We start from the raw sequence: 57,671 nt of genomic DNA, 5'->3' as shown, positions 1-57,671 counted from the left end.
GTACGCTGGGTGAGTGTAAAAAACACTGAGGGGAAAAACTGGGGCTTTATTTTAGCCAATAAAGATATTACTGAGGCAAAGAATGCCACTCTTGAACGCGAAAGAATAATTGCAGACCTTATACAGCATAATAATGACCTTAAACAATTTACCTATATAGTATCGCATAACTTGCGTGCACCGGTTGCCAATATTATTGGTCTTACGGATATATTGGTAGAGGATGACCTTGAAGCTGATGTAAGACAGGAAATCACAAACAGGGTTTCTATATCCGTAAAAAATATCGATGTTGTGATAAAGGACCTGAATCATATTTTACAGGCCAGGGCAATTAACGAGAAAAAAGAAACCGTGTATTTTGCAAAGCTTGTAAAAAGCATTAAAACAAGCATTTATACGGCTGATCAGAACGAAGAAATACAGTTTAATTGTGCATTTAATGAGGTTGAATCGATCTTTACCATCCGCAGTTATGCTTATAGCATTTTTTATAACCTTGTATCAAACAGCATAAAATATTGCCGTCAGGGAGTGCCGCCGCTTATCAATATCAGCAGCCATAAATTAGCTAATAAGATTGAGTTGCGTTTTAAAGATAATGGCAAAGGTATTGATCTTAAAAAGAACGGCAACCAGGTATTTGGTTTGTATAAACGCTTTGATACCTCTACCGAAGGCAAGGGCATGGGGCTGTTTATGGTAAAAACTCAGGTTGAAGCACTCGGCGGCACCATTGAAATAAAAAGTAAAGTAGGCGAAGGCACTGAATTTATCATACAATTCAGCTTGTAATCGATATGGCTACTGCATAATCAATCGTTTTTTATTTGTGCTGTGTATTATTTTTTGGTTTTTGTACTAAAAACAAACCAGTGTGTTTTTTTGTGTTTTTTAATAGCTGCAATATCTCCGGGCCTATTTTCCCAGATATTAAAAAAATGTTTTTAAAGTAATAAATATTATATAATAAGGCTTAATAATATCAGTAATATTTGAATAAGTTTGTTTGGCATTTGCTTTGTAAAATATTTGTAACAAATAAAATCCATATTTAATAAGATGAAAGTATTAAGAAACAGGATAGCTGTATTAAGCATAGCTATTGCGATGCTCGGTATTTTAGGTACAGGCTGCGACTCATTCACCAAAACACAAAAAGGCGCAGCCATAGGCGTAGGTGCCGGTGGCACTGTAGGCGCTTTAATTGGTCACGCTGCGGGTAATACTGCACTAGGCGCTATTATAGGCGGCGCGGTAGGTGGCACTGCTGGTGCATTCATCGGTAAAAAAATGGATAAACAGGCTGCCGAGATCAAGCAAACAGTACCAGGCGCTACCGTAACACGCCAGGGCGAAGGCATATTGGTAAAATTTGATTCAGGTATATTGTTTGATATTGACAAGGCCGATGTAAAACCTAGTGCATTAACCAACCTGCAAAACCTGGCCACATCAATGCAGCATAACCCCGAAACAAACATTTCAGTTATAGGTCATACCGACAGCACCGGTACCGCCGAACATAATATGGATCTTTCCATCCGCAGGGCCCAGTCAGTAAAAGCAATTATTGTTGCCGATGGCGTAAACGGATCACGCTTAACAACTGTAGGCAAAGGTGAAACTGAACCTATAGCAAGCAACAGCACAGCTGATGGCCGCGCGCAAAACCGCCGTGTTGAAATAGTTATTGTAGCCAATGACCAAATGAAGAACCAGGCTCAAAGCGGTCAATAAAAAATAAAGACAAGAGATAAGGAAGCCCTTGCTATTTGATAGCAAGGGCTTTGTTTTTTGAATATAGCTCTTTCCAAAAGCGTCATTGCGAGGTACGAAGCAATGACACGTTGATATTAAAGGTCAAATTTCTTAACCGTTTCAGTTATATGTGCCAAATGGTGCTTACCATGCCATGAGTAGGTTCCCAAAAATTTCTTAAGCGGAATGGTTTCACCTGATTCCGGGTGAATAAAACTACGGTTCCATTCATCCTCGGTAAAACTCTCCAATATGGCAGCCCAGTGGCTATGAATACCCTCCAGTAGCCGTAATGATGATTCAACAGGCAGGCGATAATCCGGCAATAATGCCCAATGCGCTTCTTCATAGGGCTTTATTGTTGGTTTATCTTCTGTTAGCGCAAGCTTAAGGCGCATAAGCGCGTTCATATGGCTATCGGCAACATGGTGCACAACCTGGCGCAGTGTCCAGCCGCCGGTACGGTATGGCGTATCCAGTTGTTTTTCATTTAAGCTGATAACAGCCTGGCGCAGCAGGCCGGGCAGCACCTTAATATCGTTTATCCAACGCCTGAAGTCATCGGTAGTATAAGATGCCGGCGGACTGAATTTCCCCACAGGGTATTTCATTTGTTCATCTGTCATATGATCATAAAAAAAATTAAATTAGGGATTATTTTAATGTTCAGCAAGCATTAAAGTATTTTAGCGTTTGTATCCCTACATAAATGATAAAAAAAATAGCCGTTTTATTACTCGTTTTTAATTGCAGCATCAGCTACGCGCAAAGCATTAAAACCGATGTACTGGTAATAGGCGGCGGCCTAAGCGGCGTTGCAGCGGCTATACAAAGTGCCAGGAGCAAGGTGAAAACGGTACTGATTGAACGTGATTCAATATTATGTAATAATCTATCAGGAAAAGCGATGGAGTATGTGTTAGCCGATCGTAACTCACCATCGGGTATATGGGATGAATTCCGCAAACATGTTGTTGATCGTTACCACAAAACACCGGGATATGATACTATTTATAATGACCCCTTAAAGCTGGAGCCCAGTATAGGTGCAGCAATATTAGCCAACATTGCTGATACTGTTAAGAATCTCAGCATCGAATTAAATACATCCTTCACAAATATTGTAAAAGACGGCGACCGTTGGCAAGTGACTGTCACTCAAAATGGTAAAATCAAGACCATAAAAGCAAGGATTTTAATTGATGCCACTGAAAAGGGCAGTGTAATAGCAAAAGCCGGAGCTACTTATGTTAGTAATGATGAATGGAAAATTAATGATGGTACAAATGCATACCGTACCTCAATAGCTATGGGAAGCTTTAGACCTTACCGACCTTTAGATACCTCACAATATAAATTCACTTATATACCATCACCCGAATACTGTATACCTATCAGGGATTTTTTAGCGAAGGGTGTAGATAATTTATTGGTAGCAGGCAAACAATGGCGCCAACCAACCAATCCCTTTACCTATTTACGTGCTAATTTAAACCTTGGGCAGGCTGCGGGAGTTATAGCTGCTTATTGCGCTTTTTACAAAACCACAACTGCAAACTTAAATGTAAGGTTAATTCAGGGCGAACTGCTCGACTTTAAAAGTTGTCTGCTCCCTTTTGATGATATAGGTGTGGATCCTTATTGGCGGGCTATACAACAGATATGCGCTACGGGTATGCTCAAAGGTGTAACAGAGGAACGGGAGCATCATTATGTATATACGGTGTTATTTATGCCGGATTCCATTGTTACCACAGCCGAGATAAAACCAGTTCTGCTGGAAACCTATACCCGGGCATTCCTTTGGTTTAATGCCAACAAGCTTGACAAGCAATTCACCGTTGGCAACCTGCTGTCATTCATCAGCGAGTTAACATTAACCGAACCTGATAACGTAAGGAAAAGCATGAGCCGCGACTGGAACTCGCTATATCACTTCACCTCCAAATTTGATATGAACCGCCCCATAACCCGCCGTGAGTTTGCAATTTTAGCCAACAAGTTTTTGAACCCTTTTGCGAGGACGGTTGATTTGAATGGGCGGTTGGTAAATTAGGAACATATTTGTAACAATCCAATTCCTGAAATACTAATATAACCAAAACTACTATATTTGGATGGCTTGATCTTCTTGATTAGGAAAACCAATCACCTTATCAACCCAATCAACTACTTAACTGACCACCATCAATGAAAAAAACCTTTACGCTCCTTTTACTGGCTGCTTGCACAAATTCCTTCGCGCAAAAGCTGGATACCCTTACCATTGAAAAAATAATGCGCGACCCAAAATGGATCGGCACGGCACCATCCGGTATCCATTGGGATGATGACAGCAAAAAGATCTATTTTAACTGGAACCCGCAAAATGAGGATAGGGACGCGCTTTACTATATCACCACCAACAACACCGACCCCGAAAAAGTAACGCTCGATGAAAAGCGCGCCATTGTGCCCCAATACGGTAAATGGAATAAAAGTCACACCAAAAAAGTATACGTTAAAAACGGCGATATCTTTATTGAAGATATAAAAGCCAGTAAAATAACCCAGCTAACCAGTACTGGCGACAGAGAAAATAACCCAACCTTCAGCGGTGATGAAAGTAAAGTTTTATTTACGCGTGGCAACAACGTGTTTGCCCTTAAACTGAATGGCAGCGAATTAATACAGCTCACCAATTTTGTAAAAACACCTGCCAAAAAAGATGATGACGGCAGTGATGATACCGAACAGGCCAAATGGCTTAAACAGCAGCAACTGGAACTGTTCGACATCATCAAAGTAAAAGACAAGGACGATAAGGCAGCAGCAGCCGACCGTAAGGCTTTGCAAACAAAAAAAATGAAGGAGCTGGTTACCGGCGACAAGGATGTGGACAATGTAGAGGTTAGTCCGGATGGGCGATATGTTACTTACCGCCTCATTAAATCTGCTGATGAAAAAAATGGTATAGTGCCTGATTATGTTACGGCAAGCGGGTATACGGAAGATATTCCTAACCGTACCAAAGTTGGTGGTCCGCAGGCTACGGCTGAGTCGTTTGTTTATGATACGCAGCGCGATTCTGTTTATAAGATCAGCACCAAAAATATTCCTGGCATAAAAGACCTGCCCGATTATGTAAAAGATTACCCTGCTGAACTGGCAGAACGCACTAAATTAAATAAGGACAGGGACGTAATAGTTAACGGCCCGGTCTGGAGCCAGGATGGCAAATACGCGCTGGCAGTAGTTACCGCAATTGATAATAAGGACCGCTGGATAATGCAGCTCGACCCGCATAGCGGTGCTTTAACGTTGCTGGATCGCCAGCACAACGACGCCTGGGTAGGCGGCGGCGCGCCGGGTATTGAAGATGAATGGTATTCAACCGGCGCTATCGACTGGATCGATAATACCCATTATTATTACCAGAGCGAAGCCAGCGGCTACTCGCATATTTATGTGGCTGATATCACCAGTGGTGATAAAAAACAACTCACCAGCGGTAAATGGGAAGTGCAAAACCTGCAGCTATCAAACGATAATAAAACATTCTATTTTAACGCCAACATTAATCATCCCGGCGATCTGCAATTTTATAAACTCTTGGTAAGCGGTGGTAAACCAATAAGGTTAACCTCTATGAAAGGCTATAATAATGTTGATCTTTCTCCTGATGAAAAATGGCTGGCTATACGTTATTCCTATACCAACAAGCCATGGGAATTATACCTGCAAGCCAATAAGCCGAGAGCAAAGCCGGTACAGATCACCAATTCAACCAGTAAGGAGTTTAATTCCTATGCCTGGCGGGATGCACCTATCGTAACCTTTAAAAACCGTTATGGCAGCGATGTTTACGCCCGTTTATACGTGCCTAAAAATCCGGACCCGGCTAAACCGGCGGTAATATTTGTGCATGGCGCAGGCTACCTGCAAAATGTCACCTACTCCTGGAGCTATTATTTCCGCGAGTTTATGTTCAACAACATGCTTACCGATAATGGCTATACCGTACTCGATATCGACTACACTGGCAGCGCAGGCTACGGCCGCGATTGGCGTACAGGCATCTACCGCCATATGGGGGGCAAGGACCTAAGCGATCAGGTTGATGGCGCTAAGTTTTTGGTTGATAATTATGGCGTTAACCCCAAACACATAGGTATTTACGGCGGCTCATACGGTGGCTTCATGACTTTGATGGCCGTGTTCACCGCACCGGATGTATTTACCTCGGGTGCAGCTATCCGTTCGGTAACCGATTGGGCACATTATAACCACGAATACACTGCCAATATCTTAAATGAGCCTTATAATGATGAAAAGGCCTATCGTTTAAGCTCACCTATCTATTTTGCAAACGGCCTAAAAGGCAACCTGCTGATGCTGCATGGCATGGTTGATCAGAATGTTAACTTCCAGGATATTGTACGCCTAACCCAAAAACTCATCGAACTGCATAAAGACAATTGGTGGCTCGCCCCATACCCGGTTGAGGACCACGCCTTTGAACAACCGAGCAGCTGGGCCGATGAGTATAAGCGGATCTATAAGTTATTTAATGAAACGTTAAAAAAGTAGTTTATAGCCCATATATCACCGCCCGTCATCCCGAACTTGTTTCGGGATCTCACAGGATGAGCAAGTTGCTTGGTTTAAACCTGCTTGGCGTAAACTTAGCATGTGGGATGCTGAAACAAGTTCAGCATGACTTGACTTTTTCAAACCGTCATCCCGAACTTGTTTCGGGATCCCACAGGATGAGCGGATTGCTTGGTTTACACCTGAAAGATGTACACCAAGCATGTGGGATGCTGAAACAAGTTCAGCATGACGGAAGATTTTAACTATTAGAAAAAAGTATGCTATTAAAACAAGGCCACATATACATTATGTCGAACCAATATCGAACAACATTTTATATCGGTGTAACCAGCGACCTTGAATCAAGAGTATGGCAACATGTTAATGGCGAAGGGTCAGCGTTTGTAAAAAAGTATAAGCTTTATGATTTGGTATTTTATGAATACTTCGAAAGAATTACTGATGCTATTGACCGGGAAAAGCAATTGAAAAATTGGCATAAGGATTGGAAAATCAAGTTAATTCAATCAATGAATCCTGAAATGAAAGATTTAAAAGATCAATTAAAAACATAAAATCTCACTAACTGCCCGTCATCCCGAACTTGTTTCGGGATCTCATAGGACGAGCAACTTGCTTGGCTTATACTTGAAAGATGTACACTAAGCATGTGGGATGCTGAAACAAGTTCAGCATGACTTAATTTTATTTCCCTATCCAATCAACAGTTTTCAGCAACGACCTATAGCTATGTCTCATTAAATCATTCATCCAAAGCAATTTAACCTTAAAACAGCCTATTACAAGTTTTAATTTTTTATTATCACAAATCATAGCAACTTTGTTATAGTATCCTGTCCCAAAAAAATGAAAAAAGCCGCGCTGTTATTATTGCTCATCTGTTTGGGTTGTACCTCAAAACCTAAACTGCCCGTTGTACGCATCGGTCTTATTAATAATAACCGCTCGCTCAAATTCACCGGGCTGGATTACAACACCGTACAGGAAATAAATCAGGATACCTCAACTGCCAACTGGCAAAGTTTAATCCCCGTTTACCGCATGCCCGCTGATACCGATATGATAGATTTTCAGAAGCCGCAGCCCGGCAAATACCTGGTTACTGATAGCACAGTTGTATTTACGCCTGATACGCCATTCCTGAATCACCAAACCTATTTTGCACGCTATTATCACTATGCACAAGGCAGCAGCATATGGGAGGATATTAAGCAGCACAAAAAATTAGGTAAACCCACATATACAGATTTGATTTTTAAGCAATAACCGCTTTGCAACTCTAATAAAATTTAGTATATTTGCATCCAAATTAAAATCGAGGGGGCGCTTAGCCCCCTCTTTTAGTTTATCAATCAAATTATCAAACACAGGTAATGAATATTGAAAAAAGAGTAAAAGAACTGGTTGAAGAAAAGATTGCCGACAGGCCCGATCTGTTTTTAGTGGATGTAAAAATGCACTCCAACGGAAAACTGATCATTTTGGTTGATGGCGATAAAGGTATTGGGATTAGCGATTGTGTGGCCATAAGCAGGCATGTAGGCTTTCATCTGGAAGAAGAAAGTGTTATTGAAACCGCTTATAATTTAGAGGTTTCATCACCCGGGATTGATACGCCGCTCACATTATTACGCCAATACGCAAAAAATATAAACCGCGATCTGGCTATTAAAATGGCCGATGGCACCAAAAGAGAAGGTAAGCTAAGCTCCATAACAGAGGACGCGATACTGATTGAAGAAAAAATAAAGGAAAAGGGAAAAAAGGCTGAAGTAATTGAAAGCGTTATCCCTATTAATCAAATAACAGAAACAAAAGTTTTAATATCATTCAAGTAGGAACCATCATGAGCTGCCACATAAAACAACAAGCTCATGATAGCTTCATTACCTTGTAAGAACAAACAATTTAATGAAAAATGAGCAATATTAATTTAATTGATTCTTTTCAGGAATTTAAAGATTTCAAAAACATCGACAGGCCAACCATGATGAGCGTTCTTGAGGACGTTTTCAGGAGCATGATCCGTAAAAAATACGGTAACGATGAGAATTGCGATGTGATTGTAAACACAGATAACGGTGACCTTGAAATTTGGCGCACACGTGTGGTTATGGAAGATGGCTTCTCTGAAGATGATGACCTGGAAATTGAATTGGCTGAGGCAAAGAAACTGGATGCAGACCTGGAAGTAGGTGACGAGTACATTGAGCAGATAACGCTTGAGAGTTTCGGTCGCCGCGCTATACTTGCTGCACGCCAAACACTTGTTTCTAAGATTTTAGAACTTGAAAAGGACGAAATTTTCAAAAAATATAAAGACCGTGTTGGTGAGATCGTAACCGGCGAAGTTTACCAGGTTTGGAAAAAGGAAACTTTGGTATTGGATGATGAAGGCAATGAGCTTTTATTACCAAAATCAGAGCAGATACCTGCCGATTACTTTAAAAAAGGCGATAGCGTAAAAGCTGTTGTAAGTAAGGTAGATATGCTGAACAGCAATCCAAAGATCATCATTTCACGTACAGCGCCTGAGTTTTTACAGCGCTTATTTGAATTGGAAGTTCCCGAAATTTTTGACGGTTTAATCACTATCAAGAAAATTGTTCGTGAACCAGGAGAGCGCGCTAAGGTAGCGGTTGAATCATATGACGATCGTATTGACCCGGTTGGTGCCTGCGTAGGTATGAAGGGATCACGCATACACGGTATAGTACGTGAGTTGAAAAACGAAAATATCGACGTTATCAACTACACCAATAACTTACAGTTGTATATTCAGCGTGCTTTATCGCCTGCTAAAATCACTTCTATTAAGTTAGATGATGAGAAAAAAACAGCGGCGGTTTACTTAAAACCTGATCAGGTTTCATTAGCAATCGGCCGTGGCGGTCATAACATTAAACTGGCAGGTAAACTTACAGGTTATGAAATAGATGTTTACCGCGAGGCTGATGAGCAGGATGAAGATGTGGATATCGAAGAATTCTCAGACGAAATTGATAGCTGGATCCTTGATGAATTTAAACGCATTGGTTTGGATACAGCAAAATCAGTACTGGCATTAACTGTTGGCGAATTGGTTAAACGTACCGATTTAGAAGAAGAAACAGTTAAAGAAGTGTTATCAATACTGCAAGCTGAGTTTGAATAAAGATAAAAGCAAAATTAAAATCGTATTTTTGCACAAATAAAGAAGAGAAAAATTAATAAATGTCAGAAGACAAATCTATAAAGTTATTTAAAGCAGTAAAAGAGCTGAACATTGGTATGGGTACCATTGTCGATTTTTTAGCTACCAAAGGCTATAAGGTAGAGAAACAGCCGATGGCCAAGCTGGATAACGACATGTACAATGCTTTGTTAAAGGAGTTTGCTTTTGACAAAAGTATTAAAGAAGAAGCCAAACAGATCAGTATCGGCAAAATCAGGAAGGACGAACCCGGACAGGCTGAAAAACCTGCTGAGTTCCGTAGGTCAAGGGATTTTGAGAACGAGGAAATACTGATCAAAAATGCAGGCAATTACGCGCCGCACCCTACTGAAAAGCCAAAAGCACCGGAACCTGAGCCTAAAAAGGTGGAGGAAACCAATGCCGAAACTTTACCGGGTGTGAAAATAGTTGGCAAGATTGACCTTGGCAATCCTTTCGCAAAACCACAGTTTGGTGATAAGAAAGAACCCGTTGAGGTTAAAAAGGAAGTTGTTGCCCCCGTGCCAACTCCTGCTCCTGCACCAACCCCGGCACCGGATCCTGAGCCAAAACAAGAAGTAAAACAGCCAGAGCCTGTAGTTGAAGTGAAGAAGGAAGTAGTTCCGGAAACGCCAAAAGTTGAAATACCGGCACCAGAACCTGCTCCTGCACCTGTTGTAGTACAGGCCTCTGCCGCACCGGCAACTCCAGTTGTTGAAATACCGCAAGCTGCTGCTGAAGCACCTGCGCCTGTAGTTGAAGAACCACAGGACGATGAAGTAATACGCGCAAAAGCCGAGCGTTTAACAGGCCCGAATGTTATTGGTAAGATACAATTACCGGTAACACCGCCAAAACGTAACCCGGTAGCATCATCATCAAACAGCCAGGCAGATCATAAACGCAAAAGAAAACGTAAAGACAACCAGGGCGGTGGTAACAATAACCAGCAAGGTCAGGGTGGTGGAAACCACCAGGGCCAGGGTCAAGGCCAGAATCCGCCAGCCGGCCAGGCACCTGCACATCCTATAAACCCTAACCGTCCTGATTTCAGGAACAGGGGTAATAGCCCGCAAGCTGGCGGTGGCCAGGGACATGGCGGTGGTAATCGCCCTGATTTCAGGAATAACAGAAACAATCCTCCGCATAGTTCAACTCCTAAGGAAGAACCATCGGAAAAAGATATACAAGACCAGATCAAGGCAACTTTAGCACGTTTAAGCGGTGCTGGTAAGTCGGGTAAATTTGCACAACGTGCAAAATTCCGCCGCCAAAAACGCGATGATGTAGCTGCAACTGCCGAAGAACTGGCATTAGAACAAGAATCACAATCGAAAGTATTAAAGGCTACCGAATTTGTTACAGCTAATGAGCTGGCAGCGATGATGGATGTGCCGGTAACGCAGATCATCTCAACTTGTATGAGCTTGGGTATGTTCGTTTCCATTAACCAAAGGCTTGATGCGGAAACGCTGGCTATTGTGGCTGATGAATTTGGTTACCAGATAGAGTTTGTGAAACCACAGGATGAAGAAGGCAGTCTTGACACGCCTGATAATCCTGCCGATCTTGTTCCGCGTGCGCCAATCGTAACCATAATGGGCCACGTTGACCACGGTAAAACATCATTGCTTGATTTTATACGTAAAACAAACGTAATAGGTGGCGAAGCGGGTGGTATAACCCAGCACATTGGTGCCTATGAAGTTACTTTACCAGGCGATAAAGGAAAGATCACATTCCTGGATACACCGGGCCACGAGGCGTTTACCGCCATGCGTGCAAGGGGTGCACAGGTAACAGATATTGTTATTATAGTAATTGCCGCTGACGATAGCGTGATGCCGCAAACCCGCGAGGCCATAAACCACGCACAGGCTGCAGGCGCACCAATCATCTTCGCATTCAATAAAATTGACAGGCCGGGCGCTAACGCGGATAAAATACGCGAGCAACTATCAGCCATGAATATTTTGGTTGAAGAGTGGGGCGGTAAATACCAGTCGCAGGAAATATCAGCCAAAACAGGCTTGAATGTTGAACTGTTATTGGAAAAAGTATTGCTTGAGGCTGAGCTGTTAGAACTTAAGGCTAACCCTAATAAACGTGCCGTTGGTACTGTTATTGAAGCTGCGCTTGATAAAGGCCGTGGTATTGTTACCACCATATTGGTACAGGCAGGCCGCTTAAAAGTGGGCGACCCGATATTAGCAGGCTGTTACAGCGGACGTGTTAAGGCGTTAACTAATGAACGCGGACAAAGAGTTGAATCTGCAGGACCATCAACACCGGTACAGGTGCTGGGTATGCAGGGTGCGCCTACCGCGGGTGATAAGTTCAACGTGTTGGAAAGTGAAGTTGAAGCGCGTGAAATTGCAAACAAACGTTTACAATTACAACGCGAACAAGGCTTACGTACACAAAAACACATTACACTTGATGAGATCGGCCGCCGTTTGGCAGTTGGTAACTTTAAGGAACTTAATATTATTGTTAAGGGTGACGTGGATGGATCAATCGAAGCATTGTCTGATTCATTACTGAAACTTTCAACCGAACAGATACAGGTTAACATCATATCAAAAGCAGTTGGTCAGATCTCAGAATCTGACGTATTGCTGGCTTCCGCATCTGATGCGATCATCATCGGTTTCCAGGTTCGTCCATCAGGAAGTGCCCGTAAATTAGCCGAGGCTGAGCAGATCGACATCAGGCTTTACTCTATCATTTATGACGCCATAAATGAAATTAAGGCAGCGATGGAAGGTATGCTTGCGCCAACATTTGAAGAGAAGATCGTAGCGAACGTTGAGATACGTGAAACATTCAAGATCAGCAAGGTTGGTACAATTGCAGGTTGTATGGTACTTGATGGTAAGATCACACGTAACAGTAAAATACGTATCATCCGCGAGGGTGTGGTAATTTACACCGGCGAACTGGCTTCATTAAAACGCTTTAAAGACGATGTTAAGGAAGTTAGCGCTAACTACGAGTGCGGTTTAAATATCCAGAACTTTAATAACATTGAAGTTGGCGACATTGTTGAAGCTTACGAAAATGTTGAAGTAAAAAGGAAGTTATAATAGTCAGTTACAAACTGACTTTATCCAGGGTTTCAGTTATAAACTGAAACCAGTACAGAAAAGGGCTGATCCATTGGATCAGCCCTTTCTCTTTTTATACTGGCTTAAGTCTATGACTTAAGCTCACGGATGCAACTTTCTTTACTTAAACAACTCATTTATCTCCGCATAAGGCTTAGCATCATTTGCAAAAGTAAACGTGCCTTTTTGCATGATCTCTTCCGCACCACGGAAAAAAGCGCCATAGGCAGCCCGCAGTAATGCTGAGCCTACACTAACTCTTTTAACGCCAATATCAGCAAGCATGTCAAGCGTGATGGTACTGCCAGGGAATCCCATTATTACATTAACAGGTCGCGGGGCCACTGCCTTTACCACGGTTTCCATATCTTCAAGTGTTTTTAAACCGGGAGCAAACAGTACGTCTGCGCCAGCATCGGCAAATGCCTCTAAACGGCGTATAGTGTCCTTTAAATCCATCTTTCCATGGAGCAGGTTCTCAGCCCTGGCTGTTAACGTAAACGGATAAGGGAGGCTATGCGCAGCCTTTACCGCGGCCTTTACACGTTCAACAGCATGCTCAAATGGATATATCGGATCAAGCGAATTACCGGTAGCATCTTCAATAGAGCCACCGGCAAGGCCAGCTTTTGCTGCTAATAAAATAGTTTCGGCACAAGCTTCAGGACTATCGCCATAGCCATTCTCCAGATCGGCCGATACCGGTAAATTAGTTGCATTTATAATATCTTTTGCATTTTGTAGGGCTTCATCACGGCTTACACCGCTTATCCCATCGGCCCTGCCAAACGAAAATGCGACGCCCGCGCTGGTAGTTGCCAGTGCTTTAAAACCCAGGATTTCAAATACTTTAGCTGAACCTGCATCCCAGGGGTTAGGTATAACAAATATGCCTGTACGCTGGTGAAGCTCCCTGAAGGTTTCGGCTCTGGCCTGTAAAGAATTATTGATTGATGCACTCATATCTTAGGAATTAGATGTTGGAGTATCAAAAGTAAAAATAAAGACCTTAATACTATACTTTAACAATTGCCTTATTAACAATCCGCATAAAACAAAAAAGACCGGTAAACTAAATTCACCGGTCTTTTTTGCATTATCTACTTGGCTGTTTTCTGTGCCAGTGATGTTTGCTGTGGCGTTTGTGACGATGATGGGTTTGCGCGCTTACCGCTGTATAGCTAAATATCGCTAGCATCATAATCGCTAATACTTTTATAGCTTTCATATTATTATTTTGTTGTTTGAACAATTAACGACAATTATTGCCAAATGTTTTATAATAACTTATTTGTTACAAAATCTAAATGATCAATTGCCATCAAGCAATCCAGGTGTTAATTTCCCCCGTTATGAGCTTAGTGAATTAGCCGGAGCAATTAAGCGTCAAATAAACTGCGTTTAATGCCCATTTCAAGCCCCCTGAGCTCTGCAAGTCCTTTTAATCTCCCGATAGCTGAGTAACCATGATAAGTGTTGTACCTGAAGTCATCAAGCAATTTATGCCCATGATCCGGCCGCATAGGTATGGCAATATCTTCCCGGCCGCTTTCAGCGCGTTTTTTTTGTTCGAGGATAATATTTTTCATCACCGCGTACATATCTGTACTGCCATTTAAGTGTTCGTCCTCATAAAAGCTTCCGTCAGCCTCGCGCCTTACATTGCGTAAATGCAAAAAGTGAAAATTTGCACCCAGGCGCTCAACTATCCCCGGCAAATCATTATCAGGCCTTGCACCCAATGAGCCTGTACAAAAAGTTAAGCCATTGCTTGGAGAAGGACAAGAATTAACCACATCCAGCAGATCAGCCTCTGTAGAAACAACCCTCGGTAAACCCAATATAGGAAATGGCGGATCATCAGGATGGATGCACATCTTTACGCCCGCTTCCTCAGCTGCAGGTATAATACCCTGCAGAAAATAAGCCAGGTTATTTTTTAAGGCCTTAGCATCTGTTTTATCATAGCGTTGCAGATACTCATTAAATTCGGGAATGGTTAGTGTTTTATTAGTTCCAGGCAAACCGGCTAATAGGTTATTAATAAGCTGTTGTTTCTCATCGGCGCTCAAAGCATCCAAAAATGCCTTTGCCTTTTGTTGCTGATCAGGCGTATAAGTTGCAGATGCACTTGCACGTTCTAAAATATACAGATCGAAAGCAGCTAATGCACGTGCATCATATCGTAAGGCGGAGGCATTATTTGGCAGGCGATAATCCAGGTCGGTACGTGTCCAGTCAAGCACGGGCATAAAATTGTAGCATACCGTCTTTATATCAGCCTTAGCCAGGTTTTTCAGGCTCTTAATATACAGCTCGATATATTTATCACGCTCACTGCCGGCGGTTTTAATACTTTCATGAATATTTACGCTTTCTACCACGTCCCAATCCAGTCCGGCGGCATTAATAATGGCTTTACGTGTGTTAATTTCGTCCAAAGTCCACTCCTCGCCAACAGGTATATGATGTAATGCAGTTACAATGCCTGTGGCACCGGTTTGTCGTACAGATTGTAAAGTAACAGGGTCCTGAGGCCCAAACCAGCGGAAAGTTTGTGTTAAGTTGCTAAGCATATGATGTTTAAATGGTGGCGCTAAAATAAAGTCTATTTGTATAAAAAACACAGTTTAACAGCAATAAAATGGCATTTTTATTTTTTTTCAATTAGTCCTTGCGTAAATACAAAATCTGCTTATATTTGCAAACCCAAAACGGAGTGGTAGTTCAGCTGGTTAGAATACATGCCTGTCACGCATGGGGTCGCGGGTTCGAGTCCCGTCCATTCCGCCAAAAGCATTTTAAAAATGTTCAAAAGCCTTTAAATCATATGATTTAGAGGCTTTTTTGGTTTTAAGCCCCTCCAAAGCAACCCGTATTATTCAATATTTAAGCGCGTCATTCATGACGTCTTTGAAATTGAAAAAAAAGACGCGCTGGTATCAGTATAAAAAACTGATTATCAACCTGTTCAAAGATTAAACATCTTGATTTAAAGACGCCGCATTTCGACATTTGTTTAACCCATTAATGTTCGTTATGTTAGAAAAAAGCTTCGGGCTGTTCTTCTTTTTGAAGAAGCCTAAAAATGAAAAAGGAAATGCCAGGTACATTTATCTGCGTTTAACAATTGATGGCATATCAAAAGATCTAGCCACTAAAAGGCAATGGGATAATTTGCGCTGGAATGCTTCGGCTGGCCGGGCGACCGGCTTAAAAGAGGACGCAAAAGCGCTCAACAGTTATCTGGATGTAATGTGTAGCAAGGTTTATCAGGCAAAGAAAATGCTAATGGATGCAGATAGGCTTTTGACTGCGGAAAACCTCAAAAATGTCTTAACGGGTCAAGGCGAAGAAAAGCGAATGATCCTTGCAGCGTTCAAGCATCACAATGAACAAATGAAAGCGTTGGTTGGCCAGGAGTTTGCACCTTCTACATTAATGCGTTACAAGACTGCACACGACCACACAGCAGCCTTTATAAAGTGGAAATATCAAGTTGATGACGTTGATGTCAAAGATCTGGACTATGAATTTGTCTCTCAGTTTGCATTTTGGTTAAAAAGTGTTAGAAAGTGCGGGCACAATGCGACTATGAAGTACTTGGGAAACTTTAAAAAGATAGTATTGGAGTGCATTAAAAAAGGCTGGTTACTTAAAGATCCTTTCGCGGGATTTAAAACCAACAGGAAAGAGGTGATCCGTACTGCACTTACTAAAGACGAACTAAGCGATATTGCTTGCAAAGAATTTGGAACCGACAGGCTGAACCATGTACGTGATATTTTTCTTTTCAGCTGTTATACTGGTTTAGCCTACGTAGATGTTTACAAACTGAGGCGGTCAGATATCGTCACAGGTGTAGATGGAGGCAAATGGATTGTTACCACCCGTCAGAAAACAGAGTCTGCTACACGCCTGCCTTTGCTGCCTGTCGCATTGGATATAATGGCTAGATATGAGAATGACCCTAAATGCGTCAATAAGGGTTTGGTATTACCAGTGCTTACTAATCAAAAAATGAATTCTTATCTTAAAGAAATCGCTGATGGATGCACAATCAATAAAAATCTCACCTTTCATATCGCTCGCCATACTTTTGCAACAACAGTAACGCTAAATAATGGTGTGCCGATTGAAACCGTGTCAAAAATGCTTGGTCATAAGAGTTTAAAGCAAACTCAACACTATGCCAAAATTGTTGATTTAAAGATAAGCGAGGATATGGAAATGCTAAAGAGCAGGCTTCAGCAAATCGGGGCAACTCAAACTTTGACTGTTAGTTAAAAAGCCTGGTGTATTCCCTTATGAATAAATAGCAAGTAAAACATTACATTTAAAAATCATGACTGACGATAAAATAATAATATATAAAACAGAAGACGGTCAAACATCAGTTGATGTAAAAATCGAAAACGATAATGTCTGGCTTACTCAGAGTCAGTTACAGGAACTTTTCAATCAGACCAAGCAGAATATAAGCCTTCACATCAATAATATATTTAAGGAAGAAGAACTTTCAAAGGCATCAGTTGTCAAGGAATCCTTGACAACTGCTGCGGACGGAAAAAACTACAAAACTAAATACTATTCACTTGACGTGATTATTTCAGTTGGCTATAGGATTAAATCGAAAAGAGGCACACAATTTAGAATCTGGGCCAATACTGTTTTAAAGGATTATTTAATAAGGGGGTATGTAATAAATGAGAGAAAACTTAAGGAGCAGGCAGAGCAGTTTAACTCATTAAAGCAAACGGTACAGCTATTAGGAAATGTATTAAAAAACAAAGAACTAAACACAGATGAAGCAACTGGTTTATTAAAAGTTGTTACAGATTATAGCTATGCGCTAGATATTCTCGATAAATACGATCATCAACAACTAATAATTGAAGGCACTACGGATCAGCAATTGTTTATTGCAACATATGAAAACGCTGTGAGTGCAATCAAGGATCTAAAAGATAAATTTGGTGGTAGTTCGTTATTTGGAAATGAAAAAGATGATTCTTTCAAAGGTTCTATTGGCGTGATATATCAATCATTTGGGGGCATTAATTTCTATCCTACTATAGAGGAAAAAGCGGCCAATCTATTGTATTTTGTCGTTAAAAACCACTCTTTTTCCGATGGAAATAAACGTATTGCAGCCTATCTTTTCGTGTGGTTTTTAGAAAAAAATAGGGTACTCTATCGTGGAGACGGCTCTAAGCGGTTAGCGGATAATGCACTTGTGGCCTTAACGCTAATGATTGCCGAAAGCAAACCTGAAGAGAAAGATATGATGGTAAAAGTTGTTGTAAATCTGATTAATTCGAAAAATTAGTGGATTAATATATAAATAACCGGATATCCAATTCAAAGTCCGGTTATTTATATATTAAATCGAAACTGTTTAATCCTAATTGAGGCTAATATAATCATCACTCCATATTGTTTTGCAAATGTTATAAATAAGCGCATGCCTGGAATCCAAAGCTTTTTCATCAAAGTTATCAATAGCAGAAAGTAAAATTGAAGGGTATTTATCTTTCAAAAGTTTAAGGCCGCTGTTATTGTGATAAAAGTATTGGGTCAACGTCCTTGCGAAATTGGTATCATTTGTATATGTTTTCAATTTATCTGCATAAACTTCTGCTAAAGACATTCCATTATCGCCCTTTTTTAATAATAAAAGTCCCCCTAAACGATCCCTTTGTTCATTAAAGAAATCTTCGTTTCCAAAAATGGTTTTATTCTCATCATTGTACGCTAAAATATGTTCAATATGATATTTCTTACCAACACATAAGTTGTTGTATCCTGCAAAGTTTGCGTAATTCATTTCCAAACACAAAAATTCCTCAATCCGTGCCAATAAATATCTGATGAATGTTTTATTACTTGAATTAACTTTTGTGTCTTTAAAAAAACCATAATTAAACAGTTCCGTTACATTTGCTGAACGCGTTTTATTAATGTCGCTGATTAAGCCATCATCAAAATCTTGCTTTATTTCTACCAGGTCATCTTTTTCCCGTAAATTAATAACAAGTGATGTAATCTGCCTGGTAAAACTATTGCTGTCATAGCAGCCCTGTAAACGGAGTACCATATAATGCCGGTCAACCAATTGAGCTAATAGTTTGACTTTTTCGTAGTAGGCTGCATCATTGGGCTTGATCGCCGAAAGTATAACCAAATATAAATTAGTAATTTCATTAAGCTTGATGTTGTAATAAACATACTTGTTACTTTCGAGTGTGCTACTAACCAATTCAGCCATTTTTGTAGCATAGTATATAAAATCCGTTTTTATAAAATTTTTGACAAATTTTGCATCCTTTTTAAAAGGCAATCGTTCCTGCCAGTCCCTAGAAAAGATGGTTTTATGATAATCTTTAAATACTTGGATTTCAGTCGTTGTTTTGGAATATCTTGCCCGGAAATAATAGGTAAAAAAGGCATCTACGGGATCATCAATATTGGGAAATTTCAAGCCTGAATTTTGCAATACCGTGCAAGCTGTATTCCAATATCTTAAATATTCGTCAATTTCGTCTTTTGGTATCTGACTAAGTAATTGAGCCTTTAAAATTTCATGTGATTTTAGTTTTTGTCCTTTCGCATTAATTACTTCAAAAACCATAGCAACATCATCAGATTCCTTAATTTCAATTTCAACCAGTTTTACATTGGTAAGAAAGAAAATAATGAAGCATTCCAAATAATGTGAGGGTGCATCCTTGAATTTTTCATTGAAAAATTTATTAACCGTGTCATAGTTCAAATAAAGAAATATGTCACTTTGTTTTAAAGGACGTTCAGGTTTGGTATTCTTTTGATTTTTAAACAGGTCGGCTAATGTATCAATACGATCATCACCCCCCATCCAAAACTGCAAGCCCGAGGAAGTCGCCTTACAAATAAGATTTTTCACGCTGTCAATCCTTGCATCACTAAGCTCCTTTTCTTTAGCTAAATGAAACAACTTGATAAGCATTAGTGTAAGGGTTGAGAATCTTTGTTGTCCATCTACAATGCACGTACGATCACCTTGTTTATTAATTATGTAGGTGTTAAGGTAATACCATTTATAGTGTTTTCTAATGTAATCCGGAACTGTTTCTGAACTTTCGGTATATTTTAAGTCAAACCTATGATAAGAATCCTCAAGTAAAGCAAAAACGTTATCAGAACTCCAGGTATAATCTCGCTGATAAAAATCAATGAAATATTTTACCTGAAAAACATCTTCGATGGCTTTATACTGTAAATTACTATTATCTGCTTCGTTGTTCATTTTGAAATTCTGATAAGATCGGGTGGTTAATAAGGTTGATTTAAAACACCAAATGGGCGGCAACAAATATACTGTGAAGAAAAACTATATTCCCTTACACTTACCAAGTTTTTATCAGCTCATTTTTAAGAGGTTATTTTTCATGTTTAGGTAGGGTAAAGCAATATGCATTAATCATACTATATTAGCGCATTGTTCAGTATGGAAAATGGATTTAGTAAATAAGCTTTGGGGATTCTGTAATAAATTACGCCACGATGGGGTGGACCCATCCGACTATATTGAGCAATTAACATATCTTTTGTTCATTAAAATGGCAGAAGAACGGGGAATTTATGTTCCTAAAGGGTTTGATTGGAATTCTCTCATTACAAAAGATGATGATGCATTATTGCTCTCTCACTTAGAATCAGTATTACAAAAGCTGAAAACCGAGGGGGGTATTTTAGGGGAAATTTTCTCTGACCCAGTTTCGAGGGTTAAGAATTCCAAAATATTGAAAGCATTAATACAAGAAATCAACTCAATTCACTGGACGAGTATTGATGCTGACGTTGTGGGATTAGCTTTTGAGGAATTAATAGGAAGGGTTGCAAATGAAGGCAAAAAGGGGGCCGGACAATATTTTACCCCAAGACCATTAATTCAAACAATTGTCAATGTAATAAAGCCTAATCCTCTCGAAAGTAAAAATTTCAACATCGGAGATGTTGCTGTTGGAACTGCCGGGTTTTTAGTTGTTTCCTATGAGTGGTTTAAATCTAAATACGGAAACCACAAACTAAGCAAAACAGAGCAAAATAGGATAGTTGAAAAAACATATTTTGGTCAGGAATTAGTGCAACGTCCCCGCCGTCTTGCATTAATGAATATGTTTTTACACGGAGTTAATGCTGAAATAAAGTTAGGAGACACAATTTACGGTGTTACCGATGAGCGATATTTTTCTTGCATATTATCTAACCCGCCTTTTGGAAATAAAGGTTCAAAACAGGTGCCTGACAGAAGCTTTCCTGTAAAGACAAGTGATAAACAGTTGAATTTCATTCAGCATATTATAGAAAAGCTTAAACCCGGTGGACGAGCGGCAATAGTTTTACCAGATAGTTGTTTATCAAACGATGCGGCAAAAAGGATTTGGTCATATTACCTGGACATAAATAAAAGTAAATCGGAAGTTTGTAATCTCCACACGATCATTAAACTCCCCGAGGGGATTTTTGCGGCATATGCAAACGGCGTTAAAGCTTGTGTTTTATTTTTTCAAAAAAGTGTCCCGACTGAAACTTTATGGATGTATGATGCCCGGAAGGGAACACGGAAAATTACTACAAAAAGTAATATTTTAGAGTTAAAACATTTTGAAGAGTTTGAAAGAAGCTATGGTAGCGACCCCAATGGAACTAGTATCAGAACACAAACGGATAGATTTGTGCCCCATTCATTTGATTCTATTGTAAGTAGAGGTTTCGATTTGTCATTTACTGAAATAATTAAGTCTGCTCCATTGCCTCATCCAGAAATAATTATTGATGAAATGATTGCAGATTATGAGCGAAAGATTAGTGCTTTAAAAGAATTAAAAAGTAAATTGTCAGCAAATGATGAATATTCCGAAACATTGGTTAATGATTCCTCTTCGGCAGATAGTAGTAGCTCGAAAAGGAAAAAAACCTCAAAGATTATCAAGTAACAGTTTTTCCGAGAGTATTCCCTATTTGGATATTGAGGTATTGGAGAGTCAAAATATCACTCAATTTGCGGACCCTTATTCGACAGTCATATCCTCAATTAATGACTTATTTGTGGTATGGGATGGTTCACGAAGCGGATTGGTTTTTAAGGGTATGGCTGGGGCCGTAGGATCAACATTGATGTGCTTGACGCCCATCGGTATTAATAATACATATCTTTATTACTTTTTAAAACTTCAATTTTATTATTTCAACCAAAATACCACCGGCGACAGTATTCCTCATATCAACTCGGATCTCTTTTACGATTTAGAAATACCATTCCCCCCTATGGAGGAACAAATAGATATTGTTAATTTAATAGAGGAGAAATGGGTAAAATTTGAAAATGATATAAATAAATCAAATTCCGAATTAATACAAAGTTTGCGCAATTATTTATCTGAACTTAATTCAAATTTGGCAGAAACGGAATTAAATAAAATTCATTCTTTGGAAGATTTTAAAAATTCAGTTTTGGATTACGCCGTTTCTGGAAAATTAAGCAATAAAAGGTCGGATGAATACGAAGAGTATCCCAAAATTAGACTGGGCGAAGTTCTAACATCTATAAATTACGGCACTGCAAAGCCCTCGAAAAAAAATACTGACGGAACAGCCATAATTCGGATTCCTAACCTGAAAAACTTCTATATCGATTTAAGTGATTTGAAATATTCCCATTTAACTGAAGACGAATATAATAGCCTTAAATTAGAGATAGGAGATATATTATTGATTCGATCCAACGGCAGTGTTAATTTATTGGGACGATCTTGCATAATAACCGACAAAGAAAAGGGTTTGGCATTTGCTGGTTATTTATTACGATTGAGGCTTAATCATGCAAAAATTTTATCAGAGTTTTTAAATTATTCTTTACATTCACCTGTAGTTAGAAGACAAATTGAAAGCGGCGGTCGGTCCAGCAGTGGAGTTAATAACATCAACACTGATGAGGTTAAAAATCTAACAATCTATCTTCCTGAAATAACGGAGCAAAGGGAAATAGTATCTAATATCGAAAAATTACTTGTTAAAATTGAAGAGGCGGAAGAGAAAAATAAGCTAACAAGTCAGCTTTTTGACAATTTATATCAATCAATTCTCAATATGGCCTTTAGCGGTGGTTTTAGCTCAGCCAATCCTATCGATCAAAGTTTTTCGACAATAATTCGGCAATTAGAAATCGAGAAAGAGAATAAACTTAATGAAATAAAGCTCTTGCAAAAAGCGCAATCAACGTTATTAAATGAAAAGTTTATGAGTTCAAAAGATCATGAAAAGGTTAAAGATTTCATTAAAAAGTATTCAGTTGAGCAATACGGTAAATCAGACTTTATACTTTCTGATGAAGACATTAGAAATATCAAAATTAAAACCCAAGACAGCTTTAAAGATTTTGATTCCGATGACTTCTCTTCAATTTTCTTAGAAATGGTCCAAAGTAAAGTTACTCCAACAGATGATCTTCCATTTTTTATTACTGTAAAGAATGATGAGAAGATAGGATTTCAAATAAGGAAATCATGAAAATACAGTCTATCCAGCTTTTTAATGAAAGATATCGTGGTCTGGAGCATTTTGAAAAAAAATTTCCCAAGCATATTTTGCTTAAGGGCCATGTTGATCCAATTTGCCTGGTTGGTCTAAATGGGAGTGGAAAATCAAATTTTTTAGAGCTAATTGCTGATATTTTCTATGATCTTGAAATTTACTTTTTGTATGAGGCGGAAAAAAAATTGTACCATACCGACAGTCCCAAATACTTCGCCTATGCCTCTCGAGACCAAGAACCAATCTATTTCGATTTAAAATATAAAATCAATATCTATAATCAAGTCACGTTAAAGGAAGAATCAAAGGAAATTCAGATTACGAGAAGACCTCCGACTGGACGGGTCAAGAAAAAACCCGCGCCTATTTTTAAAGTTAAAGTCGAAAACAAACAACAAGATAACTTATTTGACGATGATTCTTATACAGTAATTTCTCCTGATGAGGCAAGAAATTATCTTCCTTTAGTAGTAGGGTACACATCTGGTTTAAATGACCTTATAAGTATGCCGTTTATTGATTTACAAGATTTTTACGCTCAACAAGTAGCTAACGAAGCGAAAGCTAAAGCTAAAAAGAATAAGACTCCGGACAGTCATAAAAAGGCTATTGAATCACCTAACTTATTGATTTTAAATTATGATTCAAATGCAGCAATTGTAGTTTCAAATTTGCTTTTGGCCAACACTCAAAAATTAAAAACTATTCAGGAAACATTACGAATCGAAAGGCTAAACTCATTCAGGATAATTATCAGGTGGAATAAGCTTTATACTAGACGTACACTGGAGGTAACAGATGAACTACAAGGATATTTGGATAGTTTAGCAGACTGTGCCGTTTTAAAAGAAATTACAAAAGAAAGTGGTGATGGAGAAATTCATACACTGGATTTCGTATTTAATGAAGTCACACAAGGACTATTTAAGGATAAATTTGGGACGCCACAAAAACTTTTTGAAGCTTTAACAAAGTTAAACCTTTTAAATACTCTTTGCATACAAAGGGAACAACGAAATAATCTCCGTAAAAAACGTGAGAAAGGTCAACTACTTAGATTCCCACAAATAGCGTCACTCGATAAAATATTTAGTATCGAAAAAATTGAACTCGTTTTAAAATTAAGTGAAGAAAGGTTTGTTCGAACCGAATATGAAAAGATCAGCGACGGCGAACATCAATTTATTCATATAATTGGCGGAATCTTGCTTTTTGATGAAAAGTATCCTAAAAGAGATATAGTTTATTTATTAGATGAACCAGATACTCACTTTAACCCTATTTGGCGGAGCGATTTTTTTTATCAGTTAGAAAAGATACTCATTAATAAGGATGTAGAATTTATAATAACCACCCATTCGCCATTTGTTCTATCTGATTGTCACGGGTACAATGTATTTAAGTTTATAAGGGAAGGTGACAAAGTAACGTTTGATCGCATCAAAAGTGAAACTTATGGAAGTACTTTTGAAAATGTTTTAGATAATGTTTTTCAATCTGATTTAAAGCAAGATGAACATTTTAAAAATCAAATGGCTAAGCTTTCATTTAACCAGATTCAGGACCTATATATAAAAATCAATAACTCCGAAACTAAAGAAAAGTTAGAAGTAATAATGGGTGAAATAAGGTTGTTAGGTGAATCTATGGACAGGCTTCAGCTATTAAAACATTATACAGATAAGGAAAATGAGCTTTCAAAAATTTAATAATTGTTGAATGCTATTTTATCTAAAATATTTCAATCATGATGTAGAAAAGCTACATGAACTAATATCGTTCTTTTTTGAAAAAATTGAAACAGAAAATCCGGCAACTTTTACCACATCATTGCTGCCGGCCTGGTATTCCACGACTGTAAATAGGTTAGAGAAGCTGGAGAGTCAATTAACGCATTTTTTAAGCTTGAGTAAGGACGATAAGACAGCAATTATTAAAGCTTTTTCTAACGGAAATATAATTGGCACTCTCTTTTCCAACAAAACAAGGCGATATGCACATATTCCTGTAGCCTCAGATTTTAAAAAGACGAATGCTGACGGTAGTTTCGATAATAGCATTGAAGTGTTTCTAAATGAATTGTTTGTTGATAATTTATATATTGGACAGCTAGGTAAAAAAGATAGTACATTTTCTAAAAAAATTGGCTGTAATCTTGGGAATCACTTTATTGGATTGAAAGACAGTCATGCAGTTTCTAATGAAGATTTTTCATTGTGTCCATTTTGTGGAATTGAGCCCATTAAGATGATTAATTCTGAGGGCAGACCAGATTATGATCACCTATTAGCAAAGGGGGATTCTTTATTTGTATTTTCTTCAATTAATTTAAAAAATTTAGTTCCAATCGGCGACCATTGTAATGGTAAAAAAAGCTCCCAACATCTGCTATATTCAGATAAAGCCCGAACAACGAGAACAATTTCGTTTTATCCTTTTGACGCCACTCAAAATCCTTATGAACTATATCACTTCGAGTTAATTTGTAAGGAATATCCAGACTATTCAAATTTGTGGAAGGGGAAGTGGGAGGTAAACATAAAACCAAATGTAAGTTCAAATCGTCGAATTGCAGATAAAATCGAAACATGGAACAGGGTATTTAATATTAAAAGCAGATATGAGGAATATCTGGAAATACATGGAAAATCTATGTTGGATAAAATTCTGCGTACTATTGACTCAAGCAAGCCGGATTTATTGATGGAATTAAAAAGTGAATTAAATAATCTTTTGACAAAGGTGTACTTATATGATTATATTTTCATCTCTACGGAAGAGGGTTTAATACCAAAAAGAATTATGATTGAATGGTATTTGAAGGACGAGGCGTATTTACTAAGCTATTTGAATTTTAAAAAATTGATGCCAGCTAATCAAATCAATATAAATAGCACCCTATTTGAGTAGGATCGACCGAGATTTATGGCGAATTCGGTTACCTTTATTAGTTAATCACAATTTGAAAAATTAAAAGCTTCTTTTTGCTTTTGTACAAGATTAGTAAAAGCCAATTCTGCTATATAGTCCAGCTCTTCCTTTGTGGTGCTTTTATTGAATAATATTTTTCTCATGCTCTCATCGTCAACGATATTATAAAGGAAATCAGGCTCGTTCCTCATTCTATTTCGGATTTCGCGAACATTCTCTTTAAAAGTTGTTTCGGAGTCCTTGTAATAAAAATCAGAGCCAGCTATTTCCGTTTCTTGGTATGCAGTAATTAGATTGCCATTTTGGATTAGTGATTCAAATAATAATTCAAAATTCTGAATTACCTCATTCGTGGTAACCTCCTTACTGGCTGAAATGTAGCCCGAATAAGGAGATTTTGCATAAGCCTCAACACCCTTATATAAATATCTGCCGAAGCAAGTAGCCATCGTTATATATAGTTTATTGCAAGTGTCAATATTTATTGGCCTGAACAATTCGATTAATTCAGCCCAACTTAATAAGGTGCCATCGGTAAGTATTAGTCCGTCCAAATTTTTACTTCCATGAGTTTCGAGATGAATTAAAATGCCTCCTTGCATGTACCTTGCATTAGCCTGAATATATTTAATGATTTCTATAATGCTGATTTTATCTTTTATATCATAAAACTTGTGCGTCATTTTTATGGACTTATCCTGTAAGAGATCAATTCTTCTTTCTATAACGTCATGATAAAGTTCAGAGCCCGATTTAAAATCTTCTTTAAATAAACTTTGAATGACAATAATGTGCTTAATATTTCCAACAGACATAGCTAAATATAGGGCTTTCTAAATAAATAATTGATGATCATTCCGACTTCCGACGTCTTGTGGACGATTAACTATAATTGCAAATGCAAAGAATGGCACCACGTCGCAGACCTTAAGGGAATTTGAATAAATATATCAAACATTTATTTTTGAATAAATCTCGCTACCTATGAGCTTAACATATTTTAAACCCCGCGACCGCTTTGACTTTTCAAAGGATACCCTGGATATCGGCAATCCCTTGCAATGGGATCGGTCACAATTTTTAAAGCACTTATTTAAACGCGTATTTGCAATACCTGAAGATCGTGTTAAAGAATTTTACCCCCGCCATCTGGCTTATTATTTATCGCATCACCCCACCGGTACAGAAGAAATATTTTTTAAATATTTCTGGTCACTCATCGAAAGGCAGCTAAAAGTGTTGTTGAATAAGGATGTTTACGATAAAAACCACCTACGAAATGAACGTGAAATAGCACGGCTGCAAAAATTCACAGAACTTCTGATCTCGCTTGATCGCTGGAACTTTCATAAATCCAACGATGCAGTAATAGCACAACAGGATTCTGAAATCTATGGCCTTAGACAGGAGATTATACAGCTAAAAGCCGACCTCAAGAAAGCGACCGCGCTGGAAACCGAAGGTTATATCAATATTCCAGATGGTTACCGCAATACCGTTTTAAACCTGCATTTGCAGATGCAGGAACTCAAAACCCCTGAAGGTAAAGAACTAATGTTTTCACAAACACAAAGTGTTTGGACGAAGATGATTTGCAAATATTTCCGCGAGGGTGATAAGGAGATCAACCACGAAACTATACGCCGTTATTTCCCTAGTGATAAGCGGGAACCGGGTGATAAACATGCCGATATTCCCGCAAAATCAAAGTTGTTTACGATTAATCCTTCAAAAAAGCGGAGCTGATTTCTTCTTTTCACTCATGTAGTAGGTTGCTTTGCAAGCATAACATTAAACTGGCTATCAATGCTTTATAAACAATTTTAACTTTTCTCAAACCACTCCATTTTAACCACGCAGATTTGCGTGGTCAAGAAATCTATAGGGTATAGCACACATTTGTACCAAAACAAATGCTATGCAGATCATTAACCAAGAAGCCCTTAGCCATTGCATCAGGGATGCAGTCAGGGCAGAACTACAAGAACACTTTAAAACAGGTGGCAGCCAGCCGCCGGATTCAGAAAAACTTTTATCCAAGCAGGAGCTTGCCGCCGAACTCGGCGTGTCATTGGTAACGCTTACGGACTGGATGAAAAAAGGCTTACCCTATTTGCGCCTGCATAAACGGGTGTACTTCAAAAAAAGTGAGGTACTCAATGCCATGCAACAAACTATCAAAGATTAAAAGGAGGATGAAAGATGAATGTGGAATTAATCACCCGTGAGGACCTACGGGATTTTAAAAATGAATTGCTCAATGAACTTAAACAGATCATCCAGCCAGGGCAAGGACAATCAAAGAAATGGCTGAAAAGCAGCGAGGTCAAGAAGATGCTAAATATATCACCCGGCACCTTACAGAACCTGCGCATCAACGGTACCCTGCGCTTTACTAAAATAGGCAGTATCATGTATTATAAATTGGAAGACCTTAACAAGGTTTTGGAGGGGAACGGAAAATGATCATTTCAAAAAAATTAGCGAGCTATAACGACCTTATCAAACGCATGGGAAGCGATGAACAGGTACTGGCAACTCATGTAAGCTTATTCACGGCTTTATTTATTTTTTGGCAGCGCGGAGGCTTTGTCAGCCCTTTTGCCATCACCCGTAAAACGGTGATGGCTTATGCAAAAATCGCATCCATTGCCACCTACCATAAGTGTATCAGGGAACTGGATGAGTATGGCTATATCCGTTACCAACCATCTTTTCATCCGGCAAAAGGCAGCCTTGTTTATTGGCCGGATTGGAATAAGCGTTAGCAAAACCAGTGTTGCAAATGGCAATTATACAGACCCGATGCGAAGCATCGGGAAGAGCAGCGGGCAAAGCCCGGAAAGAAAAAACAGAAACCAGTTACGCAGTGACTGGATGTAACGAAAATTATCCGACAGTAGGGAGCGAGTTAATGTTTTTGCTATACAAAAACCCGGATACACCCCATTTGGGATGATCCAGAACTCGCTCCCGTTGGTCGGTTTTTTAAGAATCAGAAAGGGAAGGACACATGACAGCAATTGCTGAAAACAACAAATTACCAAAGCGGCGGACACCGGGAAGGCCAAAGAAAACGATCCGGCGGAGCGACCTTTTGATGGTGAGGTTAACCCCTACCGAAAGGACCTTGATTGAAGGCAGGGCGAAAAAGGCCGGACTGAAACCGAGCGAATGGTTCCGTAGGGCTGCTAAAAGCGCTAAGGTTTTTCCACGCTTTACTACAGAAGAAAGCGGCTGGTTCAGGATGTTGGCAGGGCTGGCTAATAACTTAAACCAATTGACACATCTGGCACACGTAGCAGGACTATTCTCCCTGGCTTTAAAATGCCAGGCTATGCTGAGGCAGATCGAAGAATTATTAACTAAAATTAGTAGCCATGATGGGTAAGCCAATTACGGGAAGAAGCTTTGGCGGCTGTATACGCTATGTGGTGGATAAGCAGCAAGCTAAGATACTGGCAGCGGCAGGTGTACGGATGCAGAATGCAAGTACTTTGGCGCACGACTTTAACCTGCAACGAAAGATGCGGCCGGAATTGGGTAAAGCAGTCGGTCACCTGGTACTTAGTTGGAGCAAGGAAGATTTAGCCAACCTAAGTGATGACATCATGGTAGAACGGGCTAAGGAGTACATGGAAAAAGTGGGTATCCGTGACACGCAATTTGTAGTGGTACGGCACAGCGATCGGGATCACCCGCATCTGCACCTGATCTATAACCGGGTTGATAACAATGGCAAAACGATTAGTGATAAAAACAACTTCGCTAAAAATGTGAAAGCCTGTAAGGAAATCACCTTGAAGTATGGCTACCATTTGGGCGAAGGCAAGGAACAGGTAAACCGCCAAGCCTTGAAAGGCAAAGAGAAGACCAGGTATGAACTTTATGATGCAATTAAGGCCGCAATGAAAACGGCAACCACCTGGAAAGAATTGGAAGCGGCACTGGCAAAACAAGGCACTAAGATCGCTTATAAATTTCGTAGCGGTACCAGCGAGGTACAAGGGGTTTCTTTTGAAAAGGGCGACGTTAAAATGAAAGGCTCTGCCATTGACCGCAGTTTAAGCTATGCCCAAATAGATGCTAGTTTAACCCGTAACCAACAGGTAGAACAATACCACGCAGCAAGACAAGCCAATGAGCCGTCACTGGCCAGCCAGTTACGAGAGGCTATTCGGCAAAGCGTACAAGCGGAGTACCGCCATAGTCCTGATGGCGGTAAAGGCTTGCTGCAAATTCTATTGGAGCCGCAATTTGTGGCAGCGGCCCCAGACCCAATGGGTGATGCGGATATAGCCCGCAGAAAACGAAAGAAACATGAAGCGGAACATTCGCAATCACAGGGGGTAAGCAGGTAGAGATAAATTAAACTATTGAATAAAATTTAAAATCAAGTGTTATGCAAAATGAAGAATTAGAAGAAAAGATAACGATGCTGGAAGAGTTAATACAAGGTTTCGTTGCCAGGATGACCGTTGTAGAAACCGAAATGCCGGAGTTTCTGAAAACTTTTTTACAGCAATACAAGGAGACATTGGACAGGATAGCCTCCCGGATTGAAACGGCTAATAAACGGTATGACGATGCGAAGATCCAGCAGCAGATCGATGAGGTTAAAAAACTGGTGGCAACCGTGCCTAAAGTGATAGGAGTAAAAACCAGCCATCATTTCGGTGCCTGGTCAAAAAGCCTGATTATCGGTGTAGTATTATGCTTTGTGGTTACATCCTTATCCGTTGGTACGGCTTTATACTTAAATCACCAAAATGACAGGCTAAACGATGATGCCTATAATTTCTGGCTGGTTAAAGCGCTATATCCTGAAGTATCTAAGACCATCGAAAAAAAGTTAGCTGACGATCCCAAGGGCTTAAACCAACAGGCAGAAAAAGAAATTGCAAAACAGGAGGCGATTACGGCAGCTCAAGCCCAGGCGGAGCAGGCAGACAAGGAACAGAAAGCGGCAAAGGACAATCTAGAAAAAGTCAAGGCAGGCAAATGAGAGGCCGACATTGATGTTAAAAACGGGAGCAAATATTAATACTGCTCCCGTTTTTGTAAAAATATTATTTGTTTTTGAGAAGGTCGTTCTTTTCTTTTTCGGCCTGGAGTAAACGCTCGTACAGCTTTTTATTTTCCTCAACTAATTCAATAAGCTTATCTAATGGATTAAATGTACAGTGATAATTTCCAAATGGACCGTGGTTAACGCTGCTATCGTTAAAATTATTGAAATAATTTACCACAGCTTCTTCTGTAAAATTTTTAACTGCATCTGCTGTAACGCCCAAGATTTTCGCAATTTTTTCCAAAGCTGCATCTTCAACTTCAGCGCTTTGCTCAATTTTTGATACAGCTTGTTGGCTTATGCCTAATTCGGCAGCCAAAGTTTCCTGCTTTATTCCTTTCAATTCCCGAATCTTACTGATTTTTCTGCCGATATGTAAGGTTGGTTCTGCCATAAGCCAAATGTATATTTAAAACGTAAATGTACAAAACAACCGCTTTATTGTAAAGTACAATCGCTTATGGTTCGGTACTTTCTAATCCCGCTCGAACTTTGAGGGATAATCAAAGTAAAGCAATGGAAAACAAAACTGTCAAACTCTCAAACTTGCAATGCAAAGAACTTGACGAGGTTATCACTTCGCTGGTCGCAAAATACAAAACTGATTATATCTTTTGTTTTGGTTGTCTTAACGATACTAAAACAGCAACTGGTTGTTTCGCCGAAGATATTAAAGTAAGCGATACTCATTATTTTCTACTCATGATTACTACGGAAATCACCCGTATAGAGCATGAGGTGCAGGACTACGTGAACACCAATTTTGAAAACGGTACGATTACGATAATAGTACATGGTATGGAAACCGTTACCAATGCCATAGCACAGGGCAGCCGTTTCTTTACCACGGTTTGCCGCGACGGATTGCAGCTTTATTCTGCAAGCGGCTTACGGTTAAATATAGAATACCCTAATCTCAATCCCGCTACCACCTTTACCAAAGCGCAAAAGCACTTTTATCACCGGTTTGAAATGGCCTGGGGCTTTCAGGAATCGGCAAGCACTTCGCATGATAATGGAATGTATAACAATTGTGTATTTGAGTTACACCAGAGTATTGAACAGGCCTGTATAGCGGTAATAAGGGTTTACATGGCCTACCGTTCCGACATGCACAACCTCGCGCGACTATTGAATATATGCAAATGTTTTTCTGATGGGCAAATTGATTTATTTCCGAGAAGAACCGAGGAAGATAAACGCCTTTTTCAGATACTGGTCAAAAGCTATTCCGATGCAAGATATAAAGACACCTACCAGGTTTCCGATAGCGACGCCGAGGACCTTTGTTTACGGGTCTGTGAATTTTGCGAACTCATCAAAAGGCTTTGCAACGAGAAATTAGCAGCGTATCGGAAGGAAGCAGAAGAGGCAGGTAAAGAAATAGAAGAATACCTGCCGATCTACCCTGAATACATCTTCAAATAATTTGATTAATAAGCCTCATTTCAAAGCTAAATTCATCATGGCAAAAAAGATAAAATTAGGAACTATCCTGCCGGCAGATACATTTTTCTATACCATACCCTTTGATCCACCAGGGCAAAGAGTGACACGAGAAATGCTTGCACAGCATTTCCCGGAACCTAAAGGACGACGAGCACACATGGGTATCCATACCGAATACAAAGCTTTTAAAAGTGGCTTGATTTCGGTTGAAGTGAAAGCACCTGACGACTCGAAAAATATGCTTTTCCTGCATGTCGGCATAACCGAATTAGATGTGGCCTGCACTTGTGGTATGCCGGAAGGTAAACTTTGTTATCATGGGTATATGGGCTTATATAGCATTGCATGGCAACACTATCTGGAACTGGACAGGTTTTATTGGCCGGGAATCAGCGCGGATGATAGCCTTAGGAACAAGTTTTTAATTACTGATATACATAAAGACTGGATTTCGGTAAAGCCTAAACCGCTATATGGTAATATCTTTAAATCTGCTATCGGTTTTAAGGGCGATCAACATCTTTCAATAAAAGAGGCTGCAAGCATAGCAAATGTGGTATCAGGGGGTAAAGAGGCAATAGCTTATTGTTTAGCTTACAATGTGGGCAATCAGTCTAATTCCCATTTGCCTGTCTTAATGTCTTGTTTAGGGATAACCAGTAAGCGCGATAAGGAGGTGGTAAGCTTCAAGCAATTTGGCAGACGGGACAAACCGATTACTAACATCGCTTATACACCGAACCAGCAACAACTGAACGATATCAGCTTTCAGCAATATGAAATCGTCAAACGCATAAACAGCTCATCCGGCGAGGGGAAAAAGCACGAAATGGTGGAAGCCAAGCAGGCGATGCTTACCTTATGGGAACAGGTAATCCCTTTGCTTTTAAAGGAAAAATACAACTATCGCTACTATACATATTGGTTGAAGTATCTAAAATACAAACCCCGGAAAACCGATATGCGGGATTGTAAATACAGTTTGGAAAGACCTGTGCTAAGCTTTTTGTTAAAATTCCACCAAGATCATTTTTCGTTAACAGCGATAGTTTTAGTAAATGGTAACGCTTTAAAATTTGACTATAAACCGCATCTTTTCGTATTCGATGATATAACCGGGCTGTGTTATCTCATGGCAACAGTTCAGGATGATAACCTGCTGATGTGGATGTTATCCAATAACAGGAGATTGACCGTTATGAAAGAGCATTTTATAGAATTTCACGATACCTTCCTGGCAAAGCTTAATACCTGTTACATGGTTTCGTTTACCGATCCCATCTCTAAAAAGACCGTCCCCTATAGTTTTGAATTAGTTACTGATCAGATAATAAAACAAGATGATTATGGAAATTAACAATGATGCCGTATTTGAAGAATTGTCGCCAAACCAGGTTCGGGACTTGCAATTAGGCATGAGGCATTTTTTTGTGAACTACCCGCATGAAGAAGTAAAGCGAATTATTTGGGACCTTTATCGGGGTTGGGTGTTCAATTCCGCGGAATACGTGCAGCAGGAAGAGATAACAGATATGCTTTTATTTTATGAAGCAATCCTTGAGTTTACCAATGATGTGCATAGTTATTGCCAATTCCTAGGCCGAACTGTTTTAAAAAGCGATTAATGAGTCCTGACGAATTAGTTACAAAAAGAGACCTGGAGAAATTTAGGCAAGAATTATTCGAGTTTCTCAAACCGCTTAAAGAATCACAAGGATTGCAGCAACAGCAATGGTTACGAAGCAAGGATGTAAGAAAGCTGCTTAATATTTCAACCGGCACGTTACAAAACCTGCGGATAAAAGGGATACTTCGTTACCGCAAGGCGGGCAGTATCTTCTTTTATAAAGCTGAGGATATTGATAAAATGTTAGCCAACCCTGAAAAAAAAAGTTCGAGGAGGAAACCTTAGTACCGGCGAAATCGCAAACCTTCAAGGTGATGTTTTTGCTTAAAGCACCCAAGGTTAAAAAAGGAAACTTAATTCCGATTTATATCAGGATTACGGTGAATGGTAAGCGGACGGAATGGTCCACAGGACGAAAATGTGCACGTATAGATTGGGAAAGCAATAATGGTAGAATGAAAGGCACGAAAGAAGATGCTCGGTCGGTAAATAGCTGGCTGGATACTCTTAATGCAAGAGCATTCGCTGCCAGGCAAGATTTATATGCTTCAGGAAAAGCTTTTGGACCAATTCATGTCCGCAAAATTATGCAGGGTGAAGAATTGGAACCGCCTAAGATGCTTTCCGATATTTGGACTTATCACACAGACCAGATTGCCGGGTTAATCGGAAAGGATTACACCGTGGGTACGCTGCAAAAGTATAAAGCAGCTTTTCGGATATTAAAACGGTTTATTATGATTCGAACCCAATCTGATGATATTCGGCTGGACAAGATCGACTACCGCTTCGTAAAAGATTTTGACTATTATCTTAAAGCGGATTATGGTGTGAAAATCAATACAGCTGTACAGATCGTTAAAAAATTGCGAACAATGATCAAAATCGCAATAGAAGTCGGATGGGCTAAGCATGATCCGTTTATTGCTTATCGTGCCAAAACGGTAGAGGTATTCCGGGAGTATTTGACCAGCGATGAACTTCAGCAACTTGCAGAGAAAAAATTATCCCGTAAGCGTTTGCACGTTGCAAGGGATCTGTTCTTGTTTAGCTGTTATACTGGGTTATCGTATGCTGATACGGCAAAGTTAACAAGGGCGGATATTGTCAAAGGAGAAGATGGCGGTATTTGGATACAGACGCACCGGGTAAAAAATAATAACCGGGTACGTGTCCCGCTTTTAAGTCCTGCGTTAAGATTAATGAATCACTATAAGGATTATCCCCGGATACTGGATGAAGATTTCATTTTGCCTAAAATGAGTAACCAAAAGGCTAATGTTTACTTGAAGGAGATCACCAAGGCGCTGGGTTGGAGTAAATACCTGACCTTTCATTGCGCCCGACATACGTTCGCTACTACGGTTACCTTGACAAATGGTGTTCCCATTGAAACAGTCGGGCAAATGCTAGGCCACAAGAATATCCGTTCTACGCAAATTTATGCGAGGGTGACGGATACCAAAGTCAGCCGCGATATGCGGAAGCTCAAGAAGCTATATCAAGGCCAGCCGCTTTATTTAGCTGATGACTTTGGATAGGGATTTGGAATAGCTGTCTGGTCCAATTAGTATTTATTATCAAACTTTAAATTAAAAACAATGATTAATCAAACATGCAAAAATTGCAAAGTGCTTTGTATCGATGGTCAAGTACCATCTTTTGTTAAACCTTTTACTTTTCCAAAATGAAACACCTTATAATAGGAGACCTTCACGGTAAGGATGTTTGGGATGAAGTGGACATAAGTATTTATGATAAGGTAGTTTTTGTAGGAGATTACGTCGATCACTGGACATTACCGGACAGGTTCATTTATCAAAATCTGCAAAAGATAATTGAACTTAAACGCGAAAACTTTGAAAAGGTCGAATTGCTTCTTGGTAATCATGATATTCAATATCTTCATTACCCGCATTACCTGTGCTCTGGATTTCGTCCCAATATGCAACGCTCACTAAGTTTGTTGTTTGGTGAAAACCGTGAACTCTTCAAAGTTGCTTACCAGCGTGAAAACCATATCATATCCCATGCAGGCATTACCAACAAATGGTACAGAGAATTTAGTAATCACCGGATTATTAAAGGAATGTACGACGAAAACGAGACAGTTGCCGACCTGGTTAACAAAGTTGAAAAAACGGTACACCGCTGGTTGCTACATCAGGCAGGCAGTAGTCGGGGCGGTGAAGGCGCTGGTGGTATCACCTGGGCAGACCGGAAAGAGTTGATCAAAGATATGCTCGATGGTTACCATCAAATTGTTGGTCATACAGTAATTCCTAAGCCGGAATTTGTACAGGAAACAGGTAAGTCATCAATGTTCATCGACGTACTTGATACAATGACTTATTTTCATAAAATAGAGATTTGAATAAATTGCTCTATCTCGGATTCAGAATATTTTAAATGATCAAGGTGTTTTATAAAGAAGGTGACCGTGAACTCATTAATGACAGATATTGCACTGCGGCAGGTAGCTTAATGGAACACGCGCTTCGCCGCTGTGTCCATTACGCCACCAGCCTCGCTTTTTTGGCAAAACTGAAATTCGCTATCGCTCATAACAGATTTGCCTATCGGATTAAAGTGATATTTATATAATAGTCTTTGTTTATTTTTCTTCTAATAATGGTACTATGAGTACCATTATTAGCATTTATTTAAACTCAAATTTGTACCGTAAATAGACTGAAAGATAATTTAAACGGTTTGAGTAAATATACCCGAACGGGTATAAAATTACCGATCAATTCAAAACTATACCCGTTCGGGTATAATCAAAATTTACTTGTATTTTTTTAATAGGATAATCGGTTTATTTCCGATTATCCTATTAATTTTTTACATCCGGTGAGAAGAAAATAAAATCCTCATTCCCCGCAGTCGCGAAGATAGCCCACGCCGGAATCAAACGTCAAGGGTGTACAAGCGGGCCGATGCGTCCGCTTTTAGCGGCTGGCCCGTATTCTAAGACTTTTCCAAATAATATTTCTTCATCTTAACTCGACAACAAAATTCTCATTTTGGCCGGAACCTTTCAAGGGTATATAAACAGCGCAGCCGCACAGGCCCGTCCTTCGCTGCCCTTGACAGAACCCGTCCAAAATAAGGGGAGTTGTTTAAGCGTTTAGATGATAAGCCCTAAGCTGCATATTTCATCAGATCCACATAGCACGAGCCGCGATTGACAACAGCAAACATTCTGGAAATGATCTTATTGCGTATAACATTTAGCGTACTCATCTTATTTTTCCCCTCGCTCACTCTTCTTTTATAATAGCTTTTCATCTCTGGATTATATGCGCAAGCACATATAGCCACCATGTGGATTAATTTTTTTAGCTGCTTGTTGGATAAACTACTGACTCGTGTTCTTCCTTTTATGCTGGTACCAGACTGATGCTCAAATGGAGCAGTCCCCACATAGCAGGCGAACTTCCGCCAAGTAGCAAAACGGGTAAAATTGTGCGTATAAGCAATCATATTTGCGGCCAGTACAGGTCCTACACACTTAATACTGGTCAGTAATTGATAGTTTAATTTAACTGTTTCATCACTTTCTATCACCGCCTTTATTTGTTCTTCAATCTTTTTAACTTGCACCGTTAGGTTCATTATCAGGCTTTTATAAACTTGAAATATCCCCTTGTGCTCTTTTCCTTCCAATGCCTTTTTCTGTTCTTTCCATGTGGCTTCATACCCTCCACGATCGCATACCAAGCGATTTCGTAATGTAAGCAACGACTGAAGTTTGAGAATACTTTTGGCTGGTAATAGAGTTGCCTGAATGGTTTCGCGGTGTAGCCAAGCATATTCAGCGATTCTTTGTGCATCGATCTGGTCATTCTTTCCTCTTCTGATCCCTATAGATTGTTTGATTTGAAGCGCAGGAAGCATAGCGAATGGGATTCCAATATCATTTAGATAGGTGGCAAGTTTAATTGAATACATACCGGTATGTTCGAAGCAGATGATCATCTCCGCCGGTTCCGATTGTTTACTATACTTTTTTACCCAACTTAAAAATAAAGCAAATCCTTTTTCCTCGTTACTGAATGTTTTAGAAGCACCGATTCCGTGCAGGTGGACATCAATAGTAAGCTTTGATACATCGATTCCGATAAATACTTTGTATTTCATACTAAATAAATTAATGTGATGTACTTAGACTAAAACCTTTATAAGACCTGGTGTCTAAAATTCTAACTTGTCATTGACATCGACTTGTGACTCGGAACAGGGACTAATACGGGCCATAGGTCTTTAGCCTGGGCCTTGACTTGGTTCACCCTATTCTTTGTCAGCAAGATAGTTTTAATAGTAATCACAAAGAAAATCTAAAGGACATGGAATAGGACTAATACGAAGCATAGGTCTTTAACCTGGGCCTTGACTTGGTTCACCTAAATCTTTGTCAACAAGAAACTTTCGATAATAATCACAAAGCAAATCTAAAGGCCCTTGACATTTGATCCGGCTAAGCGCTTTTGTTGCTTAAGCGTTGAATAAGGATTGAGCGTTCATTAGGTAATAATCCTTTGAAATTGTACAAGCAAAAACCATGATACTAAGCAGGCCTTTAACCAGCCATTGCCTCTCTAAAATATACTTGTGGCTGGTTATGATTTATTATACTCAGCCACAAGTGGTGAAATTTATATAGTTGTGGCTGAGTATACGAGCCTGATCTGTGACAGAGTGAGGGTGAATTTATCTTTTTTTTGTAACAGAATGAGGGTAAATTTTAGGGCGAAATTATTAAATATCTTCGCAAATACTTATATTTGACTTAAGAAATGTAGCTGAGATCAGTTGTTTTTTAAGTTGATTAGGGAGGCTTTCATTTTTAAAATGTCATTGACAAATAGACAATCAATTTTCAATAGAGCGTCATTCGTGGCGTCTTTTTTTGAAGAGATATAAAGGACTGAAAATCAGCTAATTTTAGCTAAGGTTCGAGTCCCGTCCATTCCGCAAAAAAGCTTCACAATTGTGAAGCTTTTTTTGTTATATGTCTTTTTACGTCAATATCATTGAAAGTTATCAGGCAAATTTTCCACTTCATAACTATACCTGCTTCACCATCAATAACATATCGTAACTTTAAAAATGTTTCAACATTTCAGGGCATTATATAAAATGATGGGAAGATTTAATATTTGCCACTTTATTTTCTGGATGAGCATTATATATTGCCCAGTTTCAGTAATCGCGCAGCAAAAAAGTCCTGTCATAGCATTTGCCAGCGATACGCAGGCTCCCCTGTTTATTGAAACGATCATCCGCAAAACAGATCATAACGAAAAGGCTACGGAATTAATTTTTAAGGATATTGTTTCCGTTCATCCTGCCGCATTATTTATTCTTGGTGATGTGGTATCATTAGGCTATAGCGATGATAAATGGAAAAAGATGGACACCTACCTTAAATGGTGCGCCGATGATACCATTCCGGTTTATGCAGTGCTGGGCAATCATGAGCTGATGCTCAATGCCAGTGAGGGAAGACGGCAGTTTCAATCGAGGTTCCCGATGCATAGTGAAACCGGTTATAGCGAGGTAATTGACTCTGTGGCTGTAATACTGTTAAACTCCAATTTCAGCGAGATGAAGGATTCTGAGATCGTTAAACAGGATAACTGGTATAGCCGCACCTTAAAACAAATGGATAACGACCCGGCCATTAAATTTATAATAGTCGGCTGCCATCATTCGCCTTACTCAAACAGTAAGGTTGTTGGCCCGTCATTGCCGGTACAGCAAAAATTTGTTCCGGCTTTTATAGCTTCAAAAAAGTGTGTGCTGTTCCTTTCGGGGCATTCACACAATTTTGAACGCTTTAAAGTACAGGGTAAATATTTTTTAGTGATAGGCGGAGGAGGGGGCCCTCATCAGCCCTTCTATAAAACCAAAGAGCTAACGCATGATCTTTCGCATGACTATAAACCAATGTTCCATTATCTTGAGGTAAAGCGCTGCCGCGATTCGTTGCAAATCACATCGCGTGAGCTAAAAAATGATTTTTCCGGCTTTGATGATGGCTTGAAATTTAGCGTGACGAATAATTAAAACCTGTATCCGCCCACAAAAAGCAAGGCAATATTTCTATCAACAAAACCTCCGGAGTAATAATATTTAGTCTCTGCACTAATAGAAAACCTGTTGCTGAGTTTATGCCGGTAACCGAGCGTTCCCGAAAAATCAGCTACTGAAAAGCTGGATGCGCTAAAGTCGCCATTGTTCTCCATATGGATCTTGTTAAGCAATACAGCTTGCCCCATAGCAAAATTAACATAGAAGTTTTGTAAAACCCGCATAGATACCACTATCTGTATCGGGATAGCCGTGTTGGCAATATGAACCTTATTGGGCTCGGGTGTATTGTAGGTATATAACCTGAAATAGCCACTCTCTACACCCAGACTTAATAAATGCTCGGGCTCCCACATTACCCTGCCTGTAAATGAGTAATTAAAATCATTAACATAACTTTTGCCAAGCGCCAGGTTGTTGAAATAGTAATTGGGCCCAAATCCCGCGTAAACAGCAAACTTGTGTTTCTTCGGTTTAGTATAACTGGCAGTTTGAGCCATTGCATGTATGTTAATACCTGATTACGACAACGCAGTACGTGTTATATCAAAAAATGCTATTCGCCAAGTTATGGTATGATGGCAAATTTGTATACTATTTATAGATACTGCTTTGATAATATATTAGCAGTGCAAACAGCATTGTCATTAATACCTGTATAGCTACTGATTAGTGTAACTGTACGAGAAAGTGTAATGAGCCTGCAGGTAATAGCGGTACAAATGGGCAAAACGTATTAACAGGTTGATAGGATGGTAAAAGCCGCCAAACTACAAAGCACACTGCTGTAAAAGTGTCCGTCCGCTCGGGGGTAAACAACTGAGCGGACGGACAAGATTCTCTCCCCATTTCATCTCCACATGCCATTGCGTGGAGGCACGACGAAGCAACCGCGAACTTTGCATATCCGCCCTGTATAGTTCGCGGTTGCCGCGCTATCGCTCGCAATGACATGGTGGGCTTGTCCACAGGTTTCCGTACCCTGAGCGGACGGACACTATTGGCATAAACAAAAAAGCCCCGTTCAAAAGCTGAACGGGGCTTTGAATTATAGATTAAGTTCCTATTAAAAATTCAATGTAAATTTGGTGTATAAGCGCATACCATTAAAGCCCATTTGTACTGCCTCAAACGGACCGCCCGATTCGCTGTCGCCAAAAGAGCTGGTGCCGCTGGTAGGATTAATCGAACCTTTAACCAGGTCGGTATCAGGGTGTACGTTAAACAGGTTGTCCACACCTAATGTCCACGCTATGTTCTTACGGATTTTGTATGATACATATAGATCGGTAGTGATCTTAGGTGAAAAGTTGAAGATTTCCGGTACCGGGGTGGTAGTGCCATCCAGATATACCGAAGGGAAATATTGGTCAGGAGCACTCGGTGCCGGACTAACCTCGCCAAAACCCAGTTCTTTTACATCACCATAATAAGTAAGGTGCGTACCGAACGCGAATTTATTTATGCCATATTCCAGGTTCAGGGTAAATTTAGCAGCCGGAGCACTGGCTTTCAGGAAATACTGTTCCCTGTCATCAAAGAAGGACGCGCTATCAGAAGGAGTTTTTTTAAGTGATGCCGGGATATGTATCTGATCGATATGCAGGTTTTGGATGTTGCCTGCCAATAAAGCGTTGAAATGGCTGTTACCCCAACGTTTTTTGTAATCTATCACAATATCAACACCTTTATTGGTAGTGTTTACCGCGTTAGCAAAAAACTGCGCCTGTTGCGAGTTCTGGGCCTGCAATATATAATTGATAGTACCCGGTGTATTTATGTTACCCAATGCAGGGTCGCCGGTGTTATAGGTACCGGATATAACTATCCTGTTCTTGATCTTAATATCGTACCCATCAACAGTAACGGTTAAGTTATGTAATGGCTGCCAAGCAAAACCTAAGCTATAGTTAACTGATGTTTCAGGGGTTAGCTTAGGGATCTCTGCCGCTTTTGCCGCCGCCGATACCGTTGATACCAGCGTTGTATAATACAAGTTACCACTTACTATATTGGTATTGGTATTGCTAAAGTTGATCTGTTGCAACGTAGGTGCGCGAAAACCTGAGCTTATTGAACCACGCAGGTTAAAGTTATCAGTCAGCTTATAACGTGTTGCAAATTTAAATGAGCTTTCGCCGCCAAAATCAGAGTAATGCTCAACACGGGCAGCACCATCAATCAGCCATTGCTGGGTAACATCCAGGGCACCTTCAGCATAAAATCCTTCATTGGTACGTGATGCCACAGTTGCCTGGCTTGGGGTATAACCTGGGTAACCTTCAGAGCCTGAAGCTTTGGAATACAAGGTATCCTGGCCCTTTGACCCTAAGCCCGGTAACTTAGCGCCACCATCAATATAAGAGTTAGGCTCGCCTGCATATAACTGGTAACGCTCGTACCTGAACTCGCCACCAAACGATACTTGCAAGCCTTGTGCAACATGGGCAAAGCGCTTGGTTATATCAACATTAGCAGTGTTTTGTAAGAAGTTAAATCCGCCATCATCAAAACGGGTTTGTATTGGCTGACCAGCCACATAAGGCAATGAGGCATTAAAAGTATTATCACCAAAGTAATGGAAATCGTTTCTGCCGGTATTATCACTGATATCCCAATCCCATTTGCTTGCCGTAGTTCCCCTGAAACCAAACGCAGCCGACATATCCTTAATGTACACATCCTCCTGCGGGTCGTAGTATACGTTGTCTGGATTATATGCTGCACCTGCGGGAGCATCTATCTTCATAATGCCCGGTACAAATATTAAGTTACCAGCGGCATCAGTAGGGAATTTTGTTGGATTAGCGCGCAGCCCGTTATCATAGTTCCAGCTGCGGGTATAGGCATAAACATTGGAATGCTTGTAATTGTAGCCGCCAAAAGAGTAAAATACGGTATTAGTACCTTTTATAGGTATCTCCATATTGTACATACCACCACCTGAGGCAACCGAACCATCGCCAAAGGCCCTGCGCTCACGGCTTATTGCACCATTAGGGTCATCCCTAAAGGTTTTGCCCTCATTCTCATAATTACCACCAACATTTAAAAAGCCGCCATTCTTACCTATGGCAACGCCATAATCAGCGCCGAGGGTAAATGTTTGCCCGTCGAATTTTTTACCGGTGTAATAAGCAGCAGGATCTGAGTAATTCAGCGTATTATACTTCTGATCGTTATAACCGCTAAAGCCCGCGTTAATGGTTAAATGGTTAGTATCTTTTTTTAGTACGATGTTAATAACACCCGCTATCGCGTCAGAACCATATTGTGCCGATGCACCGTCGCGCAATATCTCCACATGATCAATTGAGGCCTCGGGTATAGCATTTAAGTCAGTACCACTATTACCACGACCACGGGTACCCACTTCGTTCACAAAGGCTGATTGGTGGCGGCGTTTACCATTAACTAATACCAGTGTTTCATCAAAACCGAGGCCGCGTAAGCTGGCAAAATCTATCGCGTCAGATCCGTCGCCACCGCTTTGCTTGTTGTAGTTAAATGATGGCACCTGCTGATTCAGCTGGCTCATCAGGTCGGGTTTGGCCGTTGTTTGGTTCACCTGGCTTATGTTTACCACATCTACCGGCACCGGTGATTCAACTTTTGTGCGCCCGGCACCACGGTTACCCAATACCACCACTTCCTTTAATGATTCTGAGGAAGCAGGTAACTCCACGTTCAATACATTTTTGCCGTCAGTAATAACCACACTAACTGTTTTCTTTTCGTACCCTACAGCCGAAAAGGTTACTTTATAAGTGCCTGCTTTTAATGAAAGGGAATAAGCACCTGCCGCGTTGGTTGAAGTACCTGCTGCCGATGGCATTGCCAGTACTGTGCCAGCTTCAACAGGCTTACCGGCACTTGTTACCGTACCCGTGAGGGTTTGTGCAAAAAGCGGGGTGCAAACCGATAGGAATGCCCCTAAAAGGAATAAATGTAAACGTAATTTCATGATTTTTTGAGGTTTGTTAAAATAATATGTTAATTTATCTCTAAAATAAAATTATTATTCGGTTAAATATCATTTCACCAAAACAATTGCCATTTTATTGGCAATTATTACAAACTAAATTAGTTTTACTTTGATTTTTTGTAATAAATTATCAATTATTAAAAAAATAAATAGATATTATTTTAATTTACATAAAAAAATAAAGACATATAAACTCATATTTTATATATAAAAATCATTATTGGTAAATTTTATGATTAAAAACCAAGCATAAGTTGAATAAAATTGATAAAAATCATAAAATATTATCAATTAAACATTTTAAGAATAAAATTCTGATGAGTTATTGAAAAAAGCCTGTACTATTTATGTAGAACCATTTATGAAACTATTATATACAGGAAAACGAAACGCATATTGAGGTTATGCATTTATTAGAAATGACCGACGGTTTACTACCAGAATAAAGCCATAAAATAGTCCCACAGGCCTTTTTTACCGGTAATTACTATTTCAAATTGCTCGTCAATTTGTTTTGAAAAGTCTATTAATTCACGGCTCATGGTAAAAATAGATTAATTATATCAAATATAAAGTATTTTTATACCAAAAACCAAATTGGTATTTGTTTATTTATTTTTCATGACGATACATTTATAAAAATGTATCGTCATGAAAAAATCTTATTATGGGAAAGTAAGGCCCGGATAAGCAGCAACGTTGGCCAAAGGAATAGAAGAGCCATAGGTACTGTTTATAGCCTTAATAAATTCGTTGGCTATAATAGAATATCCGCGGGGGGTAAGGTGCACACCATCAAGCGAGAATAAGCCACCGCTGATGTATGACGAATTAAGGCTGATACCATCAACCACCAATCCATTTGCTTTAACATTATTTAAGTAAGTATAGGCATCAAAAACGGCCAGGCCTTTTTGGGCTGCAATTGATTTAATGGTAGTATTGTATGATTGCACGTAATCGCGTGTTAAGGCAACTTCGTTTGCATCCAGCACATATTGGTTATCAATTGGCGTTACAGGGGTTAAACCATAAGGCTGCGGGCCGTAAGGTGTTGTTACCAGCGTACCAATCATACTGGTTGGGAATGTTAGTATGATAAGGTCATTTGCTGTTGCTACCCTTGGCGCATAAGTAGTGCCTGATACCAGCGCATTTACATAAAGTGCCTTTGCGGCTGGATTTTTCGCTTGTACAGCAGCCAAAATAGCGCCAACCGTTACCGTATTAAAATAAGGGATAGAAGTAACATCGGGTATAGTAGCTACCACGCCTTTTTGGCCTGATGCGGTTAGTTTTTCTATCGATAATTCATATAACTCGGCAAAAACTGTTTTATCTGTTAGCACATCACCAACACCACCACCGGTAGCATAAGCCAATGCATCATTATTACCCAACCAATCTGAGAAAAAGGTAAATGGCTTGGCTGTTACAAAATCAAGATAATCAGTTGTGTTGGTTGGTGCGTCATTCGGTAGCATACGCTCAAAAAAGCCGTTAAGGTTACCATAAGGAGCGTAAGTGATATTTAATAATTTAATTCCCGGTACGCCGTAGTTCTCAATATCGCCGGTGTATTTGGTGTACAAGGTAACGTTACCAAACCCCGGGATAGGCAATATGCCACGTATAGCCAGGTCAGTAATAACAGGTGCAGTAATAGGGTTGCCGTTGGCATCAAAACCTGTTAGTTTAAGATAGCCCGAGCCGTTTTCCTGGCCGGTAGCAAATAAAGGTTGATTAAAAGTACCGCCGCCTACTGCCAGCATCTGCTTAGCCATGATAGACGGATATGAGTTTAATTGACCTGCAAGGTATAAACCACCATTGGAGTAACCTGCTGTTAAGGAGTTACCTACAGCTATATAGCGTGAAAAGTCGGCCCTACCTTTTGTTGGCGCGGGATTGTGGATTTCGGGCTTACAGGCAGCTAAAAATAGCAAACCTGCAATAAGATATATTTTAAAGTTCTTCATGTTTGTTATTTTTTAATTACCAGTGATAAGCCAGTGATAAGCCTGGGATGTAAACATTTGTTTCAAACGTACCTGCTAATTGCGACTGAATATTGGTTTGGGTGCGGGCATCTACGTGCTCATACTCAAATGAAACATCAAGGTCCAATCTTGAAGCCAGCTTATAGCCTAAACCACATGTTACAAATTTACGCGGGGCATCGGGGGCTTCCGCAGTAACATAGCCATCCTGTACAGCTGTTCCTGCAAAACCACCACCAAACCGAAGGAACAGGTTATTACACGCTTTATATTGAGCACCCACTCTTATACTAACGGCATCCTGGTAATTACGTGCCGAATAGCTATCCTGTAATTGAGGGGTGTTTATTTTGTAATCAAAAGCTAAAGCTTTGTAAACATCCCATCCAACTAAGTTGGCATCGAAAGCGAGTGTCCATCTTTCGGTTGGATAAAAACCTAAACCTACTGATGTAGTTGAAGGCAATGGAATTGTTGCCGAGAAGCTATTAGGCTGCGGAAAGCTGCTTTGTAAGGATGATGGCACATTAAAAATAGCATTACCATTATTAATAGTGGTACTTACACCTGAACGGTGGGTGATACCAATAGTAATACCCGATTCGGTTTTCACGAAGATACCGGCGTTCCAGCCATATCCTTTACCTGATCCTTTAAGCTCAGCCTGCCCGTCCTGCCCGGCAGAATTGGTTAACGGGATAGCCTGCGTAAGATCAACTATACCGCGGTTATACACAAAACCACCGCCTATGCTTAAATAATCGGTTAGTTTTATACTTAATGTAGGCTGAAAGTAGATGGCTTTAAGATCAAGGCTTTCCAGCGTATATTTCCCTGCCCAGCTATCTCCCCAGTCGGTTAAACCGCCAAAGGGCGTATATACGGCCATACCAAGTTTCCACCAGCCATTTCTGGGCCCTACGGCAGCATAAAAATTAAATGGTGTAGCAACCTTGTTGGCAACATGATCCTCCACATTGGTACCCATTGGGTTAAAAACAGACCTGAACATTAATGGGCTGATACCTGCCTGAATATAATTATCAGGTAACATAACAACGGCGCCGGGATTAAAAAACACGGAGGCTCCATCCTGTAACAGACCGGTACCGGTGTGGCCCATACCTATTTGTTTCTGCCCCTCAAGGTTCACCTGGAACCCTTGCGCGAACGAAATAACAGGTATCAGTGCGAGCACTAATAGTAGAATTTTCTTCATGATTATATAATTGGTTATATGGTGCTATTTGTAAAGCTACAAATACGGTTTCTAAAAAAATAAAATTAGGTTGGTTTTATACGAAAAAAAGGGCTATAATGCGGAGATATTAGTCAAAAAGTCGGAGAAAAGATTAATTTAGAGTTAACTAACAGCACTATATTTAATTAGTGATATTAAATAAATACGTATGAGTAAAAAGATCGCACAATTAAGCTTATCAAAGTTTGCAGACCTGTACGCAGATAAGCTTGTTGGCCCCGATTTTTTTATCACCGATGAAAAACAACTGTTGAGCCTCAGCGAATACCCTTATCGATCCGACGGCTATATTATTGGCATATGCACCCGCGGCACGGCACAGGTTGAAGTGAACCTGCAGGTATACCAGTCGAGGCCCGATGCCATGCTCCTGGCCACACCTTTCCATACCTTACGTATTTATAATAGCAGTCCTGATTTTTTATGCCGCTTCATTGTTTTTTCAAAAGCATTCTTAACCGAGAACAACGTTAACAGCCATTTCCTGGAATCGTTCAGCTATTTTAAAAGCGCGTCGCTGCCGGTTATATATCCCACGCATGAAGAAATAAACATGCTGCTGGATATTTATATGCTGATGAAGAAAAAGCTGGAACGCGAGGAACACCCTTACCGCATGGAAATATCAAGGAGCATTTTAACATCGCTGCTATATGAAGTGGAATCGATATACGAGCACCACCATGTAATGATAAAGGGCAAGCAAACACGCAAACAGGAGTTGAATGTGCTGTTCCAGGAACTGGTTTTTCATCATTATAAAGGGCACCGCAACGTACAGTACTATGCCGATGCCTTGTATGTATCATCAAAGCACCTTACCGAAACCATTAAAGAAGTAACCGGCCGAACTGCCGGCGAATGGATAGATGATGCTGTGATACTGGAAGCAAAGGTATTATTAAGGAACCACGAGATCAGCATTGCCCGCATCGCCGAGGATATTAATTTCCCCGATCAATCCTCTTTTGGTAAGTATTTTAAAAACCACACCGGTCTCTCCCCCTCAGATTATCGTGTGGCAATGGCTATTTAATACAGCTTAATTATACCGCTCCCAAACTATAAATTTATAAATACGTATAGGGGATTTAAGATCTTAAATTCACTTCATATCAAGCCCCCCTAAAAATGAAAAAAACTATTATTATCCTGTTTTTGCTGGCATCGGCGCTACTGGTAAAAGCCCAGCATGTGCAGCCCGACAGCATTATAAAAGTGACGCCCACTAAAACAGGCACCCATACCACATATGCATATACTATTGCAGGCAAGGTGCAAACACCAGATGAGGTAAAGATAAAACTGTTGGCCTATGTCCCATCAGCCAATGAATTTCAGCAAGCAAAAATTGAAACTAAATGGGCTGTAGTTTCAACAGTGGGGTTTGCCGTATCAGCTATAGGAGCAGTAATTGAGTATGCGAACAATAATAACGCACCCGTTACCGAGCACCATAGCCTTACAGGAGCTTACATTTTTACAGGTGTTGCTACCGCCTTTTTTACCAGTGCCGTAATTAACCTTGTACAGGCCGGTAAACACAAAACGAAAGCCATGAAGGTGTATAACCAGCGTTTTGAGTAAACGTAAATATTTTTTTACATATTAAAAGTTCTTATAAAGGGCTTTTAATATCTGTTTTTTTTGACTTTTTACTTTTGGACTTGTAACTTCTTTGATAGATTCGGCATGGATTTCAGGAAACATCTATATGATTGTTACATAGCTACTTATACACAAAAAAAGTAATCAACTTGTTACATCATCCTGGGTTGACAAATAGTGATTTGGATAGTTTAATATTATAAATTCACATAATATTAAACATATCCAAAAAATGAAAAACCTTATTATTACCCTGTTTCTACTAACATCGTCATTGCTGGTAGAAGCACAACAAAATCAACCATCGCATGCACAGCCCGACAGCGTAATTAAACTGATTCCTTATGGCGAGGGCCGGCAGGCAGGCTATCTTTACACCATTGGCGGTAAACTACAAACACCCGATGATGTTAAGATGAAACTTTTAGCTTATGCACCATCAGCCGACGAATACCATAAGGCCAGGAACAGTGCAACGTGGGTTTATATTTCAACGGCAGGTTTTGCCATAACAAGCACGGTAGCCGTATTCGAGTATGCGCACAACAATAAATCGTACGGGGCGACAACCGCCTGGGTGAACGGCGTACCAACTTTTGTATATCCGCATCACAGCTATACCAGCGCCTACATTTTTACAGGACTTGCCACCGCGTTTATTACCAGTACAATTATTAACCTGGTGCACGCCAGCAAACATGCTAAAAAATCCCTGGATGTATACAACCAACGTTTTGAGTAAACTTATTTATTTTCCGTTTGTTAAAGTTGAAGCTCTTGTAAAAAAGAGCTTTTTCTATTTACGCTGATTTTTTGACTTTTTAATTTTGAATTTTGACTTACAAAGTTCTTTCCGACTTTTTGACGAATATCTCCGCATTGTAAACCTTTTTTTCAAGCGCCAACGCATATAATTTTACCCCTGATTATAAAACCAAAATATTGCAAAGGCCAAAAGCGTTTATGCAGTATAAGATCAAGTATAAACATATCCTTAAAAAAACAATTTTTATGAGCAGTACTGAAGCTGTAAAAGCTATAAAGGGAGGGGAGTTTCTTATACGGGAAACTTCGGCAGAAGATGTTTTTATTCCGGAAGAATGGAATGAAGAACAATTGATGATAGCCGAAACATGCACCAACTTTCTTGCGCAACACATCACGCCAAACCTGGTTCGTATTGATGAGCAGGAAGAGGGATTGATGCCGCATTTGATGGAAGAAGCAGGCGCGTTAGGCTTACTAAGTATATCAATACCCGAGGAATATGGTGGTTTCGGCAAGGATTTTAAAACATCAATGCTGGTTACCGAAAAACTGGGCGCGGGTAATTCATTTTCCGTAGCGTTTTCGGCGCATACGGGCATTGGCACTTTACCTATATTATATTATGGCAACGATGAGCAAAAAGCAAAATATATACCCAAACTGGCCAGCGGCGAGTGGAAAGGCGCTTATTGCTTAACCGAGCCAAGTTCAGGCTCTGATGCAAACTCAGGCAAGGCCCGTGCTAAACTTACCGAAGATGGCAAGCATTACCTGCTTAACGGCCAAAAAATGTGGATCACCAATGCAGGTTTTGCTGATATCTTTACCGTTTTCGCTAAGATTGATAACGATGAGAACCTGAGCGCATTTATAGTTGAAAAAGGCTTTGAGGGCATTACCCTTAATCCCGAAGAACATAAAATGGGCATCAAAGGCAGCTCGACCCGCCAGGTATTTTTTAACGACTGTAAAGTACCGGTTGAAAACCTGTTATCAGAACGCCAGAATGGTTTTAAAATAGCTGTTAACATATTAAACCTGGGTCGTATAAAATTAGGCGGTGGCACGGTTGGCGCAAGTAAGGAAGTAACCACTTTAGCCATACGTTATGCTAACGAGCGTGAGCAATTCGGCAGGCCGATCTCAAAATATGGCGCTATCCGTTATAAACTGGCACAATCTGCCATCCGTACTTATGCTTCTGAGTCTGCCATCTATCGCGCCAGTGAAAACATGGAACAGGCCACTGAGCATTTGGTTGAAACCGGCATGGATGCTATAAAAGCCAAGCTAAAAGGCACCGAACAATATGCCATTGAAGCAGCCATCATCAAGGTACATGCATCTGAAACATTGAATTATGTGGTTGACGAAGGTGTACAGATCTACGGAGGCATGGGCTACAGCGCTGAGGCACCGATGGACCGCGCTTACCGCGACTCACGCATCAACCGCATATTTGAGGGCACTAACGAGATCAATCGCATGCTGACTGTCGACATGATGTTGAAACGCGCCATGAAAGGTGAACTGGACCTCATGGGTCCTGCGTCAAAGGTAGCGGGCGAGTTAATGAGCATCCCTGATTTTGGAGGCAGTGAGGATGAAGGCTTATTCAGCAAGGAAAAGAAATACATAGCCGGGTTTAAAAAAGCCGTACTAATGGTTGCCGGCGGCGCGGTACAAAAACTAATGCAGCAATTAGGCAAGGAGCAGGAAGTATTAATGAACCTGGCCGATATGCTGATAGAGCTATACGTAAGCGAATCGACCCAGTTGCGTGTTGAAAAACTGGTAAACATGCGCGGCGAAGAAGCCTGCAAAGAACAATTGGACATTATGCGGGTTTATATAAATGACGCCGCCGAGCACATTGCAAAATCAGGAAAAGAAGCCATCAACGCTTTTGCCGATGGCGACGAACGCAGAATGATGCTGATGGGCCTTAAACGCTTTACAAAAACTGAAGATTTTAACACCACCCAAGCCCGCAGAAATATTGCTGCGAAACTGATTGAGGAGAATAAGTATTGTTTTTAAAATTTTTCTACCTTGTCATTTCGACGAGGAACGAGGAGAAACCTTCTTCGCGCAGAATATCGCCTGAAGAAGATTTCTCACTGTCGTTCGAAATGACAAATCTTTATAACAAACTATGAAAATATTAGTCTGCATAAGTCAGGTGCCGGATACCAGCACCAAAATTGTGTTAAAGGATAACAATACTGCGGTAAACACGCAGGGAACAACCTGGATCATCAACCCGTATGATGAATGGTACGCGCTCATCCGCGCGCTCGAACTAAAGGAAAGCGGCGTAGCAACGGACATTCACCTGGTGACTGTTGGCAAAGCCGATACTGAGCCGGTGATCAGGAAGGCGCTGGCCCTTGGCGGCGACCAGGCTGTACGTATTGATGCCGATAGCAATGATCCTTACGAAACAGCCAGCTACATAGCCGAATATGCTAAAAGCAATGGTTACGATCTTGTTTTATGCGGTAAGGAATCCATAGATTATAATAACGGAACCGTTGGCGTTATGCTGGCCGAACTGTTGGATATGGATTATATAGGCTTTGCAACCAATATACAGGTTGAAGGCACTACAGCTACCGTAAAACGTGAAATTGAAGGTGGCGAAGAAACCGACACCGTTAGCCTGCCTGTAGTGATCTCCTGCCAGAAAGGTGTGGCTGAGGCCCGCATACCAAATATGCGTGGTATTATGGCTGCCCGTACCCGTCCGCTTAATGTGGTTACACCTACCGCGGTAACGCCTGTGGCTGCCATATTATCGTATGAGATGCCGCCTGCAAAAGCGGGTATAAAAATGGTGAGTCCTGATAATATGGATGAACTGGTTCAATTGCTGCACACCGAGGCAAAAGTTATCTAACTAAAATCTAAAAAACATGTCTGTATTAGTATTGGTAGAACATACCGATGGCAACATAAAAAAGAAAAGCTTTGAGGCCGTACAATATGCTGCTGAGATAGCCAAACAAACAAACACAACCGCTACCGCATTAGTTTTAGGAACTATTGCCGATAACGAACTGGAAAGCCTCGGCAATTACGGCGCGCAAAAAGTACTGCACGTTGCCGATGACCGCCTTAACGACCTGCATGCCCGTGCCTATGTCAGCGCATTGATCGCGGCAGCACAAAAAGAAGGCAGCAAGATCATTGTTATGCTGCATGATATCAACGGTAAAGCTGTAGCACCAAGAGTTGCCATAAAATTGAAAGCTGGTATGGTTGCAGGCGCGTTATCATATCCTGACCTGGCTAAAGGCTTCGTGATTAAAAAAGCGGTATACTCAGGTAAAGCGTTCGCGTTTGTAAATATTACCAGCGATGTAAAAGTGATCACCGTTATGGCCAACAGCTTCCCGCTGGTGCAGGGTGATGGCAAAGCTGCCGTTGAAAAGCTGAATGTAACTTTTGGTGATAAGGACTTCGGTATAAAGGTAAAAGAAGTAAACAAAGTAACCGGCGAGGTTTCGCTTGCTGATGCCGAACTGGTAGTATCCGGCGGTCGCGGTATGAAAGGCCCTGAGAATTGGGGACTGATAGAAGACCTGGCTAAAGAACTGGGCGCGGCAACAGCATGCTCACGCCCGGTAGCCGATGCAGGCTGGAGGCCACACCACGAGCACGTTGGGCAAACAGGTGGCACTATCCGTCCTAATTTATACATCGCGGTAGGTATATCAGGTGCAATCCAGCATTTGGCGGGGGTTAATGGCTCAAAGGTTATTGTAGTTATCAATAAAGACCCTGAAGCGCCATTCTTTAAAGCTGCCAATTATGGGGTTGTAGGCGATGCACTGGAAATATTGCCACGCCTTACCGAAGCGGTAAAGAAATTCAAAGCGCATAAATAACCGGGCTATGGTGGTATACTATGAGGGTCAGGTGTTATGGTCGCAGTTGGATGCAAACCAGCACATGCGGCATTCGGCCTATGCGGATATTGCCGCGCAGGCCCGTTTAAATATGCTGAACAGCCTGGGTTTACACCCCGCAGAACTTTTTGAATACCACATAGGCCCCATATTATTCAGGGAAGAGCTTTTTTACCTGCGCGAGATAACTATAAATGATACCGTAAAAGTATCCTGCGAACTGATCAAAGCCCGTGCCGATGGTTCCCGCTGGACCATCCGCCATGAGATCCATCGTGGGGATGGTATTAAAGCTGCCATTATTATTGCAGATGGCGCATGGATCGACATGGAGAAAAGAAGACTTGCTGTTTTACCTATTGAACTTAGTGAATTATTCATGCTATCACCAAAAGGTGAAGATTACGTAGAAGAACAAGCCAAAACCAAATAACACCGATGGAACTGAAAGAGCAATTTGATAAAGCCGTAGCCGACAGCAAACAACTGCCGTCGCGGCCGGACAACGATACATTATTACGCATATACAGCCTGTACAAACAAGCTACCGAAGGCGATATAAATGCCGAGCCGCCGGGCATGTTTGATTTTGTAGCCAAAGCCAAATATGATGCATGGACGAAGTTGAAGGGGGTAAGTGCTGACGATGCTATGGGGCAGTATATTGAAGTTGTGGAAGGATTGAAATAACATATCTCCAATATGTCATTGCGAGGATGAACGACGCGGCAATCTCGTCGCGTTCCTCTTCAAGCGACGAGGTTGCCACGCTATCGCTCGCAATGACATGGTGATTTTGGCGTTATTAAATCATTATAAACACAACAACCGAAATATTGACAAATGTTTCCGTCATTTAGCCCTTGATATATCCTTAACTAAAGAGATATTTGTTATTATAAACCAATACTAAATTATTTAATCGTCAGCTTGTTATGTTGCCTGTAAAAAGGCAAAACTTATTTTGCTTTATATCTATTAAGGTATTATAAGCCTGTTTAATTAGCTGATTTAAAACCTGTAATAATGTCTGTATTAAAAAGAAATCTTATCCGTTTAATGTTAGTGGTGCTAACATTGGTAACCGTAAATATTGCAGCCAAGGCCCAAACCGACCAGATAGAGGGCCTATGGTATAATGATGTTAAAAGCGGTAAAATACTCATCACCCGCGAAAAGGATGGCAAGTTTTACGGCAAGGTAGTTTGGCTGAAAGAGCCGCTGAAAAATGGCAAGCCAAAGGTTGATGAATTAAATGAAGATGAAAAATTGCGCAGCAGGCCACGGCTGGGACTGCCTGTATTATACGGCTTTGTGAAGGACAGGGACAATAAGTATACCGACGGTAAAATATACGACCCCAATAACGGAAAGACCTATTCGTGTAACATTACTTTCAAAGGCGATAAGCTGGATATACGCGGATATATCGGCATCTCGCTGTTTGGGCGCACCACAACCTGGACACGGGCTGAAAATTGAACTATTAACTGATCTTAATATATATATTAATAACAACAAGCATAAACTAATGGATGCTAAACGAATAATAAAGAAAGTTGCGGTACTGGGTTCGGGGGTGATGGGCAGCAGGATTGCCTGTCATTTCGCGAATATCGGCGTACAGGTGCTGCTGCTGGATATTGTACCGAAGGATGCCCCTGCCGATAAAAAAAGCAGGAACAAAATAGTGGATGACGCGCTGGCCTTTGCCTTAAAATCAAACCCGTCGCCCATCTATCTTAAATCATTTGCCAAACGTATCACCACCGGAAATTTTGAGGATGATATGCCCAAAATTGCGGAGTGCGACTGGATAATTGAAGTTGTAGTCGAACGCCTCGACATTAAGCAAAAGGTATTTGAAACGGTTGAAAAATTCAGGAAAGCGGGTACACTCATTACATCAAATACATCAGGTATTCCTATCCATTTAATGGCTGAGGGCCGCAGCGATGATTTTAAACAGCACTTTTGCGGCACCCACTTTTTTAACCCGCCGCGTTATTTAAAGCTGCTGGAAATTATCCCTACAAAGGATACATTAAGCAGTGTGACCGATTTCCTGATGGCTTATGGTGAGAAATTCCTGGGCAAAACTACGGTGTTGGCTAAGGATACGCCTGCATTCATCGGCAACCGTATCGGTGTGTTCAGCATTATGAGTTTGCTGCACTACGTGGATAAAACAGGCATGACGGTTGAAGAAGTGGATAAATTGACTGGCCCGGTTATCGGTCACCCGAAATCAGCAACCTTCCGTACTACGGATGTGGTGGGATTGGATACCATGATCCATGTAGCTAACGGGTTATATGAAAACGCAAAGGATGACGAAGCGAGGGAATCATTCAAGATTCCTGAATTTGTTACCGGTATGGCCAAAAACAACTGGCTGGGCAGCAAAACCAACCAGGGTTTTTATAAAAAGGAAAAGGTGGATGGCGCAAATCAGTTCTTCGCGCTCGACCTGAAAACTTTGGAATACAAGCCATCGCAAAAAGTAAAGTTCCCGTCACTGGAAACTACCAAAACGGTTGACAGCTTAAAGGATCGCCTTAAAATATTATTTGCCGCGAAGGATAAAGCAGGTGAGTTTTATCGCGCTACCTTTTACGAGCTATTCGCTTATTCCAGCAACCGGATTCCTGAAATTTCAGACGAATTATACAAGATAGATGCAGCCATGAATGCCGGTTTCGGCTGGGAAATGGGCCCGTTTGAAAAATGGGACGCTTTAGGCGTAGCCGATACCGTTAAAGCGATGGAAGAAAGTGGCAATAAACCTGCGCAGTGGGTTTATGATATGCTGGCAGCAGGCGCGCAATCCTTCTACAAAGTGGAGCATGGTAAACGTCTGTATTACGACATCCCATCAGAAGCTTACAAAGTTATACCGGGCACCGAGCAATTTATTTTGCTGGATAACATCCGCCCAACACATACCATCTGGAAAAACAGTGGCACTACCATCACCGATATCGGCGATGGTATTATCAACCTGGAATTCCATACCAAAATGAATACGATTGGCGGTGAGGTGATAGAGGGCATTAATAAAGCCATCACTCTTGCCGAAGCCAGCTATAAAGGTTTAGTTATCTCAAACGAAGGTGCCAACTTTAGCGCGGGTGCAAACGTGGGCATGATCTTCATGCTGGCAGTCGACCAGGAATTTGATGAGCTGAACATGGTGATCAAGGCATTCCAAAATACCATGATGCGGGTGCGTTATTCATCCATCCCGGTAGTGGTTGCTCCTCATCAAATGGCTTTAGGCGGCGGCTGCGAAATCTGTTTACATGCCGATAAAGTGGTTGCCCATGCTGAAACATATATGGGGCTGGTGGAATTTGGCGTAGGCCTTATCCCCGGCGGCGGTGGTACCAAGGAGTTTGCATTAAGGTTATCTGATGATCTGCAGGACGGTGATATCGAAACAAACAATTTCCGTGACCGCTTCCTGACCATCGGCCAGGCAAAAGTATCAACTTCAGCTTACGAGGCCTTTGAATTCGGCTACCTGAAAAAAGGCCGCGATGCCGTTGTGGTATCACAAAACAGGTTATTAGCCGAAGCCAAACAGCATTGCCTGCAAATGGCCGATGAAGGCTATGTACAGCCTGTTCCGCGTACTGACATTCGCGTGCTGGGCAAACAGGCTTTAGGCCTGGGTTATGTAGGCGCAAATACCATGTACAGCGGCAATTACATTAGCGAGCATGATGTGAAGAT

Annotated in this window: 50 protein-coding genes and 1 tRNA gene (1 of these 51 running past the window's edge); 40 read left to right on the top strand and 11 right to left on the bottom strand. The window is 40.5% G+C overall.

The genetic code is table 11. The annotated features are described in order from the left end of the window. Together BLU33_RS00260 and BLU33_RS00255 are read left to right on the top strand one after the other, a co-directional pair. Positions 1-795, top strand: the end of a protein-coding gene (locus BLU33_RS00260) for a PAS domain-containing sensor histidine kinase (protein ID WP_091367588.1). The gene continues 1,080 nt to the left of window position 1, outside the view; the window shows 795 of its 1,875 coding nt (coding positions 1,081-1,875); its start codon lies off the left edge, out of view; it ends in the stop codon at positions 793-795. Between the two features lie 267 nt (positions 796-1,062). Further along, entirely contained in the window at positions 1,063-1,740 is a 678-nt protein-coding gene (locus BLU33_RS00255; RefSeq protein WP_091367586.1) for an OmpA family protein, read from the top strand. Positions 1,741-1,856: 116 nt separating this feature from the next. Here BLU33_RS00255 and BLU33_RS00250 read toward each other — a convergent pair whose 3' ends face one another. Further along, positions 1,857-2,387: a YfiT family bacillithiol transferase gene (locus tag BLU33_RS00250; protein WP_091367584.1), complete on the bottom strand. Its 531-nt coding sequence runs from the start codon at positions 2,385-2,387 to the stop codon at positions 1,857-1,859. Between the two features lie 83 nt (positions 2,388-2,470). On the opposite strand from BLU33_RS00250, the gene BLU33_RS00245 reads away from it, so the two are divergent. The 7 genes from BLU33_RS00245 (at position 2,471) to infB (ending at position 12,633) form a co-directional block, all read left to right on the top strand. After that, on the top strand, positions 2,471-3,817 hold the full coding sequence (locus BLU33_RS00245; RefSeq protein WP_091367582.1) for an FAD-dependent oxidoreductase: 1,347 nt from the start codon (positions 2,471-2,473) through the stop codon (positions 3,815-3,817). Between the two features lie 134 nt (positions 3,818-3,951). Next, positions 3,952-6,330, top strand: coding sequence for a prolyl oligopeptidase family serine peptidase (locus BLU33_RS00240; RefSeq protein ID WP_091367580.1), 2,379 nt, complete (start codon positions 3,952-3,954; stop codon positions 6,328-6,330). A gap of 311 nt (positions 6,331-6,641) precedes the next feature. Beyond that, on the top strand, positions 6,642-6,908 hold the full coding sequence (locus BLU33_RS00235) for a GIY-YIG nuclease family protein (RefSeq protein ID WP_197684544.1): 267 nt from the start codon (positions 6,642-6,644) through the stop codon (positions 6,906-6,908). A 292-nt stretch (positions 6,909-7,200) separates the two neighbouring features. After that, positions 7,201-7,620, top strand: coding sequence for a hypothetical protein (locus tag BLU33_RS00230; RefSeq protein ID WP_091367575.1), 420 nt, complete (start codon positions 7,201-7,203; stop codon positions 7,618-7,620). Between the two features lie 107 nt (positions 7,621-7,727). After that, positions 7,728-8,192, top strand: coding sequence for a ribosome assembly cofactor RimP (gene rimP, locus BLU33_RS00225; protein WP_091367573.1), 465 nt, complete (start codon positions 7,728-7,730; stop codon positions 8,190-8,192). A gap of 80 nt (positions 8,193-8,272) precedes the next feature. Continuing rightward, positions 8,273-9,508, top strand: a complete 1,236-nt coding sequence (gene nusA, locus BLU33_RS00220; protein ID WP_091367570.1) for a transcription termination factor NusA — start codon at positions 8,273-8,275, stop codon at positions 9,506-9,508. 59 nt (positions 9,509-9,567) lie between these two features. Further along, positions 9,568-12,633, top strand: coding sequence for a translation initiation factor IF-2 (gene infB / locus BLU33_RS00215; RefSeq protein WP_091367567.1), 3,066 nt, complete (start codon positions 9,568-9,570; stop codon positions 12,631-12,633). A gap of 141 nt (positions 12,634-12,774) precedes the next feature. Here infB and BLU33_RS00210 read toward each other — a convergent pair whose 3' ends face one another. Both BLU33_RS00210 and uxuA read right to left on the bottom strand, forming a co-directional pair. Then, complete coding sequence (locus BLU33_RS00210; protein ID WP_091367565.1) at positions 12,775-13,617, bottom strand: isocitrate lyase/PEP mutase family protein; 843 nt, start codon at positions 13,615-13,617, stop codon at positions 12,775-12,777. Positions 13,618-14,033: 416 nt separating this feature from the next. Next, on the bottom strand, positions 14,034-15,230 hold the full coding sequence (uxuA, locus tag BLU33_RS00205) for a mannonate dehydratase (RefSeq protein ID WP_091367562.1): 1,197 nt from the start codon (positions 15,228-15,230) through the stop codon (positions 14,034-14,036). Positions 15,231-15,370: 140 nt separating this feature from the next. Here uxuA and BLU33_RS00200 point away from each other — a divergent pair. The 3 genes from BLU33_RS00200 to rhuM all read left to right on the top strand — a co-directional run bounded on the left by BLU33_RS00200 (position 15,371) and on the right by rhuM (position 17,983). Beyond that, a tRNA-Asp gene (locus tag BLU33_RS00200) sits at positions 15,371-15,447 on the top strand. A 246-nt stretch (positions 15,448-15,693) separates the two neighbouring features. Beyond that, the gene (locus tag BLU33_RS00195; protein ID WP_091380033.1) at positions 15,694-16,941 is read left to right on the top strand and encodes a site-specific integrase; all 1,248 of its coding nucleotides are present in this window, start codon (positions 15,694-15,696) and stop codon (positions 16,939-16,941) included. A gap of 58 nt (positions 16,942-16,999) precedes the next feature. After that, positions 17,000-17,983 (top strand): virulence protein RhuM/Fic/DOC family protein, encoded by a 984-nt coding sequence (gene rhuM, locus BLU33_RS00190; RefSeq protein ID WP_091367560.1) that lies wholly within the window; start codon positions 17,000-17,002, stop codon positions 17,981-17,983. 75 nt (positions 17,984-18,058) lie between these two features. On the opposite strand, the gene BLU33_RS00185 is transcribed toward rhuM, so the two are convergent. Beyond that, positions 18,059-19,939, bottom strand: coding sequence for a DUF262 domain-containing protein (locus BLU33_RS00185; protein WP_091367557.1), 1,881 nt, complete (start codon positions 19,937-19,939; stop codon positions 18,059-18,061). Positions 19,940-20,147: 208 nt separating this feature from the next. Between BLU33_RS00185 and BLU33_RS00180 the strand changes: the two genes are divergently transcribed. The 4 genes from BLU33_RS00180 to BLU33_RS00165 are packed head-to-tail and all read left to right on the top strand — an operon-like array spanning position 20,148 to position 26,139. Next, positions 20,148-21,632: a type I restriction-modification system subunit M gene (locus tag BLU33_RS00180; protein ID WP_091367555.1), complete on the top strand. Its 1,485-nt coding sequence runs from the start codon at positions 20,148-20,150 to the stop codon at positions 21,630-21,632. Beyond that, positions 21,541-23,205 (top strand): restriction endonuclease subunit S, encoded by a 1,665-nt coding sequence (locus BLU33_RS00175; protein WP_091367553.1) that lies wholly within the window; start codon positions 21,541-21,543, stop codon positions 23,203-23,205. Before BLU33_RS00180 ends, BLU33_RS00175 begins: the two co-directional genes overlap by 92 nt. Next, on the top strand, positions 23,202-24,938 hold the full coding sequence (locus tag BLU33_RS00170) for a restriction system-associated AAA family ATPase (RefSeq protein ID WP_091367552.1): 1,737 nt from the start codon (positions 23,202-23,204) through the stop codon (positions 24,936-24,938). The genes BLU33_RS00175 and BLU33_RS00170 overlap by 4 nt, the downstream gene beginning before the upstream one ends. 10 nt (positions 24,939-24,948) lie before the next feature. Continuing rightward, positions 24,949-26,139 (top strand): hypothetical protein, encoded by a 1,191-nt coding sequence (locus BLU33_RS00165; protein WP_091367549.1) that lies wholly within the window; start codon positions 24,949-24,951, stop codon positions 26,137-26,139. Between the two features lie 41 nt (positions 26,140-26,180). On the opposite strand, the gene BLU33_RS00160 is transcribed toward BLU33_RS00165, so the two are convergent. Beyond that, positions 26,181-26,975, bottom strand: coding sequence for a hypothetical protein (locus BLU33_RS00160; protein ID WP_091367548.1), 795 nt, complete (start codon positions 26,973-26,975; stop codon positions 26,181-26,183). 169 nt (positions 26,976-27,144) lie between these two features. Here BLU33_RS00160 and BLU33_RS00155 point away from each other — a divergent pair, with 169 nt between their 5' ends. The 7 genes from BLU33_RS00155 (at position 27,145) to BLU33_RS00125 (ending at position 31,165) form a co-directional block, all read left to right on the top strand. Then, entirely contained in the window at positions 27,145-27,906 is a 762-nt protein-coding gene (locus tag BLU33_RS00155; RefSeq protein ID WP_091367546.1) for a hypothetical protein, read from the top strand. Between the two features lie 172 nt (positions 27,907-28,078). Then, positions 28,079-28,348, top strand: coding sequence for a helix-turn-helix domain-containing protein (locus tag BLU33_RS00150; protein ID WP_091367544.1), 270 nt, complete (start codon positions 28,079-28,081; stop codon positions 28,346-28,348). 14 nt (positions 28,349-28,362) lie between these two features. Continuing rightward, a complete protein-coding gene (locus BLU33_RS00145) occupies positions 28,363-28,626 on the top strand; it encodes a helix-turn-helix domain-containing protein (RefSeq protein ID WP_091367542.1) in 264 nt (87 codons plus the stop codon). Beyond that, on the top strand, positions 28,623-28,928 hold the full coding sequence (locus BLU33_RS00140; RefSeq protein WP_091367541.1) for a hypothetical protein: 306 nt from the start codon (positions 28,623-28,625) through the stop codon (positions 28,926-28,928). The genes BLU33_RS00145 and BLU33_RS00140 overlap by 4 nt, the downstream gene beginning before the upstream one ends. Positions 28,929-29,173: 245 nt before the next feature. Then, on the top strand, positions 29,174-29,551 hold the full coding sequence (locus BLU33_RS00135; protein ID WP_091367538.1) for a MobC family plasmid mobilization relaxosome protein: 378 nt from the start codon (positions 29,174-29,176) through the stop codon (positions 29,549-29,551). Next, a complete protein-coding gene (locus BLU33_RS00130) occupies positions 29,541-30,521 on the top strand; it encodes a relaxase/mobilization nuclease domain-containing protein (RefSeq protein ID WP_091367536.1) in 981 nt (326 codons plus the stop codon). Before BLU33_RS00135 ends, BLU33_RS00130 begins: the two co-directional genes overlap by 11 nt. 41 nt (positions 30,522-30,562) lie before the next feature. Further along, complete coding sequence (locus BLU33_RS00125; protein ID WP_091367534.1) at positions 30,563-31,165, top strand: hypothetical protein; 603 nt, start codon at positions 30,563-30,565, stop codon at positions 31,163-31,165. Positions 31,166-31,229: 64 nt separating this feature from the next. Here the strand turns inward: BLU33_RS00125 and BLU33_RS00120 are convergent, their stop codons facing one another. Then, on the bottom strand, positions 31,230-31,625 hold the full coding sequence (locus BLU33_RS00120; protein WP_091367531.1) for a helix-turn-helix domain-containing protein: 396 nt from the start codon (positions 31,623-31,625) through the stop codon (positions 31,230-31,232). Positions 31,626-31,747: 122 nt separating this feature from the next. Here BLU33_RS00120 and BLU33_RS00115 point away from each other — a divergent pair, with 122 nt between their 5' ends. The 6 genes from BLU33_RS00115 (at position 31,748) to BLU33_RS00090 (ending at position 36,681) form a co-directional block, all read left to right on the top strand. Beyond that, entirely contained in the window at positions 31,748-32,659 is a 912-nt protein-coding gene (locus tag BLU33_RS00115; protein WP_091367530.1) for a HEPN domain-containing protein, read from the top strand. A gap of 37 nt (positions 32,660-32,696) precedes the next feature. Further along, the gene (locus BLU33_RS00110; RefSeq protein WP_091367528.1) at positions 32,697-34,037 is read left to right on the top strand and encodes a hypothetical protein; all 1,341 of its coding nucleotides are present in this window, start codon (positions 32,697-32,699) and stop codon (positions 34,035-34,037) included. After that, on the top strand, positions 34,027-34,305 hold the full coding sequence (locus BLU33_RS00105; protein WP_157682003.1) for a hypothetical protein: 279 nt from the start codon (positions 34,027-34,029) through the stop codon (positions 34,303-34,305). Before BLU33_RS00110 ends, BLU33_RS00105 begins: the two co-directional genes overlap by 11 nt. Continuing rightward, complete coding sequence (locus BLU33_RS00100; protein ID WP_091367523.1) at positions 34,305-34,592, top strand: helix-turn-helix domain-containing protein; 288 nt, start codon at positions 34,305-34,307, stop codon at positions 34,590-34,592. The genes BLU33_RS00105 and BLU33_RS00100 overlap by 1 nt, the downstream gene beginning before the upstream one ends. Before the next feature lie 29 nt (positions 34,593-34,621). Continuing rightward, a complete protein-coding gene (locus BLU33_RS00095) occupies positions 34,622-35,848 on the top strand; it encodes a site-specific integrase (protein ID WP_091367521.1) in 1,227 nt (408 codons plus the stop codon). 146 nt (positions 35,849-35,994) lie between these two features. Beyond that, a complete protein-coding gene (locus BLU33_RS00090; protein ID WP_091367519.1) occupies positions 35,995-36,681 on the top strand; it encodes a metallophosphoesterase in 687 nt (228 codons plus the stop codon). Between the two features lie 770 nt (positions 36,682-37,451). Here the strand turns inward: BLU33_RS00090 and BLU33_RS00080 are convergent. Further along, complete coding sequence (locus BLU33_RS00080; protein WP_091367515.1) at positions 37,452-38,450, bottom strand: transposase; 999 nt, start codon at positions 38,448-38,450, stop codon at positions 37,452-37,454. 1,038 nt (positions 38,451-39,488) lie between these two features. Here BLU33_RS00080 and BLU33_RS00075 point away from each other — a divergent pair. After that, a complete protein-coding gene (locus BLU33_RS00075) occupies positions 39,489-40,379 on the top strand; it encodes a metallophosphoesterase family protein (RefSeq protein WP_091367513.1) in 891 nt (296 codons plus the stop codon). On the opposite strand, the gene BLU33_RS00070 is transcribed toward BLU33_RS00075, so the two are convergent. The 4 genes from BLU33_RS00070 to BLU33_RS00055 form a co-directional block, all read right to left on the bottom strand. Next, the gene (locus BLU33_RS00070; RefSeq protein WP_091367512.1) at positions 40,376-40,903 is read right to left on the bottom strand and encodes an outer membrane beta-barrel protein; all 528 of its coding nucleotides are present in this window, start codon (positions 40,901-40,903) and stop codon (positions 40,376-40,378) included. The two genes, BLU33_RS00075 and BLU33_RS00070, sit on opposite strands and share 4 nt — an antisense overlap. 566 nt (positions 40,904-41,469) lie before the next feature. Beyond that, complete coding sequence (locus BLU33_RS00065) at positions 41,470-44,367, bottom strand: TonB-dependent receptor (protein ID WP_091367511.1); 2,898 nt, start codon at positions 44,365-44,367, stop codon at positions 41,470-41,472. 686 nt (positions 44,368-45,053) lie between these two features. Beyond that, positions 45,054-46,367 (bottom strand): SGNH/GDSL hydrolase family protein, encoded by a 1,314-nt coding sequence (locus BLU33_RS00060; protein WP_091367509.1) that lies wholly within the window; start codon positions 46,365-46,367, stop codon positions 45,054-45,056. A gap of 16 nt (positions 46,368-46,383) precedes the next feature. Then, positions 46,384-47,607, bottom strand: a complete 1,224-nt coding sequence (locus BLU33_RS00055; RefSeq protein ID WP_091367508.1) for an OmpP1/FadL family transporter — start codon at positions 47,605-47,607, stop codon at positions 46,384-46,386. A gap of 190 nt (positions 47,608-47,797) precedes the next feature. Here BLU33_RS00055 and BLU33_RS00050 point away from each other — a divergent pair, with 190 nt between their 5' ends. The 10 genes from BLU33_RS00050 to BLU33_RS00005 form a co-directional block, all read left to right on the top strand. Beyond that, a complete protein-coding gene (locus BLU33_RS00050) occupies positions 47,798-48,685 on the top strand; it encodes an AraC family transcriptional regulator (RefSeq protein ID WP_091367506.1) in 888 nt (295 codons plus the stop codon). Between the two features lie 95 nt (positions 48,686-48,780). Further along, entirely contained in the window at positions 48,781-49,236 is a 456-nt protein-coding gene (locus BLU33_RS00045) for a hypothetical protein (protein WP_091367504.1), read from the top strand. A gap of 253 nt (positions 49,237-49,489) precedes the next feature. Beyond that, positions 49,490-49,999, top strand: coding sequence for a hypothetical protein (locus BLU33_RS00040; protein ID WP_091367502.1), 510 nt, complete (start codon positions 49,490-49,492; stop codon positions 49,997-49,999). Positions 50,000-50,268: 269 nt separating this feature from the next. Next, a complete protein-coding gene (locus BLU33_RS00035) occupies positions 50,269-52,065 on the top strand; it encodes an acyl-CoA dehydrogenase family protein (protein ID WP_091380030.1) in 1,797 nt (598 codons plus the stop codon). Positions 52,066-52,180: 115 nt separating this feature from the next. After that, positions 52,181-52,924, top strand: a complete 744-nt coding sequence (locus tag BLU33_RS00030; protein WP_091367501.1) for an electron transfer flavoprotein subunit beta/FixA family protein — start codon at positions 52,181-52,183, stop codon at positions 52,922-52,924. 16 nt (positions 52,925-52,940) lie between these two features. Beyond that, positions 52,941-53,915: an electron transfer flavoprotein subunit alpha/FixB family protein gene (locus BLU33_RS00025; protein WP_091367499.1), complete on the top strand. Its 975-nt coding sequence runs from the start codon at positions 52,941-52,943 to the stop codon at positions 53,913-53,915. A 7-nt stretch (positions 53,916-53,922) separates the two neighbouring features. Beyond that, positions 53,923-54,369, top strand: a complete 447-nt coding sequence (locus tag BLU33_RS00020) for an acyl-CoA thioesterase (protein WP_091367497.1) — start codon at positions 53,923-53,925, stop codon at positions 54,367-54,369. Between the two features lie 5 nt (positions 54,370-54,374). Then, positions 54,375-54,626 carry an acyl-CoA-binding protein gene (locus BLU33_RS00015; protein WP_091367495.1) on the top strand — a complete coding sequence of 84 codons (252 nt, stop codon included), beginning with the start codon at positions 54,375-54,377 and terminating at the stop codon, positions 54,624-54,626. 336 nt (positions 54,627-54,962) lie between these two features. Next, positions 54,963-55,418 carry a DUF2147 domain-containing protein gene (locus BLU33_RS00010; RefSeq protein ID WP_232009359.1) on the top strand — a complete coding sequence of 152 codons (456 nt, stop codon included), beginning with the start codon at positions 54,963-54,965 and terminating at the stop codon, positions 55,416-55,418. Positions 55,419-55,467: 49 nt separating this feature from the next. Further along, the coding region (locus tag BLU33_RS00005) for a 3-hydroxyacyl-CoA dehydrogenase/enoyl-CoA hydratase family protein (protein ID WP_091381006.1) at positions 55,468-57,671 on the top strand (2,204 nt) is incomplete at its 3' end.

It is taken from the genome of Mucilaginibacter mallensis, from assembly GCF_900105165.1.
Lineage (GTDB): Bacteria > Bacteroidota > Bacteroidia > Sphingobacteriales > Sphingobacteriaceae > Mucilaginibacter > Mucilaginibacter mallensis.
Note: the sequence above shows the minus strand (reverse complement) of the source record. Positions and strands in the feature narration are given on the sequence as shown.

Excerpts from the sequence above, each read along its gene's own strand:
- BLU33_RS00160 (WP_091367548.1), bottom strand. The coding sequence starts at position 26,975 with ATGTCTGTTGGAAATATTAAGCACATTATTGTCATTCAAAGTTTATTT.
- BLU33_RS00090 (WP_091367519.1), top strand. The coding sequence starts at position 35,995 with ATGAAACACCTTATAATAGGAGACCTTCACGGTAAGGATGTTTGGGAT.
- BLU33_RS00120 (WP_091367531.1), bottom strand. The coding sequence starts at position 31,625 with ATGGCAGAACCAACCTTACATATCGGCAGAAAAATCAGTAAGATTCGG.
- BLU33_RS00040 (WP_091367502.1), top strand. The coding sequence starts at position 49,490 with ATGAAAAACCTTATTATTACCCTGTTTCTACTAACATCGTCATTGCTG.
- BLU33_RS00060 (WP_091367509.1), bottom strand. The coding sequence starts at position 46,367 with ATGAAGAACTTTAAAATATATCTTATTGCAGGTTTGCTATTTTTAGCT.
- BLU33_RS00145 (WP_091367542.1), top strand. The coding sequence starts at position 28,363 with ATGAATGTGGAATTAATCACCCGTGAGGACCTACGGGATTTTAAAAAT.
- BLU33_RS00095 (WP_091367521.1), top strand. The coding sequence starts at position 34,622 with ATGTTTTTGCTTAAAGCACCCAAGGTTAAAAAAGGAAACTTAATTCCG.
- BLU33_RS00155 (WP_091367546.1), top strand. The coding sequence starts at position 27,145 with ATGAGCTTAACATATTTTAAACCCCGCGACCGCTTTGACTTTTCAAAG.
- BLU33_RS00105 (WP_157682003.1), top strand. The coding sequence starts at position 34,027 with ATGGAAATTAACAATGATGCCGTATTTGAAGAATTGTCGCCAAACCAG.
- BLU33_RS00080 (WP_091367515.1), bottom strand. The coding sequence starts at position 38,450 with ATGAAATACAAAGTATTTATCGGAATCGATGTATCAAAGCTTACTATT.
- BLU33_RS00180 (WP_091367555.1), top strand. The coding sequence starts at position 20,148 with ATGGATTTAGTAAATAAGCTTTGGGGATTCTGTAATAAATTACGCCAC.
- BLU33_RS00255 (WP_091367586.1), top strand. The coding sequence starts at position 1,063 with ATGAAAGTATTAAGAAACAGGATAGCTGTATTAAGCATAGCTATTGCG.
- BLU33_RS00055 (WP_091367508.1), bottom strand. The coding sequence starts at position 47,607 with ATGAAGAAAATTCTACTATTAGTGCTCGCACTGATACCTGTTATTTCG.
- BLU33_RS00125 (WP_091367534.1), top strand. The coding sequence starts at position 30,563 with ATGCAAAATGAAGAATTAGAAGAAAAGATAACGATGCTGGAAGAGTTA.
- BLU33_RS00115 (WP_091367530.1), top strand. The coding sequence starts at position 31,748 with ATGGAAAACAAAACTGTCAAACTCTCAAACTTGCAATGCAAAGAACTT.
- BLU33_RS00020 (WP_091367497.1), top strand. The coding sequence starts at position 53,923 with ATGGTGGTATACTATGAGGGTCAGGTGTTATGGTCGCAGTTGGATGCA.
- BLU33_RS00100 (WP_091367523.1), top strand. The coding sequence starts at position 34,305 with ATGAGTCCTGACGAATTAGTTACAAAAAGAGACCTGGAGAAATTTAGG.
- BLU33_RS00230 (WP_091367575.1), top strand. The coding sequence starts at position 7,201 with ATGAAAAAAGCCGCGCTGTTATTATTGCTCATCTGTTTGGGTTGTACC.
- BLU33_RS00210 (WP_091367565.1), bottom strand. The coding sequence starts at position 13,617 with ATGAGTGCATCAATCAATAATTCTTTACAGGCCAGAGCCGAAACCTTC.
- BLU33_RS00135 (WP_091367538.1), top strand. The coding sequence starts at position 29,174 with ATGACAGCAATTGCTGAAAACAACAAATTACCAAAGCGGCGGACACCG.
- BLU33_RS00195 (WP_091380033.1), top strand. The coding sequence starts at position 15,694 with ATGTTAGAAAAAAGCTTCGGGCTGTTCTTCTTTTTGAAGAAGCCTAAA.
- BLU33_RS00075 (WP_091367513.1), top strand. The coding sequence starts at position 39,489 with ATGAGCATTATATATTGCCCAGTTTCAGTAATCGCGCAGCAAAAAAGT.
- BLU33_RS00050 (WP_091367506.1), top strand. The coding sequence starts at position 47,798 with ATGAGTAAAAAGATCGCACAATTAAGCTTATCAAAGTTTGCAGACCTG.
- BLU33_RS00110 (WP_091367528.1), top strand. The coding sequence starts at position 32,697 with ATGGCAAAAAAGATAAAATTAGGAACTATCCTGCCGGCAGATACATTT.
- BLU33_RS00130 (WP_091367536.1), top strand. The coding sequence starts at position 29,541 with ATGATGGGTAAGCCAATTACGGGAAGAAGCTTTGGCGGCTGTATACGC.
- BLU33_RS00245 (WP_091367582.1), top strand. The coding sequence starts at position 2,471 with ATGATAAAAAAAATAGCCGTTTTATTACTCGTTTTTAATTGCAGCATC.
- BLU33_RS00140 (WP_091367541.1), top strand. The coding sequence starts at position 28,623 with ATGATCATTTCAAAAAAATTAGCGAGCTATAACGACCTTATCAAACGC.
- BLU33_RS00015 (WP_091367495.1), top strand. The coding sequence starts at position 54,375 with ATGGAACTGAAAGAGCAATTTGATAAAGCCGTAGCCGACAGCAAACAA.
- BLU33_RS00035 (WP_091380030.1), top strand. The coding sequence starts at position 50,269 with ATGAGCAGTACTGAAGCTGTAAAAGCTATAAAGGGAGGGGAGTTTCTT.
- nusA (WP_091367570.1), top strand. The coding sequence starts at position 8,273 with ATGAGCAATATTAATTTAATTGATTCTTTTCAGGAATTTAAAGATTTC.
- rhuM (WP_091367560.1), top strand. The coding sequence starts at position 17,000 with ATGACTGACGATAAAATAATAATATATAAAACAGAAGACGGTCAAACA.
- infB (WP_091367567.1), top strand. The coding sequence starts at position 9,568 with ATGTCAGAAGACAAATCTATAAAGTTATTTAAAGCAGTAAAAGAGCTG.
- BLU33_RS00235 (WP_197684544.1), top strand. The coding sequence starts at position 6,642 with ATGTCGAACCAATATCGAACAACATTTTATATCGGTGTAACCAGCGAC.
- BLU33_RS00045 (WP_091367504.1), top strand. The coding sequence starts at position 48,781 with ATGAAAAAAACTATTATTATCCTGTTTTTGCTGGCATCGGCGCTACTG.
- BLU33_RS00010 (WP_232009359.1), top strand. The coding sequence starts at position 54,963 with ATGTCTGTATTAAAAAGAAATCTTATCCGTTTAATGTTAGTGGTGCTA.
- BLU33_RS00065 (WP_091367511.1), bottom strand. The coding sequence starts at position 44,367 with ATGAAATTACGTTTACATTTATTCCTTTTAGGGGCATTCCTATCGGTT.
- BLU33_RS00240 (WP_091367580.1), top strand. The coding sequence starts at position 3,952 with ATGAAAAAAACCTTTACGCTCCTTTTACTGGCTGCTTGCACAAATTCC.
- BLU33_RS00030 (WP_091367501.1), top strand. The coding sequence starts at position 52,181 with ATGAAAATATTAGTCTGCATAAGTCAGGTGCCGGATACCAGCACCAAA.
- BLU33_RS00170 (WP_091367552.1), top strand. The coding sequence starts at position 23,202 with ATGAAAATACAGTCTATCCAGCTTTTTAATGAAAGATATCGTGGTCTG.
- BLU33_RS00250 (WP_091367584.1), bottom strand. The coding sequence starts at position 2,387 with ATGACAGATGAACAAATGAAATACCCTGTGGGGAAATTCAGTCCGCCG.
- uxuA (WP_091367562.1), bottom strand. The coding sequence starts at position 15,230 with ATGCTTAGCAACTTAACACAAACTTTCCGCTGGTTTGGGCCTCAGGAC.
- BLU33_RS00025 (WP_091367499.1), top strand. The coding sequence starts at position 52,941 with ATGTCTGTATTAGTATTGGTAGAACATACCGATGGCAACATAAAAAAG.
- rimP (WP_091367573.1), top strand. The coding sequence starts at position 7,728 with ATGAATATTGAAAAAAGAGTAAAAGAACTGGTTGAAGAAAAGATTGCC.
- BLU33_RS00175 (WP_091367553.1), top strand. The coding sequence starts at position 21,541 with ATGATGAATATTCCGAAACATTGGTTAATGATTCCTCTTCGGCAGATA.
- BLU33_RS00165 (WP_091367549.1), top strand. The coding sequence starts at position 24,949 with ATGCTATTTTATCTAAAATATTTCAATCATGATGTAGAAAAGCTACAT.
- BLU33_RS00070 (WP_091367512.1), bottom strand. The coding sequence starts at position 40,903 with ATGGCTCAAACTGCCAGTTATACTAAACCGAAGAAACACAAGTTTGCT.
- BLU33_RS00185 (WP_091367557.1), bottom strand. The coding sequence starts at position 19,939 with ATGAACAACGAAGCAGATAATAGTAATTTACAGTATAAAGCCATCGAA.
- BLU33_RS00150 (WP_091367544.1), top strand. The coding sequence starts at position 28,079 with ATGCAGATCATTAACCAAGAAGCCCTTAGCCATTGCATCAGGGATGCA.